Annotated in this window: 54 protein-coding genes and 1 riboswitch (1 of these 55 cut by a window edge); of the genes, 7 read left to right on the top strand and 47 right to left on the bottom strand. The window is 61.8% G+C overall.

All coding sequences use genetic code 11. The features are described from left to right. Both BR71_RS00270 and BR71_RS00265 read left to right on the top strand, forming a co-directional pair. On the top strand, positions 1-542 hold the final stretch of the coding sequence (locus tag BR71_RS00270; RefSeq protein WP_052370212.1) for a putative bifunctional diguanylate cyclase/phosphodiesterase. 1,882 nt of this gene lie to the left of the window's left edge; 542 of the gene's 2,424 nt are visible here — the last part of the coding sequence; the start codon falls outside the window, past its left edge; the stop codon is at positions 540-542. A gap of 96 nt (positions 543-638) precedes the next feature. After that, positions 639-1,433 carry an iron-containing redox enzyme family protein gene (locus tag BR71_RS00265; protein WP_043631081.1) on the top strand — a complete coding sequence of 265 codons (795 nt, stop codon included), beginning with the start codon at positions 639-641 and terminating at the stop codon, positions 1,431-1,433. Positions 1,434-1,647: 214 nt separating this feature from the next. On the opposite strand, the gene gltX is transcribed toward BR71_RS00265, so the two are convergent. From gltX to BR71_RS00120, 29 genes are all read right to left on the bottom strand, one after another. Further along, the gene (gltX, locus tag BR71_RS00260; RefSeq protein ID WP_043631079.1) at positions 1,648-3,033 is read right to left on the bottom strand and encodes a glutamate--tRNA ligase; all 1,386 of its coding nucleotides are present in this window, start codon (positions 3,031-3,033) and stop codon (positions 1,648-1,650) included. Positions 3,034-3,190: 157 nt separating this feature from the next. After that, positions 3,191-4,222 (bottom strand): substrate-binding domain-containing protein, encoded by a 1,032-nt coding sequence (locus BR71_RS00255; RefSeq protein ID WP_244269573.1) that lies wholly within the window; start codon positions 4,220-4,222, stop codon positions 3,191-3,193. A 139-nt stretch (positions 4,223-4,361) separates the two neighbouring features. Beyond that, positions 4,362-5,300 (bottom strand): ribose ABC transporter substrate-binding protein RbsB, encoded by a 939-nt coding sequence (gene rbsB, locus BR71_RS00250; RefSeq protein WP_043631076.1) that lies wholly within the window; start codon positions 5,298-5,300, stop codon positions 4,362-4,364. A gap of 62 nt (positions 5,301-5,362) precedes the next feature. Beyond that, positions 5,363-6,301, bottom strand: coding sequence for an ABC transporter permease (locus tag BR71_RS00245; RefSeq protein ID WP_019099980.1), 939 nt, complete (start codon positions 6,299-6,301; stop codon positions 5,363-5,365). Positions 6,302-6,367: 66 nt separating this feature from the next. Then, on the bottom strand, positions 6,368-7,861 hold the full coding sequence (locus BR71_RS00240) for a sugar ABC transporter ATP-binding protein (RefSeq protein WP_043631074.1): 1,494 nt from the start codon (positions 7,859-7,861) through the stop codon (positions 6,368-6,370). Between the two features lie 11 nt (positions 7,862-7,872). After that, positions 7,873-8,271 (bottom strand): D-ribose pyranase, encoded by a 399-nt coding sequence (gene rbsD / locus BR71_RS00235; protein WP_019099982.1) that lies wholly within the window; start codon positions 8,269-8,271, stop codon positions 7,873-7,875. Further along, complete coding sequence (locus BR71_RS00230; protein WP_043631072.1) at positions 8,268-9,158, bottom strand: ribokinase; 891 nt, start codon at positions 9,156-9,158, stop codon at positions 8,268-8,270. Before BR71_RS00230 ends, rbsD begins: the two co-directional genes overlap by 4 nt. Positions 9,159-9,481: 323 nt before the next feature. Then, positions 9,482-10,207 (bottom strand): YebC/PmpR family DNA-binding transcriptional regulator, encoded by a 726-nt coding sequence (locus BR71_RS00225; RefSeq protein WP_019099984.1) that lies wholly within the window; start codon positions 10,205-10,207, stop codon positions 9,482-9,484. Positions 10,208-10,434: 227 nt separating this feature from the next. Beyond that, complete coding sequence (gene fliR, locus BR71_RS00220) at positions 10,435-11,211, bottom strand: flagellar biosynthetic protein FliR (protein WP_043631070.1); 777 nt, start codon at positions 11,209-11,211, stop codon at positions 10,435-10,437. Next, positions 11,211-11,480, bottom strand: coding sequence for a flagellar biosynthesis protein FliQ (gene fliQ, locus BR71_RS00215; protein WP_019099986.1), 270 nt, complete (start codon positions 11,478-11,480; stop codon positions 11,211-11,213). Before fliQ ends, fliR begins: the two co-directional genes overlap by 1 nt. Before the next feature lie 71 nt (positions 11,481-11,551). Beyond that, the gene (gene fliP, locus BR71_RS00210) at positions 11,552-12,298 is read right to left on the bottom strand and encodes a flagellar type III secretion system pore protein FliP (protein ID WP_039753250.1); all 747 of its coding nucleotides are present in this window, start codon (positions 12,296-12,298) and stop codon (positions 11,552-11,554) included. Then, entirely contained in the window at positions 12,295-12,777 is a 483-nt protein-coding gene (gene fliO, locus BR71_RS00205; protein WP_244269572.1) for a flagellar biosynthetic protein FliO, read from the bottom strand. The genes fliP and fliO overlap by 4 nt, the downstream gene beginning before the upstream one ends. A gap of 11 nt (positions 12,778-12,788) precedes the next feature. Next, positions 12,789-13,238: a flagellar motor switch protein FliN gene (gene fliN / locus BR71_RS00200; protein WP_052370265.1), complete on the bottom strand. Its 450-nt coding sequence runs from the start codon at positions 13,236-13,238 to the stop codon at positions 12,789-12,791. Positions 13,239-13,264: 26 nt separating this feature from the next. Beyond that, positions 13,265-14,269 (bottom strand): flagellar motor switch protein FliM, encoded by a 1,005-nt coding sequence (fliM, locus tag BR71_RS00195; protein ID WP_043631067.1) that lies wholly within the window; start codon positions 14,267-14,269, stop codon positions 13,265-13,267. A gap of 5 nt (positions 14,270-14,274) precedes the next feature. Further along, positions 14,275-14,799: a flagellar basal body-associated FliL family protein gene (locus tag BR71_RS00190; protein ID WP_043631065.1), complete on the bottom strand. Its 525-nt coding sequence runs from the start codon at positions 14,797-14,799 to the stop codon at positions 14,275-14,277. Positions 14,800-14,905: 106 nt separating this feature from the next. Next, the gene (locus tag BR71_RS22615; protein WP_081862492.1) at positions 14,906-15,847 is read right to left on the bottom strand and encodes a flagellar hook-length control protein FliK; all 942 of its coding nucleotides are present in this window, start codon (positions 15,845-15,847) and stop codon (positions 14,906-14,908) included. Between the two features lie 101 nt (positions 15,848-15,948). Beyond that, a complete protein-coding gene (gene fliJ, locus BR71_RS00180) occupies positions 15,949-16,398 on the bottom strand; it encodes a flagellar export protein FliJ (RefSeq protein ID WP_043631063.1) in 450 nt (149 codons plus the stop codon). A gap of 9 nt (positions 16,399-16,407) precedes the next feature. After that, positions 16,408-17,805: a flagellar protein export ATPase FliI gene (fliI, locus tag BR71_RS00175; protein WP_043631061.1), complete on the bottom strand. Its 1,398-nt coding sequence runs from the start codon at positions 17,803-17,805 to the stop codon at positions 16,408-16,410. Continuing rightward, the gene (locus BR71_RS00170) at positions 17,783-18,613 is read right to left on the bottom strand and encodes a FliH/SctL family protein (protein ID WP_043631060.1); all 831 of its coding nucleotides are present in this window, start codon (positions 18,611-18,613) and stop codon (positions 17,783-17,785) included. Before BR71_RS00170 ends, fliI begins: the two co-directional genes overlap by 23 nt. Further along, positions 18,594-19,592: a flagellar motor switch protein FliG gene (gene fliG, locus BR71_RS00165; protein ID WP_043592937.1), complete on the bottom strand. Its 999-nt coding sequence runs from the start codon at positions 19,590-19,592 to the stop codon at positions 18,594-18,596. Before fliG ends, BR71_RS00170 begins: the two co-directional genes overlap by 20 nt. Then, positions 19,585-21,279 carry a flagellar basal-body MS-ring/collar protein FliF gene (gene fliF, locus BR71_RS00160; protein WP_240314930.1) on the bottom strand — a complete coding sequence of 565 codons (1,695 nt, stop codon included), beginning with the start codon at positions 21,277-21,279 and terminating at the stop codon, positions 19,585-19,587. Before fliF ends, fliG begins: the two co-directional genes overlap by 8 nt. Positions 21,280-21,380: 101 nt before the next feature. Further along, positions 21,381-21,701: a flagellar hook-basal body complex protein FliE gene (fliE, locus tag BR71_RS00155; protein WP_019099998.1), complete on the bottom strand. Its 321-nt coding sequence runs from the start codon at positions 21,699-21,701 to the stop codon at positions 21,381-21,383. Positions 21,702-21,703: 2 nt separating this feature from the next. Continuing rightward, positions 21,704-23,080 carry a sigma-54-dependent transcriptional regulator gene (locus BR71_RS00150; RefSeq protein ID WP_043631056.1) on the bottom strand — a complete coding sequence of 459 codons (1,377 nt, stop codon included), beginning with the start codon at positions 23,078-23,080 and terminating at the stop codon, positions 21,704-21,706. 22 nt (positions 23,081-23,102) lie between these two features. Next, on the bottom strand, positions 23,103-23,801 hold the full coding sequence (locus BR71_RS00145) for a chemotaxis protein CheB (RefSeq protein ID WP_107733110.1): 699 nt from the start codon (positions 23,799-23,801) through the stop codon (positions 23,103-23,105). Positions 23,802-23,880: 79 nt separating this feature from the next. Beyond that, positions 23,881-24,378, bottom strand: a complete 498-nt coding sequence (locus BR71_RS00140) for a low molecular weight protein-tyrosine-phosphatase (RefSeq protein WP_043631055.1) — start codon at positions 24,376-24,378, stop codon at positions 23,881-23,883. A gap of 129 nt (positions 24,379-24,507) precedes the next feature. Continuing rightward, complete coding sequence (locus BR71_RS00135; protein ID WP_052370210.1) at positions 24,508-26,733, bottom strand: ATP-binding protein; 2,226 nt, start codon at positions 26,731-26,733, stop codon at positions 24,508-24,510. Between the two features lie 5 nt (positions 26,734-26,738). Continuing rightward, a complete protein-coding gene (locus BR71_RS00130; RefSeq protein ID WP_043631053.1) occupies positions 26,739-27,248 on the bottom strand; it encodes a putative pterin-binding protein in 510 nt (169 codons plus the stop codon). A gap of 11 nt (positions 27,249-27,259) precedes the next feature. Continuing rightward, positions 27,260-28,489: an EAL domain-containing response regulator gene (locus BR71_RS00125; RefSeq protein WP_081554986.1), complete on the bottom strand. Its 1,230-nt coding sequence runs from the start codon at positions 28,487-28,489 to the stop codon at positions 27,260-27,262. Between the two features lie 180 nt (positions 28,490-28,669). Further along, positions 28,670-29,593, bottom strand: a complete 924-nt coding sequence (locus BR71_RS00120; protein ID WP_043631049.1) for a LysR family transcriptional regulator — start codon at positions 29,591-29,593, stop codon at positions 28,670-28,672. Between the two features lie 102 nt (positions 29,594-29,695). Here BR71_RS00120 and BR71_RS00115 point away from each other — a divergent pair, with 102 nt between their 5' ends. After that, positions 29,696-30,667, top strand: a complete 972-nt coding sequence (locus tag BR71_RS00115) for a bile acid:sodium symporter family protein (RefSeq protein WP_043631048.1) — start codon at positions 29,696-29,698, stop codon at positions 30,665-30,667. 190 nt (positions 30,668-30,857) lie between these two features. Here BR71_RS00115 and uvrB read toward each other — a convergent pair whose 3' ends face one another. Beyond that, positions 30,858-32,870 carry an excinuclease ABC subunit UvrB gene (gene uvrB / locus BR71_RS00110; RefSeq protein WP_043631046.1) on the bottom strand — a complete coding sequence of 671 codons (2,013 nt, stop codon included), beginning with the start codon at positions 32,868-32,870 and terminating at the stop codon, positions 30,858-30,860. Between the two features lie 223 nt (positions 32,871-33,093). Here uvrB and BR71_RS00105 point away from each other — a divergent pair, with 223 nt between their 5' ends. Beyond that, entirely contained in the window at positions 33,094-33,963 is an 870-nt protein-coding gene (locus tag BR71_RS00105; protein ID WP_043631044.1) for a D-alanyl-D-alanine carboxypeptidase family protein, read from the top strand. Positions 33,964-34,031: 68 nt separating this feature from the next. Here BR71_RS00105 and BR71_RS00100 read toward each other — a convergent pair whose 3' ends face one another. From BR71_RS00100 to BR71_RS00070, 7 genes are all read right to left on the bottom strand, one after another. Continuing rightward, positions 34,032-34,559 (bottom strand): fimbrial protein, encoded by a 528-nt coding sequence (locus tag BR71_RS00100; RefSeq protein WP_019103935.1) that lies wholly within the window; start codon positions 34,557-34,559, stop codon positions 34,032-34,034. Between the two features lie 66 nt (positions 34,560-34,625). Then, positions 34,626-35,639: a fimbrial protein gene (locus tag BR71_RS00095; protein ID WP_043631042.1), complete on the bottom strand. Its 1,014-nt coding sequence runs from the start codon at positions 35,637-35,639 to the stop codon at positions 34,626-34,628. A 30-nt stretch (positions 35,640-35,669) separates the two neighbouring features. Further along, positions 35,670-36,404: a fimbrial biogenesis chaperone gene (locus BR71_RS00090; protein ID WP_052370209.1), complete on the bottom strand. Its 735-nt coding sequence runs from the start codon at positions 36,402-36,404 to the stop codon at positions 35,670-35,672. Positions 36,405-36,420: 16 nt separating this feature from the next. Continuing rightward, positions 36,421-38,844 (bottom strand): fimbria/pilus outer membrane usher protein, encoded by a 2,424-nt coding sequence (locus BR71_RS00085; protein ID WP_043631039.1) that lies wholly within the window; start codon positions 38,842-38,844, stop codon positions 36,421-36,423. A gap of 311 nt (positions 38,845-39,155) precedes the next feature. Beyond that, positions 39,156-39,683, bottom strand: coding sequence for a fimbrial protein (locus BR71_RS00080; protein ID WP_043631037.1), 528 nt, complete (start codon positions 39,681-39,683; stop codon positions 39,156-39,158). Positions 39,684-40,041: 358 nt separating this feature from the next. Further along, complete coding sequence (locus BR71_RS00075) at positions 40,042-40,392, bottom strand: hypothetical protein (RefSeq protein ID WP_156038746.1); 351 nt, start codon at positions 40,390-40,392, stop codon at positions 40,042-40,044. A 538-nt stretch (positions 40,393-40,930) separates the two neighbouring features. Continuing rightward, a complete protein-coding gene (locus BR71_RS00070) occupies positions 40,931-41,902 on the bottom strand; it encodes an N-acetylmuramoyl-L-alanine amidase (RefSeq protein ID WP_043631030.1) in 972 nt (323 codons plus the stop codon). Positions 41,903-42,680: 778 nt separating this feature from the next. Here BR71_RS00070 and motA point away from each other — a divergent pair. Further along, on the top strand, positions 42,681-43,541 hold the full coding sequence (gene motA, locus BR71_RS00065) for a flagellar motor stator protein MotA (protein WP_043631027.1): 861 nt from the start codon (positions 42,681-42,683) through the stop codon (positions 43,539-43,541). Here the strand turns inward: motA and BR71_RS00060 are convergent. Genes BR71_RS00060 through BR71_RS00045 form a run of 4 tightly spaced genes read right to left on the bottom strand, consistent with a single transcriptional unit; the run spans position 43,525 to position 47,600 of the window. After that, positions 43,525-44,493 (bottom strand): ABC transporter ATP-binding protein, encoded by a 969-nt coding sequence (locus tag BR71_RS00060; RefSeq protein ID WP_043631024.1) that lies wholly within the window; start codon positions 44,491-44,493, stop codon positions 43,525-43,527. The genes motA and BR71_RS00060 overlap by 17 nt on opposite strands. Continuing rightward, positions 44,486-46,039, bottom strand: coding sequence for an ABC transporter permease (locus tag BR71_RS00055; RefSeq protein WP_052370208.1), 1,554 nt, complete (start codon positions 46,037-46,039; stop codon positions 44,486-44,488). The genes BR71_RS00060 and BR71_RS00055 overlap by 8 nt, the downstream gene beginning before the upstream one ends. Continuing rightward, complete coding sequence (locus BR71_RS00050) at positions 46,039-46,587, bottom strand: GNAT family N-acetyltransferase (protein WP_081862490.1); 549 nt, start codon at positions 46,585-46,587, stop codon at positions 46,039-46,041. The genes BR71_RS00055 and BR71_RS00050 overlap by 1 nt, the downstream gene beginning before the upstream one ends. Beyond that, positions 46,584-47,600: a thiamine ABC transporter substrate-binding protein gene (locus BR71_RS00045; protein WP_043631021.1), complete on the bottom strand. Its 1,017-nt coding sequence runs from the start codon at positions 47,598-47,600 to the stop codon at positions 46,584-46,586. The genes BR71_RS00050 and BR71_RS00045 overlap by 4 nt, the downstream gene beginning before the upstream one ends. Positions 47,601-47,650: 50 nt before the next feature. Next, positions 47,651-47,744, bottom strand: a riboswitch (TPP riboswitch). 147 nt (positions 47,745-47,891) lie between these two features. Here BR71_RS00045 and BR71_RS00040 point away from each other — a divergent pair. Both BR71_RS00040 and BR71_RS00035 read left to right on the top strand, forming a co-directional pair. Continuing rightward, positions 47,892-49,385: a DUF1800 domain-containing protein gene (locus tag BR71_RS00040; RefSeq protein WP_081862489.1), complete on the top strand. Its 1,494-nt coding sequence runs from the start codon at positions 47,892-47,894 to the stop codon at positions 49,383-49,385. A 13-nt stretch (positions 49,386-49,398) separates the two neighbouring features. Further along, positions 49,399-50,577 (top strand): DUF1501 domain-containing protein, encoded by a 1,179-nt coding sequence (locus BR71_RS00035; RefSeq protein WP_043631018.1) that lies wholly within the window; start codon positions 49,399-49,401, stop codon positions 50,575-50,577. A gap of 240 nt (positions 50,578-50,817) precedes the next feature. Here the strand turns inward: BR71_RS00035 and BR71_RS00030 are convergent, their stop codons facing one another. From BR71_RS00030 to BR71_RS00005, 6 genes are all read right to left on the bottom strand, one after another. Next, positions 50,818-52,083: a nitronate monooxygenase gene (locus tag BR71_RS00030; RefSeq protein WP_043631015.1), complete on the bottom strand. Its 1,266-nt coding sequence runs from the start codon at positions 52,081-52,083 to the stop codon at positions 50,818-50,820. Between the two features lie 253 nt (positions 52,084-52,336). Continuing rightward, positions 52,337-54,346: a M13 family metallopeptidase gene (locus tag BR71_RS00025; protein WP_043631012.1), complete on the bottom strand. Its 2,010-nt coding sequence runs from the start codon at positions 54,344-54,346 to the stop codon at positions 52,337-52,339. A 209-nt stretch (positions 54,347-54,555) separates the two neighbouring features. Beyond that, positions 54,556-54,969: an ExbD/TolR family protein gene (locus BR71_RS00020; protein WP_231138169.1), complete on the bottom strand. Its 414-nt coding sequence runs from the start codon at positions 54,967-54,969 to the stop codon at positions 54,556-54,558. Positions 54,970-54,988: 19 nt separating this feature from the next. Next, positions 54,989-55,432, bottom strand: a complete 444-nt coding sequence (locus BR71_RS00015; RefSeq protein ID WP_043631007.1) for an ExbD/TolR family protein — start codon at positions 55,430-55,432, stop codon at positions 54,989-54,991. 10 nt (positions 55,433-55,442) lie between these two features. After that, complete coding sequence (locus BR71_RS00010; protein ID WP_043631004.1) at positions 55,443-56,174, bottom strand: MotA/TolQ/ExbB proton channel family protein; 732 nt, start codon at positions 56,172-56,174, stop codon at positions 55,443-55,445. 49 nt (positions 56,175-56,223) lie between these two features. Next, positions 56,224-56,884 (bottom strand): energy transducer TonB (locus tag BR71_RS00005; protein WP_306293399.1); only part of this gene is annotated, 661 nt, incomplete at its 5' end.

The following is a 56,884-nucleotide window of genomic DNA, read 5'->3' as shown; positions in this document are numbered from 1 at the left end:
CGCTCCTGCGCCGCGCCGGCAATCAGGACATTAGACACTGCGCAATCAATCTATCCGGCTCCACCCTGTGCGACGACGGCTTCCTCGCCTTCGTTCAGCAACAGTTCCAACGCAGCGGCGTCCCACCGGAACTGATCTGCTTCGAAATCACAGAGACCAACGCCATCGCCAACCTGGAAGCCGCACAGCGGCTAATCCACGAACTGCGCCGAATCGGCTGCCTGTTCTCGCTGGACGATTTTGGCACCGGCATGTCTTCCTTCGCTTACCTGAAGCACTTGCCGGTGGACTTCCTGAAAGTCGACGGCAGCTTCGTCCGGGAGATGGCGACGGACCCGATAGACCATGCCATGGTGGAGATGATCAATCACATCGGCCACGTCACCGGCAAGCGCACCATCGCCGAATTCGTGGATACGCCCGAGATCGTGGCCGAGTTGCGCAAACTGGGCGTGGACTACGCCCAGGGCTTCCACCTGAGCCGGCCGGAGCCCTTCGGCTTCCGTCATGCGCGCGGCGATCACCGAATGCGACAGCAATAGGCTACCGGCCTGATCGTCAGGCCGGATCAGGGCGGCCGACAGGCCGCCGCGTCTGGCCGGCTTGGCCCGGCCTTGCTTCTAAGGAAAGGGGACACGATGAGTAAAGAGATCGGTTTTGTCAGGAGCGGCCCGCTGATGGACCTCCACAGCTATCCGGAATGGACACGGGAGATGGTTCGTCACTGCGACGCCTTCAAGCGCCAGGTGGTGGAGCACGAGCTGTTCCGGCAGATGCGCGACGGCGTGCTGCCCGTCGCCGTCCACCAGGCCTTTCTGCGCGGCGGCTGGCCGGTAATCGAACAGTTTCCGCAATACATGGCCAAAAACCTGCTGAAAGTGCGCTACGGCCAACATCGCGGCCACGATATGGCGCGCCGCTACCTGATCCGCAATATCCGCGTGGAGCAAAACCACGCAGACCACTGGGTACAATGGGCCGCCGCGTCCGGCGTGGACGCCGACAGCCTGCTGCATAACCCCCAGGCTCTGGAAACGCTGAGTCTCAGCCACTGGTGCAATCAGGTCTGCGAGCGTGAATCGCTGGAGGTGGCGATGGCCGCCACCAATTACGCGATCGAAGGCGCTACCGGTGAATGGTGCGCCGCCGTTTGCTCCAAAGAGGATTACGCCCGGCAGTTTCCCAAGGAAAAACGCGCCAAAGCGATGAAGTGGCTGGCGCTTCACGCGCATTACGACGACGAGCACCCGTGGGAGGCGCTGGAAATCATCGTCACGCTGGTGGGCGAAGACCCAAGCTCGCGGCAAGTGGCGGAACTGCGCCACGCGATCTGTCAGAGCCACCGCTACATGCGCCTGCTGCTGGATCATTACATGAGCCAGCCCGCGCAGGAAACTTGCCCGCGCGCCTGCGCTGAGCCGGCGCTGGCCTGACAGCCTGTTCAAAGCATCGCGAGCAAAGAAGGGGAAGGCTTTTAGGCAGCAAAGGCGGAACGCGCAAGACCGGCGCAAACATCCCGCAACCGTACTCGCCAAGCACAGCCGCCCCCGCGCAGCGGGCAATGACCGGAAACAGAGCCAGCCGTAAAACAAACCGCCCCGCAAGTCAAAACTTGCAGGGCGGTTTACTTTGCCTCTATGGACCGGTTTAGCCGCACAGGCGACGCAACACCTCATCCTTGCCGATCAAGGCCAGCACCGCGTCCACCGAAGGGGTCTGCGTGGTGCCGCATACCAGCACGCGCAGCGGCATGCCCAGCTGGCCCATCTTGATGCCCTCTTCCGCGCAGAACGGCTTGAACAGTTCGTGGATGGCTTCCGCGGACCAGGTGTCCAAACCCGCCAGCTTGTCGGCGAAACGCCCCATGCGCGCCACGCTGTCGCCGGACAAATGCTTGTCCACGTCGGCCGCCGCGGCTTCCCGCTTGCGATAGAAGTAGTCCACTTCCAGCGCCAGCGCGTTCAAATCCTGCACCCGCTCCTTGACCAGAGCGATCACGTCCTCGATGGCAGGCCCGCCGGACAGCTCGACGCCGGCGGCGGCCAAACGCGGCGCGATCAGCTCGGCCAGGCGGCCGTTGTCGGCGGTTTTGATGTGCTGGGCGTTCAGCCACATGAATTTTTCATGATTAAAGCGGCTGGCGGACGCGCTCACCGCCTCCAGGCTGAACCACTCGACGAACTGCTCCATGCTGAAGAACTCGTCGTCGCCGTGGCCCCAGCCCAGGCGCGCCAGGTAGTTCAGCAGCGCTTCCGGCAAGATGCCCTTGTCGGCGTAGTCCACCACGCTGACCGCGTCGCGGCGCTTGGACATCTTCTGGCCGTCCTCGTTGAGGATCATGGGCAGATGGCCGTACACCGGCAGCGGCGCGTTCAAAGCCTTCAGGATATTGATCTGGCGTGGGGTGTTGTTAACGTGATCATCGCCGCGTATCACGTGGGTGATCTGCATATCCCAGTCGTCCACCACCACGCAGAAGTTATAGGTCGGACTGCCGTCCGGGCGGGCGATAATCAGATCGTCCAGTTCCTGATTGGCGATCTCGATGCGGCCCTTGACCGCGTCGTCCCAGGCCACCACGCCGTCCAGCGGGGTCTTGAAACGCACCACGGGAGCCACGTCCGCGGGGATCGCCGGCAAGGTCTTGCCGGCTTCCGGACGCCAGCGACGATCGTAGCGCGGCTTCTCCCCGCGCGCTTCCTGCTCTGCCCGCATCGCTTCCAGCTCGTCCTTGCTGCAATAACACAGGTAAGCGTGGCCAGAGGCCAGCAGCTGCTGGATCACATCCTTGTAACGGTCGAAACGATGGGTCTGGTAGAACGGGCCTTCGTCGTAGTCCAGGCCCACCCAGTGCATGCCGTCCAGAATCGCCTTCACCGATTCCGGCGTCGAACGCTCCAGATCAGTGTCTTCGATGCGCAGCACGAACACGCCCTTGTTCTTGCGGGCGTAGGCCCAGGAAAACAGCGCGGTGCGCACGCCGCCGATGTGCAGATAACCGGTGGGGCTGGGAGCGAAACGGGTACGGATCATGGTGACTCAGGCTCGAAAACGTAAAACGGCTATTGTACGCCGGCTGACGAAGCGGCAGCAAACCCCAGGGTTTGTGGGAAACGCCCTCCCTGCCAGCGCAAGCCCCTTAAGAACGTATTTACGCTCTCTCGGGCTAAAAGTAGATCGCAAACAGGTTCTAAGCCGGCCAACGCCGGTGCAGACTGGCCGGCACCAAGGACTCCGGCTCGGCCAGGGCCTGACCTTCCAGCAAGGCCAAAGCCAATTCCAGGCTGCGCGCCGCCATCTCGCGGCTGTCCTGCACGATGGCGTCGACGCGCAACGGCAAGCAGTCTAGCAAGGAGTGATCGTCGAAGGTCAGCAGGCGCAGCGGCGCGTTGGCCAGGCCGCAGTGCTGATTGAGGAAGGCCAGCGCGCCCTCCAGCAAAGAGACCGAGGCGGTGAACAGCGCCTGCGGCAAGCGGTGATGCTGTTGCCGCCATTGCTGCATCAGTTCGAAACCGGAGCGGCGCAGGTAGTCTCGATGGCACACCCAGCCCGGCTTTTCCTCCACGCCATGCAGCGTCAAGGCCTGGCGGTAGCCTTGCAAGCGATCGCGGCTGGGCGACAACTCTGCCTGGCCGCCGAAGAACACCACTTCAGACACGCCCTGCTCCAACGCGTCGCCCACCAGCCGCTCCACGCTGGCGCAACCATCGGTCACCACCGACGGAATGCCGCTGCCGTCCACCCTGCGGTCGACAAACACCAGCGGCAACCGCCGCACCCATTTCTGGTAGGACTTGGCCTCGTGCGTGCACGGCACCACGATCATCGCGTCCACCTGCCGCGCCACCAGATGGGCCATGACCTCGGCCTCGCGCCGCGGGTCTTCGTCACTGGTCACCAGCAGCATCTGATAGTCGCGCTGGCGGCACAGCTCTTCCATCGCCTGGGCCAGCGCCGCGTGAGCGGAGTTGGTCAGATCCGGGATCACCAGCCCCACCGAATTGCTGCGCCGCGAACGCAAGGAGCGCGCCGACTGCGACGGGTTGAAATGCTGCTCGCGCGCCACCTTCTCCACGCGCTCCACTGTCGCCCGGGAAATACGATAACGCTCGGCATGGCCGTTGAGCACCATGCTGGCAGTAGTGCGCGACACGCCGGCCAGTTCGGCGATATCGTCTATGGTCAAACGCTTGTAGCCGCTCATCGACAGCCTATTCCTCATGCGGCGGCGCCATGCCCGCCGCCCGAAACTCAATTGCAAAACAGCCCCGGCCTGCGCAAGCGCGGGGCGGGGCCGCCGATTGCTGGCAACCTTACCTCAAGCGGGCCGCCGTCGCCAGAGCGATAGCGGCCTCCCTTGCTTACTGCTTGACCAGGTTCAAAGGCACCGGGATGAATTTCTCCACCTGCTGACCATCGATCAGCTTCTTGGCGGTCTGCACGCCGTACTGACCAATCAACTCCGGCTGTTGCTGCACAGTGGCCGCCAGCCCCCCCGCCTTGACCGAAGCCACGGCGTCGGCGGTGGCGTCAAAGCCCACCACCACAACGTTCTTCAGGCCCGCGGCCTGAATTGCTTTCAAAGCGCCCAGCGCCATTTCGTCGTTATGAGCGAACACGCCTTGCACGTCCTTATTGCCCTGCAGAATGTTTTCCATCACCGACAAGCCCTTGGCGCGGTCGAAATCGGCCGGCTGCTTGGCCACTACCTTAACCTCGGCCTTGCCGTCCGCCACCGCGTGGAAACCCTGGCCGCGCTCGCGTGCCGCGGAGGAGCCGGGGATGCCCTCCAGCTCTACCAGCCGGCCCTTGCCGCCCAGCTTCTGCAGCAGGAAGTCGGCCGCCATCTTGCCGCCGGCCACATTGTCGGAGGCGATATGAGCGCTGACTTCCGCGCCGTTGACGCTGCGATCCAGCGATACCACCTTGATGCCCTTGCTCACCGCTTCCTTCACCACATTGGCGACGGCGGAGGAGTCAGTGGGGTTGATCAGGATCACGCTCACCTTCTTCTGGATCAGGTCCTCAACGCTGGCTTGCTGCTTGGCGGAATCGTCCTGCGCGTCCACGGTGATCAGGCGCACGCCCTCTTTGGCCGCCTCGTCTTCCGCTCCCTTGCGCAGCGAGACGAAGAACGGATTGTTCAGCGTGGACACCGCCAGGCCCACCACCGGTTGGCCGGAGGCCGCGGCCGGCGTGCTGGCGCCAGCCGACGCGCCGTCGGCCGGACCCTGCTTGGTGCAGGCGATCAGACTGGCCGCGATGACACTGAAAACCAAAGGCTTGATTAAGCGTTGCATATCGGAACTCCCCTTGTGTAATGGTCGCTTGCGCTACGCGCCCGCCGGCGGCGGGCCCGTTCTCACTTCTTGCCGCTGCGGTCCAACAGCACCGCCAGCAGAATCACCACGCCCTTGATCACTTGCTGGTAGAACGAAGACACGCCCAGCAGATTCAGGCCGTTGTTCAATACCCCGATCAGCAAAGCGCCGATCAGCGTGCCTACAATCCAGCCGCGACCGCCGGTCAGGCTGGTGCCGCCCAGCACCACCGCGGCGATGGCATCCAGCTCATAGCCGGCGCCAGCGGTGGGCTGCGCCGAATTCAAGCGCGAAGTCAGCACCGCGCCGGCCATCGCCGACAGCGCGCCGGACAAGGTGTAGACCCAGATCTTGACCCGATCCACCTTAACGCCGGACAGGCGCGCGGACTCCTCGTTGCCGCCGGTGGCGTAAACATGGCGGCCAAAAACGGTTTTCTTCAACATGAACCAGAAGCCGGCGAACATCAGCAGCATCCACACCACCGGCACCGGCACCACGCCGGCCACATAGCCGCCGCCCAACATGGAGAACATATCGCTGCCGAAGCCGGTGATCGGGCTGCCGTTGGACGCCACCAGCGACAGGCCGCGCAGAATCGTCATCGACGCCAGCGTGGCGATGAAGGGGGCCACCTTGCCCTTGCTGATCACCAGACCGTTGCAGCAGCCCATTAGCGCGCCGGACAGGATGCCCAACAGGGTGGCCAGCAGCGGATCCACGCCGGCCTGCAGCAGCATCGCGGTCAGCACCGACGACAACGCCAGGATGGAGCCCACCGACAGGTCGATGCCGCCCAGCAGGATGACCAGGGTCATGCCGAAGGCGATCAGCGCGTTGATGGAGACCTGGCGCATCACATTGAGCAGATTGCCCATGGTCAGAAAGTCGGCGCTCATCACCGACAAGCCGGCGCAGATCGCCAGCAGGGCGATGAAAGGCCCGAGTTTTTGCAGCGTTGCTTTTTGTTGCGGGGTCATCTTGCTTACCGTTTCCCTTGCTTGCGCCCAATGGGCGCGACCTGAATATTCAATGCGCGGCGGCGCTCAGTCCGCTGTCGCGCCGGCCGCCGCGGCCATAATGTCTTCCTGCGTCGCCGAAGCGGCTTCAAACAGCCCGGCCCGGCGGCCCTCGTGTATCACCAGGATGCGGTCGCTCATCGCCATCACCTCCGGCAGTTCGGACGACACCATGACGATGGCCACGCCAGCGGCGGCTAGTTGATTGATGATGTGGTAGATTTCGGCCTTGCCGCCCACGTCGACGCCTCGCGTCGGCTCGTCCAGCAGCAGCAGCTTGGGCGGCTCCGCCAGCCACTTGGCGAACACCACCTTCTGCTGATTGCCGCCGGACAAGGATTTGACATCCAGTTCAGCGTCGCGGGTGCGGATGCGCAATTGCTCAATCAGCCGCTGCGCCTCTTCGTTCTCGGAGCGGCGGCTCACCACCCCCAGTCGCGCGTGGCGGCGCAGATGAACCAAGGTGGCGTTTTCCCGCACCGACATGCCCAACACCAGGCCCTGACTCTTGCGGTCTTCCGTGACGTAGGCGATGCCGGCGGCGATGGCGTCGCCGGGATGGCGGATGTCCAGCTCCGCGCCGTCCAGCCGCACCCGCCCCTGCCGACGCGGTTTGACGCCAAACAATACGTTGAGAATCTCGCTGCGCCCAGCGCCCATCAACCCGGCCACACCCAGCACCTCGCCCGCGCGGACATCGAAGCCGATGTCCCGAATGCTGCCGTCGTCGGCCAGACGCTCCACTTCCAAACGCACCGCGCCCGGCGCGGACGCGCGCTTGGGAAAACGGTCGCCGATCTCGCGACCCACCATCAGCCTCACCACCTCGTCGAAATCGGTGGCGGCGATCTGACGCTCGCCGACGAAACAGCCGTCGCGCAACACGCTGATCTTGTCGCAGACGCGGAAGATCTCCTCCATCCGGTGCGACACGTAGACAATCGCCACGCCGCGTTGCTTGAGCTGCTCCATGAAGACGAACAGCGCTTCAATCTCGCGCTCGGTCAATGCGGCGGTTGGTTCGTCCATGATCAGCACCTTGGCGTTCAGGGACATCGCCTTGGCGATTTCCACCATCTGCTGCTGACCAATGGACAATTGCCCGGCCTCCGTCTCCGGATCGATCCGTCCGGCGCCCAGCTGCTGCAGAATCTGGCTCGCCTCGCGCCGCATGCCGGCGCGATTGATCACGCCAAAGCGGCTATGCTCTCGCTCGCGACCCAAAAACAGGTTCTCCATCACCGACAGCTGCGGAATCAGGTTCAGTTCCTGGTGGATGATGGCGATGCCGTGGGCCTCGGCCTCGGTGGTGGAGCGGATCGTCACCGGCCAATCATTGAGCAGCACTTCTCCGGCGTCGGCCTGGTGCACGCCGGATAGAATCTTCATCAGGGTCGATTTTCCGGCGCCGTTTTCGCCCATCAAGGCATGCACTTCGCCGCCCTTCACGGTGAAATCCACCGCCTCCAGCACCTTGACCGGACCAAAGGCCTTGCTGATGCCGCGCATGCTTACCTTCATTGCCCGCCCCTTCAAAAGATCACGCCGGAATACAGGATCACATTGGCGTACGGCGTACATTCGCCGGTGCGGATCACCGCCTTGGCCTCGCGGCAGCGGCGCTTGAACTCCTCATGCGGCACGTACTCCACCGCCACGCCGTGCGCGGCCATATCGTTGGCCAGCACTTCCACAGCCGGACTGTGTTCCAGGCACTCGGCGGCGAACAGCGCACGCTCCGCCTTGAAATCCGCCAGGATGGAGTCCAACACGCTGGGGAACTCCGGCACGCCCAAGCGCAGGCTCAGGTCTATGCACTCTACGCCGGGCGGAATCGGCAGGCCGCAATCGGCGATGACCAGGCTGTCGGTATGACCCATGCTGGCCAATACCCGCGCGATATCGCGGTTCAGATGTCCCAGCCGCTTCATGCCTGCTCCTTCAACATCTGTTGCAGCGCGGCCAGCGTCGGCATGCCGCTTTGCGCGCCCGCGCGGGTCACGGACAAGGCCGCCGCGGCGCAGGCCAGTGCCATCGCCGCCTCGAGACCCTGCGGCCAGAACGCGGCCAAGGCGCCGTTGAAGGTGTCGCCGGCGCCGGTGGTATCCACCGCGGACACCACGAAGCCGGGTTGGTGATGCAGGCTGCCGTCGGCGCGGCAGAAATAAGCGCCGTCTTTGCCACGCGTCATCGCCACCCTGCCCGGCAGTTTGCGCATCAGCGCCTGCCAGTCCCCGCCCCGTTCGTCCAGAGCCTGCGCCAACTCATGCTCGTTCGGCGTCAGCAAGGCGGTGCGCTCCAGCAAGCTGGGCGGCAGCGGATGGGCCGGCGCCGGATTCAACAAGAAAGGCTTGCCGTGGCGCTGAGCCAGTTCGGCCGCGCGCTCCACCGTGGCCAGCGGCACCTCCATCTGCGCCAGCACCACGTCGGCATCGCGAAACGCCTGCTCGTCCTGATCCAGATGTTGCGGCAGCAACTCATGGTTGGCGCCGGGCACCACCACGATGGCGTTGTCCCCCTCGGCCAGGGTGATCGTCGCCAGCCCGGTGGCCACGTCCGTTTCGCGCAGGCGGCCAATATCCACGCCCTCGCCCTGCAACGTCTCCTTGAGCTGAGAACCGAACATATCGCGGCCCACGCAGCCCAGCAAAGTCACCTGCGCGCCCAGCCGCGCGGCGGCCACTGCCTGATTGGCGCCCTTGCCGCCCGGATAGGACGCAAAGCGCTTGCCAAACAAGGTTTCACCCAGCCGTGGATAGCGTTCCGCCTCCACCACCAGATCCATATTCACGCTGCCCACAACCAGGACCCGGGTCATAATTTCCTCATCGTTATCAAGCGACGCGCGCCTTAGTCGACGGCATCCATTGCTAAAACGTAATCAGCTGACGCTTTATAGCAGAGCTGCCTACAGGCCGGAAGCGATAAACTCAATCTGTTCAGCAAATGCAACAGTCCTCGCAAAGCGCATCGGCGACGCTTGACGGCGGCCGCGCTTCGATGTAGCGAGGCAACTACACGTCGGACGCTTAGTCCAGACGCAAAAAAAGCTCCCCTCAGGGAGCTTTTTTCCTGCCGCCGCAGCGGCGCTTAGAACGTGTCTACGATCTCGCGAACTAGAGCAAGCCCTTGAACAGGCTCTTACTCGTCCAGCACCGCGGAAGTGTAAACATCCTGCACATCGTCCAGGTCTTCCAGCGCGTCCAGCAGTTTTTGCATGCGCACCGCGTCATCGCCGGACAATTCAGTCTCGTTCTGCGGCTTCATCGTCACTTCGCCCATTTCCGCCTTGAAGCCCTTGGCTTCCAGCGCGCTCTTGACGTCGGAGAACTCGTACGGACCGGTGATTACTTCGATGGAACCGTCGTCGTTGGCGACCACATCCTCAGCCCCGCTTTCCAGCGCGGCTTCCATCAAGGCATCCTCATCCACGCCCGGCGCGAACACCAGGTAGCCGCAATGGCTGAACTGGAAAGACACGCAACCGTCGGTGCCCATATTGCCGCCATACTTGGAGAACGCGTGGCGCACATCGGCCACCGTGCGAGTTTTGTTGTCGGTCAGGCAGTCCACCATCACCGCCGCGCCGCCTATGCCGTAACCCTCGTAGCGGCACTCAACATAATCGACGCCCTCCAACTGGCCTGTGCCGCGCTTGATGGCGTTATCGATATTGTCCTTAGGCATGGACTCGGCCTTGGCCTTGTCCACCGCCAGGCGCAGGCGCGGGTTCATATTGGGGTCTCCGCCGCCCATCTTGGCCGCAACGGTGATTTCCTTGATCAAGCGGGTAAAGATCTTGCCACGTTTGGCATCCTGACGACCTTTGCGGTGCTGGATGTTAGCCCATTTACTGTGACCTGCCATAGTTGCCTCTGTCTGTTGTCCGGTCCACTACGGACCTTTCAGTCAAAATTGGCGCCTATTCTATCAGAACTTGAGGGGACCTCGAATACCGTCGCAAGCGTCTCGAGAGCAAGGCGCACCGCGCACAGAGGCCTAAACACAAGGGGTACAGCGAGCGAGCACGGAATCAACGCTGCCAGCAGGCTTTTCGAATCCCCCTGGAATCTGGACAGGGGCGGCGGCCCCCGCTACTTGGCCTTGAGCATGGCCAGCATCATCTCGAAACCGGCGCGATACATCTGCTCCAGCACCGGCACCATCATCGGTAAGGTCAGGTAGATGCTGATGAAGCCTATCATCAGGGTCAGCGGAAAGCCGAAAGTGAAGATATTGAACTGCGGCGCGGCGCGGGTCATCACCCCGATCGCCAGGTTGGTGATCAGCAGAGCCGCAATCACCGGCATGGCCAGCCAGACACCCCACTCGATCAGGTGGCCACCCCACAGGGCAAGCGACTTGATGCCCTGATCCGGCATGCTCATGCCTATCGGCAGCACCCGGTAACTTTCCACCAAGGTGGACAACACCACTTGGTGACCGTCGAAGGCCAGGAATAGCAAGAAGGTGAACAGGGTCAACAGCTGCGACACCACCGGCACTTGAGCCGAGTGCATCGGGTCGAAGAACATGGCAAAACCCAAGCCGGTTTGCGAACCCATGATGAAACCCGCCACTTCCACCGCGGAAATCACGATACGCATGACGAAGCCCATCGACAGGCCAATCAACAACTGTTGCAACAGAATGGCCATTCCCTCCGCCGATACCAGCGGCACCGCCGGCAACGGCGGTAGCAAGGGCGCCAGCATCACGGTGAGGATCAGCGCGAACCCGGCCTTGAAGCGGCGCGGCACGCCGCGATAGGCGAACACCGGCTCCACCAGCAGCAGGCCGACGATGCGCGCGAACGGCCAAACGAACATGGCCACCAGCGCGTTGATCTGCGTATCGGAAATGCTGAGCATCAGCCGATCACGTGCGGAATGCTCTGGAACAGCCGCGTGGTGTACTCAATCAGCGTGTTCAGCATCCACGGTCCGGCCAGCACCAGCACCAGAAACATCGCCAGCAGCTTGGGAATGAAAGTCAGCGTCATCTCGTTGATCTGAGTCGCCGCCTGCAGCACGCTGACTAGCAAACCCACCAACAGCGACACCAGTAGCACCGGCGCCGCGACGATGATCAGGATGTACAGCGCGTTCTGCACGATATTGATGATCAGCTCCGGACTCATGCCGCCCGCTCCTCGCCTAAAACGCCGGGCAGCGCCCGGCGACGTTTCCAGTCACAAACCATCATGCCGCCTCAGCCAGTATAGAAGCTCTGCACCAGCGAGCCCATCAGCAAGGTCCAGCCGTCCACCAGCACGAATAACATCAACTTGAAAGGTAGCGAAATGGTGACCGGGGACACCATCATCATACCCATTGCCATCAGGATGCTGGCCACGACCAGATCGATGATCAGGAAGGGAATAAATACCATGAAGCCGATCTGGAAGGCGGTTTTCAGCTCGCTGATCACATAAGCCGGCACCAGGGTCTTCATGGATACATCGGCCTTGGTCTGCGGCTTTTCCGATTGAGAAATCTCGATGAAGAAGGCTAGGTCCTTCTCCCGGGTTTGGCGCAGCATGAAAGCCTTCATCGGCTTGCTGGCCTCGTCCACCGCCTGTTGCAGCGTGATCTTATCGTCTGAGAACGGCACCCAGGCTTTGGCGTAGACTTGGTCGAAAGTCGGCCCCATCACAAACAGAGTCAAGAACAGCGACAAACCGACGATCACCTGGTTGGGCGGCGACTGCATGGTGCCCATCGCCTGCCGCAGCAGCGACATCACGATGATGATGCGAGTGAAAGCCGTCATCATCAGCATCATCGCCGGAATGAAGGTCAGCCCGGTCATGAACAGCAGCATCTGCAAGCTGAGCGAATAATTCTGCCCGCCGCCGGCCGCCGGCGTGCTGCTCATCAAAGGCAAGCCACCGGCCGCGTCCGCGATCAACGGCGTCGCCAACAAAACCAGCGCGCCGTATCGGAAACAAGGCCTCATCGCGGTCCCGCCTTGCTATTGCGGCTCTTGTCCATCGCCGCCTTCAACCAGCGCGCGAAAGGCTCCGCCGCCGGCGCCGCTTCGATTTCCGCGCCTTCCGGGCGCGGCAGCTTGCTTAGCAGATTGACTTGCTGCGGCGTCACGCCCAGCACCAACCACTCCCCCTCCAGCTCCACGATCACCACGCGCTCCTTGGGCCCCACCATGGTTCCGCTGACCACCTTCAGGCGGTTGGAGGCGCCCAGCATGCCGCCGGAAAGCCGTTTGAACAGCCAGGCCATGCCGACGATGGCGCCCAGCACCACCGCCAGGCCGAACAAGACCTGCAGCAAACTCATGAACGGCGACGGCGCGGCCGCCGGAGACGGCGCTGCCGTGGCCGTGGCCGTGGCCGTGGCCGTGGCCGTGGCCGCAGCGGCCAGACCGGACGCCGCCAAATAAAAAGCGCCCTGCACAGCACGGCGCGTCATCGCAAACATGGCTGACCTCGTCATTTTTGCAAACGGCGAATGCGTTCCGCGGGCGTGATGATATCGGTCAGGCGAATACCGAACTTGTCGTTGACCACCACCACTTCGCCCTGGGCGATCAGACAGCCGTTGACCAGCACGTCCATCGGCTCCCCGGCCATGCCGTCCAGTTCCACCACCGACCCCTGCGCCAATTGCAGCAAGTTGCGGATGGCGATCTTGGTGCGGCCCAACTCCACGGTCAATTGCACCGGGATGTCCAGAATCATGTCCAGATTCTGCGGGACGCCCGCGCCGGAGGTGCTCGCGCCCAGTTCTTGGAACAAGTTTTGGGCCGGCACCGGCTCTGGAGCGGAATCCACCACTTCCTGCTCGGCCATTGCGGCGGCCCAGTCGTCCATCGACACTTCTTCCTCGCCGCCGGCTCCGCCGGTAGCGGCTGCCGCGGCGGCGGCCGCTTCGGCCTCCATCTGCGCGGCTTGCAATTCTTCTTCGCTCATTGCTCTTTATCCCCCAGAGGCTCGTGAAAATCATTCGCGCCGGCCAACACCTGCTCCACCTTCAGCGCATAGCGCCCCTGCACGGTGCCGTAACTGGCTTCGAACACCGGAATGCCCGATACGTCGGCTTCCACCCGCTCCGGAATCTCCAGCATCACCACGTCGCCGTTCTTCAAATTCAAAATCTGACCCAAGGTCACCTTGGTCTTGCCCAAGGTCGCCACCAGTTCCACTTCCGCCGCCTGCACCTGATGCGTCATCAGGTTGACCCAGCGGTTATCCACCTCGGTGCGGTCCGCCTGCATGGTGCTGGACAACACATCGCGGATAGGCTCCACCATTGAATACGGCAGACAAATATGGAAATCGCCGCCACCGGCGCCCAGCTCAATATGGAAAGTCATCGCCACCACCACCTCGGTGGGCGTGGCGATATTGGCGAACTGGGTGTTCATTTCGGAACGCAGATAGACGAACTCGATGGGATGCACTGGCTCCCAGGCTTTCTGGCACTCGACAAACACCACATCCAGCAAACGGCGGATGATGCGCTGCTCGGTGGGAGTGAAGTCGCGGCCTTCCACCCGCACATGGTAGCGCCCGTCGCTGCCGAACAGGTTGTCGACGATCAGAAACACCAAGTCCGGATCGAAAATCAGCAGCCCCGTGCCGCGCAAGGGCTTGACGTGCACCAGGTTCAGGTTGGTGGGCACCACCAGATTTCGGATGAACTCGCTATACTTTTGCACCCGCACCGGTCCAACCGAGATTTCCGCGTTGCGGCGGATAAAGTTGAACAAGCCGATGCGCAGATTGCGCGCGAAACGCTCGTTGATGATTTCCAACGTCGGCATGCGGCCGCGCACGATGCGCTCTTGCCGACCGATGTCATAGCCGCGGACGCCTTGGGCGTCGCCGCCGCCGGCATCATCCTCATCCTCCCCGGAGACGCCCCTGAGTAGGGCATCTACCTCTTCCTGGGAAAGAATATCGTCGCCCATGCCGCTTACTGCTTCTGGATGATGAAGGAAGTAAAGAGCACGCTTTCCACCGGCTGCTCCTCGCCGGCGTCCATCGACTCATTGATGATCTGCTTGACCTGGGCCTTCAGGCGAACCTTGCCGTCAGGCGTGGCCAACTCCACGGCGGACTTGGACGACAGCAGCAAGATCAGCGCGCTGCGAATTTTAGGCGCGTAATCGGTGAATTTCTTTTTGGCTTCCTCATCGGCCAGCTCCGCCTGCATGTCCACCTGCAGCAAGGAGCCGTCGTTGCCGGCCAGGTTCACCACGAAAGTATCCAGTTTTTCGAAGATCGGCGGACCTTCTTTTTTCTTCTTGGGTTTTTCCTTGGCCTGCTCGGCGTGTTCGCCGGCCGCCGCCGGCTTATTCATATTGGTGAACATATAGGCGGCCAAGCCCCCCACCGCGGCCAAGACCAGCACCAGCAATATAATGACGATCAGCATCAATTTACCGCCGCCGCCCCCTGCTTTTTTCTCTGCTTTTTCCGCTTTTTTATCTTCTGCCATATACCTGCCCTGTTCACTGGGTGTTCATAGTGAAATCTTAAACGATTTCTTCACTATATTTTCTAATTTTAGATGCAAATTGAACAGGGGAGATTATCACAAATGATCAGGCGAAAATGCTGAGAATGCCGCGAGCCGCCTTGATGCTGCTCAATGCATCCATCGGCTCGGGCTCGGCGTTCTCGTTCTGGCGCTGCGATTGCCCGCGCTGGAACGCCTGCTGTTGCTGTCCGGATTGTCCGCTGGACACCTGCGCGTCGGTTAGCTGAATGCCGCCGGCGGCCAGCATGGAAGACAGACGATGCATATTGTTTTCCAGCGCCTCGCGCGTGGCCGGCACCGCAGCCGCGAACAACACCTGCGCCTGGTCGTTGCCGTTCATCTTCAGCGTCACCTCGATCGGCCCCAATTGCGGCGGGTTCAGCTGAATCTGCGCCTTGTCGGCTTTGAGGCTGACCATGCCCATCACCTGCTCGCTCATGGCCTTGGCCCAGTTGGGATCGGTCACCGACTGTTGCACGGTGAACACCGGCGTGGGCGCAGCCGGCTTGGCCGCCAACTGCTCATGCCCCTGAAGCGGCAAAAACTGCGGCAAGACTTTTCCGTCTTCCGGCAAATTTTGCTGCGCCGGCAGCGACAGATTGCGGGCTTTGGCTAGCGAAGCGGGCAGCGCCGCCGCGATGTCGGGCTTGAGTTCAACGGGCTTGGCGCCGGTTGGCAGATCGCCATTGGCCCGCGGCGAGGTCGTCGCCTGCTGCTGAACGGGCTGCTGCGCGGCGCCCATCAGCGACATCCCCGGCAACGGCATCGCCGAAGTCTGATCATCCTCGCTCTTGGCCGGCTTATCCTTGTCAAGGCCTGCGTCCGCCAAAGCATCGGCGTTGGCGCCCGGCAAGAAGGAACTGCCCAAGGTGCTCATCTGCAGCCCCAGCAGGCTGGCGAACAGATCGCCGGCGCCGGTGTCGCCGGCAGTGGCCAGATTGCCCCCCGGCATATTGGCTTTGCCGCCGACCGGATTGGCCGCGGCTGCGTTCACAGGTGTCGTCATGGCCGACTCTCTACAAGTAAGACGCAAACAGTAAAGCAACTAGCGTGCCACGAAGCTTGGACAGGCCCTTAGCGCCTGTTTGCCGCCTGCTGTACACGCTCTTACTCCTCGCCGTGGGTACTGTCCCAAAACCGCCGGGTGGCGAATTCATCGCTGACCTTCTGCTGCACCCGCGCCTCGCGCACGGCGGCGCGCTCTTGCTCGCGCTGCAACAGCTTTTCATAGGCCTTGAGCTTCTTGTATTCATGCTGCCAGGCCTGGCGCTCCAGCAAGAAGCGCTGAGTGCAGCGCTCCACATCTCCCTGCTGCTGCACCATGGCCTCGTCCAGCCGAGCGAGAAAACGCTGGAAATCCTGATATTGCAAAGCACTGATGCCCTGCGCGCCGCGACTGGTCAGCCGTTGCCGGTACTCACCGCGAAAAGCGTCCAGCTGCTCCTGGCGCGAACGGGCCTCCGCCAGCCGGCTTTGCGCCAGCCGCATGCGCTCGGCCGCCGCTTTCTGCTTGTCGTCGGCCAAGCGAATCAACAACAGGTATTTGCTTTCCGCCACGCCTCAGCCTCAGGACAACACGCCCTGCAATTGTTCGCAGCTGGAAGAGAAATCCTGCGACTCATGCATCGGCTGGGTCAAAAAACCGACCATGGGCAGCTGACGCCGCATTGCGTCGTCCAGCACCGGATCCGAGCCTGGCACGTAGGCGCCGACGCTGATCAGGTCGCGGTTACGTTGATAGCGGGAATACAGCTGCTTGAATTGCCGAGCCAGGGCCATCTGCGCTTGAGGCACCACATCCACCATAACCCGGCTGATGGATTGCTCAATGTCGATGGCAGGATAGTGGCCAGACTCGGCCAGTTCTCGCGACAGCACAAAGTGGCCGTCCAGAATGGCGCGCGCGGAATCGGCGATCGGATCCTGCTGATCGTCGCCTTCAGACAGCACCGTATAAAAGCCCGTGATGGAACCGCCGCCCTCCGCGGCGTTGCCGGCGCGCTCAATCAATTGCGGCAGGCGCGCGAACACCGACGGCGGATAGCCCTTGGTCACCGGCGGCTCACCAATGGCCAGCGCGATCTCGCGCTGCGCCATCGCATAGCGGGTCACCGAATCCATCAGCAGCAACACGTCCAGGCCTTGAGCGCGGAAGTATTCAGCCAGCGCCGTGGCGTAGGCCGCCCCGTGCAGGCGCATCAGCGGCGGCATGTCCGCCGGCGCGGCAACCACCACCGAGCGGGCGATGCCTTCGTCGCCGAGGATGTTTTCGATGAAGTCCTTAACCTCGCGGCCGCGCTCGCCAACCAAGCCCACCACCACCACATCCGCCTTGGTGAAGCGGGCCATCATGCCCAGCAACACCGACTTGCCCACGCCGGAGCCGGCGAACAGACCCAGGCGCTGACCCCGCCCCACCGTCAACAAACCGTTGATGGCGCGCACGCCGACATCCAGCACATCGCGCACCGGCGATCGGTCCAGCGGGTTCATCGGTTGGCTGTGCAACGGGAACCAGGCATCCGGATGGATGGGGCCTTTGCCGTCCAGCGGCCGCCCCAGCGAATCCAACACCCTGCCCAGCAGGCTGAGCCCCACCGGCACCATGCGGCCGGACGCGCCGTCGGTGGCGGCCTGGGCTTGGGTCTTGCCGAATTGCGGCGGGTGCCGCGGCGTCAGCGGCATCACCGGCGTGCCCGGCAACAGGCCGTGGACGTTGCTCAATGGCATCAGGAACACTTTGTCGCCGGAAAAGCCCACCACCTCGGCCTCCACAAGCTTCCGGTCCGCCAAGGCCACCTGGCATGCGCTGCCCACCGGCAGCTTGAGGCCCACAGCCTCCATCACCATGCCGGTAACGCGAACCAGCTTGCCGCAGGGCTGCCACAGCTTGGCGGCGCGCGCGCTGTCCGCGCAGTCGCGCAGCCATGCGCGTTGGCGCTCAATCAGCTGCGGGTGGCTCATCGTCCATTCCCAGCGCTTTGCGCATGGCGGCAATACGGGTGCTCATGGTCAGATCCAACCGCAGCGCGGCGGTGTCTATCACGCAGCCGCCGCGCTCCACCTCGGGGTCTTCAATCCATTGCCACTGGGTTTCCGGCGTTTCCTGCGCCAGAAACTCTCGCGCCACCTCCAGATCCGCCGGGTTCAGACGCAAACGCGCCTGCGCCAGCGTGGCCGGCAAGTCCTCCAACGCCTCGCGGAGCAGCTCCTGAATCAGCAAGGGGTTCTGCCGCGCCAGCCCATGGCTCAGTTGGCTGGCGAGCTCCAACGCCAAGGCCAGCCAATCCGCGGACAATTCAGTTTCAAAACGCGAAATCTGTTGCGCCAGCCCTTTCGCCAACTGCTGCAAGGGCTGCCAGGCCTCGGCGAAGCGAGCCTCCTGCTCTGCGCGCACCTCGGCCAAGCCCTGCTCTCTCCCGGCTGTCAAGCCTTCTTGGTAACCGGCCGCGCGGCCGGCTTCCTGCCCAGCCTCATGGCCGGACTGCCAGGCTTCCTGATGGATGGCCTCCAGTTCGGCAGCGGTGGGATAGCCGCTCACCGCGCGCTCGCCGTCCGCGGCGTCGGCAACCTCCTCCGCCCCGGCCGAAGCGGACTCGACGGCGGACTCGGCCTGCGCCTGCTCCTGTTGACGGCGACGCTGCTGCGCCAGCTCCATCAGCTGCACCGGCGTCAGCCTCTGGGTCAGGCCGTCCAGCGCGTTGGGGCTCCAACTGCTCCAGCCCTCCAACTCTTCGCCGGGAATGATGGGATTACTCGACGAGACCTTCATCACCGCCCTTGCTGCCTAGCACGATCTGGCCGTCGTCGGCGAGCTTGCGCACCACCTTGAGAATCTCCTTCTGCTCGGCCTCCACTTCGGACAGTTTGACCGGCCCCTTGGACTCCAGATCGTCGCGCAGCATTTCCGCGGCGCGCTGCGACATATTGCGGAAAATCTTGTCCTTGAGCTCGGCGCTGGTGCCCTTGAGCGCGATTACCAGGGAATCGGATTGCACTTCGCGCAGAATGGTCTGGATCGAACGGTCGTCGATTTCCAGGATGTTCTCGAACACGAACATCTTGTCCTGAATGCGCTGCGCCAGCTCCGGATCGTATTCGCGGATATAGTTGAGCGCCGCGGCTTCCACGTTGGACCCCATGAAGTTGAGAATTTCCGCGGTCAGGCCAATGCCGCCGGCCGCGCTCTTCTTGATGCGGTCGGAGCCGGACAAGAGCTGGGTCAACACATCGTTCAACTCGCGCAGCGCCTGCGGTTGCACGCCTTCCAGCGTGGCGGTGCGGATCAGCACTTCGTTGCGCATCCGTTCCGGGAAGTAGGACAGGATGGAGCTGGACAGATCCGGCTCCAGATGCACCAGAATGGTGGCGATGATCTGCGGGTGTTCGTTGCGGATCAAGTCGGCGGCGGAAGAAGGATCCATCCACTTCAGACTTTCGATCCCGCTGTGATCGTTGCCCTGCATGATCTTGTCCAGCAGGTTGGCCGCCTTGTCCGGCCCCAGCGCCTCGATCAGCACATTGCGCAAGTATTCGTCGGACGCGCCGATGCTGGCGCGCGCCGCGCACTCGCCCTTGAATTCGCTGACCACCTCGTCAATCTGCTCGTAGCTCAGATTATTGATCGCCGCCATCGCCAGCGAAATCTTCTGCACTTCCTTGGGGCCAAGGTATTTAAACACCTCGACGGCTTCCGCCTGACCCAGGCTGAACAGCAACACCGCGCTCTTGCGCACTCCGTTCTCACTCATCGGCGCTTATCCATTCCTTGATGATCTGAGCGGCCATGCGCGGATCGGATTTCACCATTTCACGCACCGCTTCCAGATTGGTGGTGTATTGCCGCATCTGCGCTTCGCGCGGATCGCCGCCGCCTGCGGCGCCGCCGGAGTGACCGGCCGCGCCTTCTTCGCCCTCTTCTCCGGCTACGCCCAACAGGCGGCCGCCCGCCGCGGCGGCCTGCGCCGCGGCCTCTTCTTCGCTGCCCTTGGCTGGGGCCGGCGGCTTGACCAGGTCGCGCATGATGGGGCGCACCACGCCGAACAGCAGGTAAAGCACGGCAATGGTCAGCAGGCCATACTTGATCAGGCTGGAGCCGTTGCTGGTCACGTAGTCTGTGACTTTTTCCTGCAACGTCGCCGGTACTTCGGCGTCTGCGAAGGCGGCGTTGACCACGTTCAGGGTGTCGCCGCGCTGGGTGTTGAAGCCCATCGCCTCCTTGACCAGATTATTGATCTGCTGAACCTCCTGCGGAGTCAGCGGCGTCGGCTTCATCTCGCCGTTCTTGTCCGGCATGCGCCGGTAGTTGACCACCACGGCTGCGGACAGACGCTTGACGCCGCCCTGCGGCATCTTGGTGTGCTGTATGGTTTTGTCGACTTCGTAATTGGTGGTGATGTCGCGTTGCAAGGCGCCGGACGCGCCCATGGTCTGCCCGGACAGCGTGGCCGTGCCGGGCGCGGCGCCCGGCGGCAGCGTGATCGGCGCGGAAGCGGCCGACGGGGGCTGATTGGACAAGGCTCCCGGCACCCCGGACGGCAGCGCCGCGCCGTTATTCAGCTTTTCGCTGATCTGCTGGCTGCGGGTAGCGGATGGATTGGGGCTGGAATTGGGCTTGAAGGTTTCCGAGGTCTGCTCCACCTCGGCGAAATCGACGCTGGCGGTAACTTGAGCGCGCGAGTTGCCCTTTCCGAAAATGGGCTCCAGGATATCCTCAATGCGCTTGACGTAGCCTTCTTCGATCTGGCGCACGTAACCCAGCTGTCGCTGATCCAGACCAGAGTTCTCATCCGGGCCGCTCTGCTTGGATAGGAGATTGCCGTCCTGATCGACGATTGTGACGTTCTTGACCGGCAGATTGGGCACCGAACTGGACACCAAGTGCAGAATGCCGGCGATCTGCCCGGCGTCAAGCAAGCGGCCGCGGAACAGGGTCAACATCACCGAAGCCGTCGGTTGCTGCTGCTCGCGGACGAATACGCTTTGCTTGGGGATGGCGATATGAACGCGCGCGCTCTCCACCGAACCCACTGCCTCAATGGTGCGCGCCAGCTCGCCCTCAATCGCGCGCTGATAGTTGACTTGCTCGGCAAACTGACTGATGCCGAACTTCTGATTGTCCATCAGTTCGAAACCGACGCCGCCGGCCTTGGGCAAGCCTTGCGCCGCCAGCTTCAAGCGCGCGTCGTAAACCTTGTCCGAGGGCACGGAGATGGTGCCGCCCTCGCCCAGTTGGTACGGCACGTTCATCTGCTGCAGCGAAGCGGCCACTTGGCCGCCGTCGCGGTCGGAGATATTGGAGAACAGGATTTTATAGCTGGGCGTGCGGTTCAACACCACCGCGCCCACGATGACGGCGAAAATAGCGGCCACCGCCGCGAGGAACAGGACTTTTTTATTGTTGGGAAGCGCTTTGAAGCGATCGGACGCTTCATTCATGCGGCTTCGCCAAACGGGCGTAGCGTTTTCTTCTGCCAGGTCAGCCATACAGTGGTTTTAGGTTCGAGCCCACCGCCGCCGGCTGGTCGGGTCCGGCAGCGCTAGACTTGGGTATTCATGATTTCCTGATAGGCGGTGACCAGCTTGTTGCGCGCCTGAACCATGGTCTGGAACGACAGGCTGGCTTTCTGCAGCGACACCATCACGTCCTGCAGGTTGACCCCCTCGTCACCCAATTCAAATTGCTTCTGCATCTCCTGCGAAGTCTGCTGCGCCGAGTTCACCTGCTCCAAGGTGGACTTTAGCACAGCGGAGAAGTCCACCTGGGACGCTTCCGGGGCCGTAGCGGCGGGCTTGCCCGCGGCCAGGGCCGAGGCGGTGCGCAGCTCGCCCAACAGTTGATCGATATTTGGCACTGACATGGTTACTCCAAGCCATTTCCATCTGGAACCTCCTGACATCCGTCGGCAGCGTCTTCATCACGGTAACGCTGCAATTTATAGCGCAAAGTGCGCTCGCTGATGCCCAGTTTTTCCGCGGCCAGCTTCTTGACGCCGCCCACCGCGGTCAAGGTTTCCAGAATATGGCGTTTCTCTAGCGTTTTCATGTCGGTTTCATCCGACACGGAATTGTCTTTTTCAGACGCTGTCCGGGTAACCTGAGCCGCGACGGAATCGTGATCCAGCAGCAGGTCGGCGGCAAAAATTTCCGCCCCGGCGGCAAGAATGACCGCCCGCTGCACCACATTCTCCAGTTCGCGGATGTTACCCTCCCAACTATAGGCCGTCAAATGACGTTCCGCATCCTCGGACAGGATCAGATTGCTTCTTCCGGCGGCCTCTGCGTACTTTTTAAGCATGATTCGTGCCAGAGGCAGAATATCGTCGCGGCGCTCGGCCAGCGCGGGGATGCGCATCGGAAACACGTTCAGGCGAAAATACAGATCCTCGCGGAATTGGCCCGCATCCACCGCGGCTTGCAGGTCGCGGTTGGAAGTGGCCAACACGCGGATATCCAGCTTCAAGGTTCGCGTGCCGCCGACCCGCTCCACTTCCCGCTCCTGCAGCACCCGCAGCAATTTGGCCTGCAGCGACAGCGGCATCTCGGTGACTTCGTCCAGCAAAATGGTGCCGCCCTGGGCCTGCTCGAACTTCCCCGGCAAGGCCTGCGCCGCGCCGGTGAAGGCGCCGCGCTCATGGCCGAACAAGGTGGACTCCAGCAGGTTCTCCGGAATGGCCGCGCAGTTGACCGCAACGAAAGGCCCTTCGCAACGCTTGGAGTGCCGGTGAATGTAACGCGCCAGCACCTCCTTGCCTACGCCGCTGGGGCCGGAAATCATCACGCTGACGTCGCTGCCGGCCACACGTCCGGCCAGCGCGAACAGTTGTCGCATCGCGGCGGACTCGGCCACCACTTCGCCGCTCGCTTCGCTAGGCATGCGCAGCAGGTGCTTTTCCACTTCGGCGATCAAACTGGCCGGCTCGAACGGCTTGAGCAGGTAATGCGCGGCGCCCGCGCGCAGCAATTCAATCGCCCTTTCAATCACGCCGTATGCGGTCATCAAAATGAAAGGCACGCCGGGGTAACGCTTTTTCGCCTCCTCGAACAGCGTGTAGCCGTCCATCGGCGCCATTTGGGCGTCGGATACGATCAATCCCACCGGCGCTTCTTTCAATCTGGCCAGGGCCGCGGCGCCGTCGCCGGCCTCCAATGTGGGGTAGCCGGCCAGGCTCAAAGTGTCAACGATGGCTTCGCGCAAATCGGCGTCGTCTTCCACCACCAAAATAGGGAGATACTTCATATTTTCTTGTTCTATCAGAGGGTTAAGCCGACCCGCCGGCTTGGTGTTGCTTTTGCGAGGCCAGCACCGACAGGCGCGTGGCGATGCTCTCCAAGGCCAGCACCTCATGCGCGCCGCCCATGGCGATGGCTTCCTTGGGCATGCCGAACACGACGCAGCTGGCTTCGTCCTGGGCAATATTCCAGGCGCCTGCCTGCTTGAGCTCCAGCATGCCGCTGGCGCCGTCCCGGCCCATTCCGGTCAGGATGACGCCGATGCAGTTCTTGCCCACCAGATTGGCGGCGGAGCGGAACAGCACGTCCACTGACGGCCGGTGCCGGTTGACCGGCGGTCCGGCATGCAGGCCGATGGCGTAGCCTATGGTGGGCGCGGGCTTGATCAGCAGGTGGGAATGGCCCGGCGCGATATAGACGGTGCCGTTTTGCAGCCGTTCATTGTCTTCCGCCTCTTTCACCGTCAACTTGCACAAGGTGTTTAAGCGCGTGGCGAAGGAATGGGTGAACATTTCCGGCATGTGCTGAGTGATCAGAATGGGTGGCATCGAGGGCGGCAGCGCGGTCAGCAAGGTGCGCAAGGCCTCCGTGCCCCCGGTGGAAGAGCCGATGACGATCACCGCCTGGCTGGCCAAGGGCATTTTACCGGCCTGCTTGGGCAAGATGATGTCCGCATTATGGCTGGGCACTACGTCCAGCGGCTTCTTGGCGGAGGCTCCCCTCGTCATCTGCCCCATACGCGTCCTTGGCTTTCTATGGTTATTGTAAAAACAGCCCGCGCGCGCGGCGTTTCCGTGTCAAACGGCTTCATGGCGCCGGCTCCGTCTCTGTGTCCGCAATGCGGGCCAGCCAAGCATCGCAAGCCGCTTCCACCAGATCCAGCACGGTATCGAAACCGCCAGCGCCGCCGTAATAAGGGTCAGGCACATCGCGGGGAGCGCCGGGGAGCGGCTCAAGTAGCAAATGCAGCTTGCCGCGATAGGATGGCGGACATTGAGCATTTAACAAAGCCAAATTTTGCCGGTCGGCGGCCAAAATCCAATCGAAACGCTCGAAATCGCGCCCATCCACCTGCCTTGCCCTCAAATCGGACAGGTCATAGCCGCGGCGCAGCGCCGCCTGACAGGTACGCCGGTCCGGTGCTTCGCCGACATGGTAGTCGTGCGTGCCCGCCGACTCCACTCGCATCCGCGCCTCCAGGCCCGCGCTCTTGAGCTTGGCGCGCATCACCCCTTCCGCGGTTGGCGACCGGCAGATGTTTCCCATGCAAACAAACAAAATGGACAAGCAATCGTTCTGGCTCATGGACGGCTTCGGCTCTCTATTTTTATTCAGTATGGGATTCAAGCACTGACTCGCCTCGATCTTATCACTTCCACCGCCGGCTACGCGCCCACGAGAGGCGCGCCGGCGATTTTCACGCAGCTTCCGCGACTAACGCAACGCCGGCAAGTCCATGCCGGCCAGATAGCCGGCCGCGATGCAGGCGCTGCGCGTCGAGTCGAACAGGAGCCCCACCCTTTCCGCCTCGTCGGCCAAGCCTTCCTCCTCCGCCAAGGCCAAACGCTCCAGTCCGGCGCAGGACCCTCCCAACGCGCTGAAGCCCAAAGTCAGCGCGGCGCCCTTCAAATTGTGCGAGTGGCGCCGCACTTGATCCCGCTGGCCGGCCAGCGCGGCGGCCAGCAATTCGTCCACCCTGCCGACCTTGCCGGAGAAGAATTGCGCCACTAGCTCCCGGTATTTTTCCAGGGTCAGCATTTCCGTCATTTTTTCTATCATCGCCACGTCCAGCAAGGCCGGCAAGGTGGAAGGCTCGGCGCTGCGCTCCGGAGCCGGCCCATCGCCAAACTGGCGCTCCAGCATGGCTTGGAAATCTTCCACATGCAGCGGCTTGGCCAGAAAATCATCCAACCCGCCGGCGAGTGCTTTATCCCGCGTTTCCGCGAGCACGTCGGCCGTCAAAGCGACGATTTTCATCCCTGGCGTCATCGCGCGTTCGCGCAAATGCCTTGTCGTCTCGATGCCATCCATCTCCGGCATGTGCAAATCCATCAAGACCAAATCGAAAGGTTGCCGGGTTGCCGCCTCCACCGCTTCCGCGCCCTCCTGAATCACGGTGACGAGATGCCCTTGCTTCTGCAGCATCGCTTGCATGTATTTGCGATTGACCGGGTTGTCGTCCACTACTAAAACGCGCAGCTGACGCCCCGGCTCTGCCGGACTCGCCCCGCCTCCCGGCTTGACCCGGCCTTCCGGCGCGCTCATCGCCTGCAAGGGCAGCGACAGCACAAAAACGCTGCCCGCGCCCAGCGCGCTGTGCACGGTGATGCCACCGCCCATCAGTTGCGCCAGGTTTTGGGAGATTTCCAGGCCCAGGCCGCTGCCGCCGTACTGACGCACAGTGGAACTGTCGCCTTGAGAGAAACGCTTGAACAAACGCGCCAGGGTTGCGTCGTCCATGCCTATGCCGGTATCCCTTACCGTGATCCGCAACACCGCCCCGCCTTCCGAGCCCGATTCCGCCGCTTCAGCCTGGATGGTCACTGCGCCTATCTCGGTAAACTTGATCGCGTTGCTAAGCAAGTTGAGCAGGATTTGCCGCAGGCGTGTCGGGTCGCACAGCACCCACTCGGGCACGTTCAAATCCAGCGCCATGCGCATGGCCAGCCCCTTCGCCACAGCCTGTCCGCGCATGAGGCTTTCGCATTGCAATAACAATTGCCGCAAATTGCACACCGTGGGCAGCAGGTCCAGCTTGCCCGACTCCAGCTTGCTGGCGTCCAGCACGTCGTTCAGCAAGGCCATCAGATGGCGAGCGGACTCTTCGGCGGTCTTGATGTAGTCAGCCTGCACCGGCGTGGGAGTGCAGTCTCCCAGCAAGGAGAGCATGCCCAAAACGCCGTTGAGCGGCGTGCGGATTTCATGACTCATATTGGCGAGAAACACACTTTTCGCCATGCTGCCGGCCTCGGCCTGCACCCGCGCCTGCTCCAGCACGTCGGTCAGTTCTTCCAGCTCGTGCCGCCGCCGCTCCAATTGCCGCAACTGCCGAACCACGATGGTGGCGAAGCCGAGAATCAGCGCCCATTCGAAGGCCATCAACCAATTGCTGACCACAATGTGTTGCTGCATGCTTTTGTTGCGCGCGTCCACTTGCTCCGCCATGCGCTGATTAGCCACCAACGAGAGGTCGTGCAACGGTCCGTTCAGCAGGTCCAGCTCGGCGTCCAGCCGCCGCAAGCCGTCCAGCTCCAGCGCCGCTCCGGATTGGCGGCTGAAATAGGCGTCGGCCTTGCGGATGAAGGCGTCCAGCTTCGGACGCGCCTGCTGATATTCCTGCGTTCCGTCCAGCAAACTGGAGTACAGGCCGTGGTCGACCACTCCCACGCGGCTGACGAAGATGTCGTAGCGCTCTTGCAGTTCCGCCCTGTCCTGCTGATGGTTCAGCACATGTTCTATCGTCGTCTGCAGCCTCATTGCCTCGGTTTCGAGCTGAAAATAGGCCCAGACGATGTTATCGCCTTCGTAGCGCGCGGCGGTGTTCAGCATATCCGCCTGACGCACCTGGATATAAGCCACCCCGGCGAACACGCAGGCCAGCGTCGCCCCGATCAAGATCAGGCTCCGCCAGGAGGAGTAGCTTCGCTGCGGCGTGTTCATCGCGCTCAATGTACCAGCAGGGATTTGAGCTGCCAGGCGGAACGGTTGTAATACAGTTCCGAACGCAACTCTTCTTGCGAGTCGTAGGGGTAAACGATGAACAAGGGACCTTTCTCACGCACCGGCATTGGCTTGCCGTTCATTTGCGTCGCCAGAATCACGTCGAATCGGCTGGCGTCGTCAAAGGGGATATCGGTCTTGTAGTCGTTCAGCGCCACCGCTTTCAGCAATTTGCCGTGAGCGCCGGCGGCGGCCAACACGTCGCGCAGCAACGGCCCGGAGAAGCGGGTCAATCCAGGATACCAGGGGGTGTGGGTGCTGAAACTGCGCTGCGGCAGCTTGGCCAACATCGCCATGTCGAAGGCCGCGGCGTCACCCTGGTTCTTTTGGCTGATGTTGCCGCTGATCACTAGCACCGCCTTGCCGGCGGGTTTGGCCAAAGCGTCGGCCGCCATGGCCAAGGGCGTCGCCACGGCCAGGCCGAGCAGCAGCAATAGGGTTCCCAATCGTCTCATGATTTTCTCGCTTAGGTAGGCGTTGCAATGAATATCCAATCCCGCGCTGACTGCGACACATCTCCCCCGCAACTTGCCAACCACTCCGCGAAAGAGGCCTCGTCTACCGGCGGGGAGATCAGGGAACCTTGAGCGGCTGACACGCCGAACTCCCGGCACAAGGCCCATTCGGCCTCGGAAGCCACGCCTTCGGCCACCACTTTCAGCCCCAGCCTGCGCCCCAGTTCGACGCTGCCGAGGAAAATGGAGCGGTTGGTGGCGTTGCCCGCCGCGTCGATGACGAAACCTTTGTCTATCTTTAATTCTGTGAACGGGATGCGCGTTAGCCGGTCCATGCTGGCGAAACCGGTGCCGAAATCGTCAATTGCCAGGCCAGCGCCCTTCAAACGCAAGCGGGTCATGATTTCCAGCGCCGAGGCCGGATCCGCCATCACGCCGCTTTCCGTGACTTCAAACGTCACCCGGGACATCTCCAAGCCGGTTTCGCGCGCAATCGACACCAAGGAAGTCACCAGGCTGGAGTCCTTCAAGGACTGCATGGAAAGATTGACCGACATGTTCAGGCGTTTTCGCGCGTCCAGACGCTTCAACGCTTGCGCCGCATCCGCGAACAAGCGCTTGGTCATCTGCGTGATCAGGCCGCTCTGTTCAGCCAGCTCGATGAATTGCAGCGGGCCCAGCAAGCCCAGTTGAGGATGCAGCCAGCGCGCCAGCACCTCCACGCTCAACACCCGACCACAGGCCACGTCCACCTGCGGCTGGAAAAACGGCACCACCTCGCCGCGCTCTATGCCCAGGCGCAACTCTTCGCTGTTGATCCGCTCCATGGGCAGACAAAGCGCCTCTCCCGCGGCAATGGGCGCGGCCAGCATCGCCCGCAATTGCTCCGGATTCACCGGTTTGGGCAAGACGCCGCACAGACGCAGCGCGTACATCCGCGCCAGATCGGCCACGCTGTCCAACACCCTCTCGTCGAAACCGCTGGTGATCAGCAATTTGCCTTGGTAAGCCCTCTCCCCCAAATGACGCACGAATTCAACGCCATCCATCCTCGGCATATCCAAATCGCAAAAGATCAGGTCGAAAGCCCGGTCTCCTGCATCCAGCTGCATCAGCGCGTCCAGGCCGTCCACCGCCTCGGATATCTTGCTCATGCCCATTTGGCGCAGCACCGCGGTCAGGAACTGCCGGGATATGGCTTCGTCGTCAACCACCAAGATTTGCGGCATCGTCTTCCCCATCTAGCCCATCTCCTGCTGGCTGTTATCACGACCGGCGCCCGTGCGAGCCTCCGCAACCAAGCCTCTCTGCGTTGTTTTTCGCCGCGCCACGGCTCAGGGCCGTTTTTGCTCCTGCTAGTATCTAAATAGCCCGCGGCCTTCGTCTTTTCCAGCAGGCGTCCCCGGCCATGACCGGCAAACTCAGCCGCCCCAAGCGGCGGGGCGCGCCGCGGCGGCCAGTTCCGCGCGCATTTCCAGCGCCAGCTGCCAAACTTTCCGCGCCAGCGGCGACAAGGAACGGTTCGGTCGTTTGATCAACACAATGCGGCGACTTTCCACCGGCAGCAGCGGCAATACGCTCAAACCGCCGCCGGCGGGCAGCGGCATGGCCAGCCCCGGCGTGACGCTGAGGCCCAGGCCGGCCGCCACCATCCGAAACACCGATTGCGAGTGTCCCAATTGCTGCGTCACTTCGCACGCCAGCCCATGCTTGACCAGCAGTTCATCAATCAGCCGGCGGCTGCCGGAGCTGTGGTCCAGCAAAACCAGCGGCAGGCCGTCCAACTGCGCCCAATGCGCGGCCTCATGGGCGGCCAAATCGTGGTCGCTGCGGCACACCAGCCAGAAGTCGTCCTCCAGCAAGGGTTCGCTCTCCAGCGGAACAGCCGCGTCGGGCTCCACCACCAGGCCGAAATCCACCTCCCCGCTCGTGACCGCCTCGATGTTCAATCGTTGCACCTGATCGTGCAGTACCAGCGTCAATTGCGGGTAGCGCTGCCGACAACGCGCAATCAACAAAGGCATCAGACTGGCTGACAAGGTAGGGCTACTGGCCACTCGCACCACGCCGTGGGCCTGAGCACCCTCCATCCGAGCTTCGCTCAGCGCCTCTTGCAGCGCCTCCAGGACTCGCGTCAGCTTTCCCTGCAGACGGCGAGCCGCCGCGGTGGGTTCTACCTCCCGCGTGGTGCGGTCGAACAAACGCAAGCCCAAGGCCTGTTCCAACTCCCTCACCGCGCGGCTGACCGCCGGCTGAGTCAGGCCCAGCGCGTCGCCTGCGCGGCTGAAACCGCCCAGTTCGATCACGGCCTGGAAAACCCGCAATTGACGCAAAGTTACACTCATATCAATTACTCATGAATAGATCAGACAAATGCATTTGTATTCTTAATTGCACTGCGGTTCAATAGCGGTTTCTCCTGCCATCGCCGCATTGACACACGCCCCATGCCCAAACTACTCGACGCCTTCACGCTGTCCCTGCTCGCCACCGTCGCCTTGGCCAGCGCGCTGCCCTGCTCCGGCGACGCCGCTGTCGCGCTCAACGTCATCACCAATCTGGCAATCGCGCTGCTGTTCTTCTTGCACGGCGCCAAGCTGTCCCGCGAGGCCGTGTTGGCCGGCGCCTCCCACTGGCGCCTGCACCTGCTAGTACTGGGCTGCACCTTCCTGCTTTTCCCGATTCTCGGCTTGCTACTGCAACCGGTGCTGCAGCCGTTGCTGACGCCGCAGCTCTACTTAGGCATCCTTTACTTGTGCATGCTGCCTTCCACCGTGCAGTCATCCATCGCCTTCACTTCAATGGCGCAGGGCAATGTGCCGGCCGCCATTTGCAGCGCCACCGCGTCCAACATCCTGGGCATCTTCATCACCCCGCTGCTGGTCAGCCTGCTGGTGGTTAAACACCATGGCGCAGGCCAGGGCTGGGGGCCGGTGCTGGACATCGTGATGCAGCTGCTGCTGCCCTTCGTCGCCGGGCAGCTCGCCCGCCGCTGGATAGGAGGCTGGGTGGACCGAAACAAGGGCTTGCTGCGCTATGTCGATCAGGGTTCCATCCTGTTGGTGGTCTACACCGCTTTCAGCGCCGCGGTGATCAGCGGGCTATGGCGGCAAACCCCTCCCCTGGCGCTGGCGGCGCTGCTGCTGGTCAACCTGGTTCTGCTCGGACTGCTGCTGGGCATCACCATGCTGCTGAGCCGCAAGCTGGGCTTCTCCCGCGCGGACCAGATCACCATCGTGTTTTGCGGTTCCAAGAAAAGCCTGGCCAGCGGCGTCCCCATGGCCAAAGTGCTGTTCGCCGCGCCGGCGCTGGGCTCCATCGTGCTGCCGCTGATGCTGTTCCACCAGATCCAGCTGATGGCTTGCGCGGCGCTTGCGCAGCACTATCGCCGGCAGCAGCAGGCGGCAACGCTTCATTAAAAAGACGACGCCCCGCTCGAACTCGAACGGGGCGTCGCGCAGACAAAACAGCAAGACTCTTACAAGCGGTTGAAAGAGTCGCGAGAAGGAAAAAGCCAAGGCGAAAACGGCGGAGAACGCGGAATGCAAAGCCGGTGCATGAGCATTTCGACGCCGCGGCCCCGCAGCGCGGTGGACTTTTTAACAGGCCTTATAGGTCGTTGATCCAGGCCTGCTCCTTCAAATGCTTTAGTTGGTCGCGCAGGCCGGCCGCTTTCTCGAACTCCAGATTGCGCGCGGCCTCCATCATTTCCTTCTCCAGACGCTTGATTTCCTTGGCCAGGGATTTTTCGTCCATCATCGCCACTCTGGCGTTGTCCACCAGTTTCTTGCGCTCATTCTCCACGCTGTAGACGCCGTCGATGATGTCCTTGATCTTTTTCTCCACCCCTCTGGGCACAATGCCGTGTTCGGCGTTGAAAGCCATCTGCTTGGCGCGGCGGCGTTCGGTCTCGTCCATCGCCCGCTTCATCGAGTCGGTAATGCGGTCGGCGTAGAGCAAGGCCTTGCCATTGAGGTTGCGCGCGGCGCGGCCTATGGTCTGAATCAAGGAACGATCCGAACGCAGGAAGCCCTCCTTGTCCGCGTCCAGAATCGCCACCAGGCTGACTTCCGGAATGTCCAGGCCTTCGCGCAGCAGGTTGATGCCGATCAACACGTCGAACACCCCCAAACGCAAGTCACGGAGGATTTCCACCCGCTCCACCGTATCGATGTCGCTGTGCAGATAGCGCACCTTGATACCGTGCTCGGTGTAGTAATCCGCCAGCTGTTCAGCCATGCGCTTGGTCAGCGTGGTAACCAGCACGCGCTCGCCCTTCTCCATCCGCAATCGGATCTCGGACAGCAGATCGTCCACCTGGGTGGCCACCGGCCTCACTTCCATTACAGGATCCACCAGGCCGGTGGGGCGCACGACTTGTTCCACGACCTGTCCAGCGTGTTCCTTCTCGTAGTTGGCCGGCGTGGCGGACACGAATATGGTTTGCGGCATCAACAATTCGAATTCGTGAAATTTCAACGGCCGGTTGTCGGTCGCCGACGGCAAGCGGAAGCCGTACTCCACCAGATTGGCTTTGCGCGCGGCGTCGCCCTTGTACATGGCGCCCACCTGAGGCACGGTGACATGCGATTCGTCGATGAACATCAACGCGTTTTTCGGCAGGTAATCGATCAGCGTGGGCGGAGGATCTCCAGGCCCCCTGCCGGAGAAATGCCGAGAGTAGTTTTCGATGCCTTTGCAAAACCCCATCTCGTACAACATCTCCAGGTCAAAACGGGTGCGCTGTTCCAGGCGCTGCGCCTCCACCAGCTTGCCTTCCTTCTGATACCACTCCAGTCGCGCGCGGAGTTCTTCCTTAATGTGCTCGCAGGCCCGCAACACGGTGTCGCGCGGCGTCACGTAGTGGCTGGAGGGAAACACGGTGAAACGCCCCACTCGCTGCTTGGTCGTTCCGGTCAGCGGGTCGAACAGAGTCAGCGTTTCCACTTCGTCGTCGAACATGCTGACCCGCAGTGCGGTATCGCTGCTTTCCGCCGGATAGATGTCTATCACATCCCCGCGCACTCGGAAGGTGCCGCGGCCGAAGTCCATGTCGTTGCGGTCGTACTGCATGGTGGCCAGCCGGCTGATGATGTCCCGCTGCGCCAGCGTCTCCCCTTCTTTCAGATGCAAAATCATCTGATGGTAATCGGAAGGATCGCCAATGCCGTAGATGGCGGAGACGGTGGCGACAATGATGCAGTCCGGCCGCTCCAGAATGGACTTAGTCGCCGACAAGCGCATCTGCTCGATATGCTCGTTGATGCTGGAATCTTTCTCGATGAAAAGATCGCGGCTGGGCACATAGGCTTCCGGCTGATAGTAGTCGTAATAAGAAACGAAATACTCTACAGCGTTTTCCGGGAAAAACTCCCGCATCTCGCTGTAGAGCTGCGCCGCCAGCGTTTTGTTATGCGCCATGATGATGGCTGGACGCCCGCTCTGGGCGATGACGTTGGCCATGGTGTAGGTTTTGCCGGACCCAGTCACCCCTAGCAAAGTCTGATAGGACAGACCGTCGCTGAGCCCTTCAAGTAATTGAGCGATGGCGCCCGGCTGATCGCCGGCCGGCTCGAATGGTTGATGCAGTTTGAACGGACTGTTGGGATAGGTGCGCAGCATGGGTCGAGACATCGGAGTAGATAGCCTGATTCTACGCGGTTCGCCCTTGCTTCACACCCCCGATGCGACCGCATATAAAAAAGCTGCGATTCAGGCTATACACAGTCAAAACATTGTTTAAAATACAGTCAGACCGAGCATAAAACACGGCTTGCGACGCAGACGTCGCGAGCCTATTTTTCGGTCCGAGATTTCGTTAAATCCGCTCTCCCTGGAGTGAAGCATGATCAAGAAAATTGCAAGCCTGCTGGTATCCGCGGCGTTAGCCATGCCGGTGCTGGCAGGTTCGCCGTCCAGCGTGATGGTGGCCTCGCAAATGGCCGACCAGTCCGTTCCGCGGCTGAATTCGCATTCGGTATTGGTGCTAAACGGCATCACCGGCGAACCCTTGTACCAGAAGAACATTCACCAACGCATGCCGATCGCTTCCATCACCAAACTGATGACGGCGATGGTGCTGCTGGATTCCGGAGCGTCGCTGGACCAAGAAGTGACTGTGTCCGACGCCGAGATCGACCGGGTGAAAAACACCTCCTCGCGCCTGGCGGTGGGCACCACTCTCAGCCGCAAGGAAATGCTGCTGCTGGCGCTGATGTCGTCCGAAAACCGCGCCGCCGCCACGCTGGCCCGCACCGCGCTGCCCGGCGGCACCGCCACTTTTGTGGAGCGCATGAATCGCAAAGCCCGTAGCCTGGGCATGAGCGAAACCATTTTTTACGACGCCACCGGCCTGGATATGCGCAACACCTCCACCGCCGCGGACCTCGCCCGCATGGTCCGCGCCGCGCACGGCTACCCGCTGATTCGCGCCTTCACCACCACGGAGAAACACCAGATTCAATCGGTGAGCCGCCGCGTGCTGCAATATAAGAACAGCAACGCGCTGGTGCGCGAAGGCGACTGGGAGATTTCGCTGCAAAAAACCGGCTACATCCAAGAAGCCGGCCGCTGCATGGTGTTGCAGGCCACGGTGGGGTCCCAACCTCTGATCATCGTGTTGCTGGCCGCCGGCGGTAGCGCCGCCCGCGTCAACGACGCCAAAAGCATCAAAACCTGGCTGGAGGCGCACCCCGGTAACTGGTTGGCCGGCTGAGCTCGCCGTTCCCAAATGAAAACGGCCCTTCCGTCAAATGACGGAAGGGCCGTTTTCACTACATCCGCTCACATATAACGCAAGTCGAACTGAGCCAGGCCGTTGGCCGAGCCAGGCTTGATCCCGCCTTCCTGCCCTTGCGGCACGGGTGCGCGGGTGGATTCGTACATCGCGTTGAAGCGCAGCGTGTTGCTGCCGTTGGTCAAGCCCACCAGCGGCGAATACTGACCCAGCACAATGTCCCCGCCGCCCGGCCCCATCAGGCGGATGCCCACGCCAGCGGCGCTGCCGTTGATCGCCATCAGTTCGCCGTTGTCGCGGTCGGCCTCTCCGTTAAAGCGCACCGCCACCGTTGTCATGGTGTCGATGGAGCACTCGGTCAACCGGATGTCGAAGGCCACCGGACGGGAACGGTCGCCGATTTTGCGGAACATTTGCGAGGACACCAAGCCCAGCCCCACTTCCAGGCTTTGTGAATTGGGATCCAGACCGCAGGCGCTCAATACCAGCTCGCCGAAAACGTTCAAGGTGCCGTCAGCCGCGTGCGCCAACGGCGCCGCCAGCGCCAAAGCCAGCACCATCGCCTTGAATTTCATTGCTCCACTCCTTACGCCACTTCAGTTAACCGTCTGATCATCCGAAGACCAGACGGCCCAAGCCGCTTAGATATAATCCAGATCGATATTAATCATGCCCTGAAATGGGCCCTCTTCTACTTTACCCATATTAGTGGGAACAATGGTTCCGTACATCGGCACGGTTTTCTGGCGATCGCCAAAACTAAAATCAGCCAGAAACTCAGATTGTCCAAAACGTAGTTGACGACCGTCACTAAAGAATAACTGCAAGCCTAAACCGCTATCAGAGCTATCCTTCTTTTTAACCAAAGTAGCCGTATAAGTATCCGTCAAGCCATTCTTCCCGGTGAAATAGCCATTAATTTTTACTGGGTCATCACAGGTTTTAACCAAATTTAGCCGGAAATCTTTTCGAGGCACAGCAGGCACGAGGCCTTTGACACTTCTGACAATACGACCAAAATCCAATGTATTGGAAGCAGGGTCTAAGCGCACTTCTACAGCGCATTGGATCGGCGTAATTTTACCCAACCCCACTACCTTGTAGACCAAGTTGGAATTTTCTTTATTATTAATACCCAGCTCGCCATCAAACTGAAGCACCTGAAACTCAGACATCCCTATACCACTTGTGGGAATCGTGCCCTGCTTAGCTATTACAACTTGAAAAGTAAGTGAAAAATTCACCTCCTTGCACTTATCGTAATTCCCTCCAAGATTACACTCGTCAATATAATAACCGGTTGGGATTCTATCGCTAGCGTTAACCCCCCAATAAGTTCTGCCATTATAAACCACACCAAACTTTACACCTTTGGCATTGTTGTTATTACGAGGGTTCGGATAAAAATAAACCTGCTCCCTCATAGAAACACTATTATCTTTGTAACATGTTACATTGACAGTCCTATCTTCGGAGTGCCAAATCTCTCTTCCATCCGGCAAGGTCACTGGAACCTTAATGGTAGAGCCAATATCCCTCGTAATCATGGCGGAGCCATTGCGCCCCCCTTCCTTGCACGCCAGAGCGTGGCTCAAGGCCGGCAGCATGGCCAGCGCGGCCATCAATAGCAAACGCGGCAAACGACGATTCAACATTGGCTCTCCCTGCGCTGTGCGCTTGCGGAATTATTTCTTGTCTTCGCGGTACTGGCATTGGCCGTCCGCGCAAACGAAGGTAAAGGTATCCTGAGCGCCAAAATCATTGATGTTGCTCAGCTTCAGGCTGGCCGGCAGCGCCTTCAGCGCAAAACGGGCCTCGCCCTTGGGCGGCACCATCAGGCCGTCCATATCGCGCGGCTTCTTGTCTCCCGGCAGCTCCAGCCCCACCAGGGTCAGGTGATACGGGCTAGGGTTCTTGAACACCAGCTTGCCGGCGGCGGCGTCGAAGCTCAGCTGCAGCTTGTTGGCCGGGTTTTCGCCACGCGGCAATTGAGCCTCCTTGGGACGGTAGAACACCTTGATGCGCGACTTGATCGCCAGTTGCAGCACATTGTCCTTGTCGCTCTTGGGCGGCACTTCCTGCACGTTCAGATAAAACAGCGATTCCCTGTCGGACGGCAAGCTGGGATCCGGAATGCGGCTCAAGCGCACTACGCCCTTCTCGCCGGCCTCGATACGCTGCAAGGGCGGCAACACCAGAAAGGGCGAAGCCAGGCGCTTGCCTTCGCCGTCGCTGAGCCAGGACTGAACCAAATAGGGTTGCTCAGGGTTCTTGTTGGTCAGCACCATGCTGACGTTCTTGTCCTGCTCCAGATAAATCATCCGGGTACGGTCCAGCAATATGTTGGCCTGGGCCGTTAGCGGCGCGGTCAATGTGGCCAAAACGCTCGCCAGCCCCAGTGCGCGATGAAGAGTTTTCATATCGATTCCTTATTCTTTATTCTGCGAGAGGCGTGCATGTCATGTCGCGGCCGCCCTGGCTCAGCTCGTAATCGGCCGGCAGCGGGTCCACGCGGCAACGCGTCTTGCCCCAGGAAATTTCCAGCTTGGGTGTCGGACTCAAGCCAGTGACGAAGGTCAAGCCGCCATCGCCCACCATGCCGACATCGCGCTTGCCGGCCACATCGCTCACGGTGGCGCCCAAAGGCGGCATTTTGCCATCTGGCAGCCTCACCGTCAGCAAGGCCTTGCGTCCCACTTTGACCGGAAACTCAGTGCGCCCCACCGCGCCTTCAGTCAGCACCACGCGGCGCACCACGGAACTGGCCTCTACGGAGTCCGGCATATTGTCGTCGTCCAAGCGCACGTCCTGGCTGTAGTACGGCGCCACGCTGCTCAGCATGGCGAAGCCGTTGCGGTCGGTTAGCGCCGGCACGCCGTACACCGGCACGCCAGCCACGCCGTCGGTATCCACCAACATGCGGGTTTCACCGCCGTAGCTGTTGCCCATGGTCAGGCCGCCGGCGTGCAATACCAGCGAGCTACCCATCCCGGCGGACACGCTGCTGTAACCGCCCTGCTGCTTGCTGGCCGAAACATCGGCCTGCATGACGCGGCCGGTGTAATGATAGTCGCCGGACACGAGCGGCTTGCCGGAGCGGGTATCCGCGCTCATCGCCACGTTGTAGCTGTGGTTGGGGGTGCTGCTGTCCGAATAGCGCACCGTGTGGCTGGTATTGCCGGCGCTGCCCTGAATGTCGTAGCCGATGCGGCGGTTATTCTCCAGCGGCATGCTCAAGCCCAGGTAAACACGGTTGCTGCTGCCGGTCTGATCACGCAGATTCTGCACCGACAAGTTGAGGCTGACGTTGCGCAAGGAACCGATATTGACGTCGCGGCTTAGCGACAAATCCACCCGCTGGGTGGCGGTGGCGTTCCAATAAGTGGATTTTTCCGCCGACAGAAACACATTGGTCTGGCCGAAAGTCTTGCTGGCGGTCATACCCACCCGCTGTTTGTCGCTGATATAGGTCTGGCCGTCCAGATCGCTGAGGAATTGACCGAAGGATCGGAAATTACGGTCCGAAAAGCGATAGCCGAACAGGCGGATGTCCGCGTTCAGGCTTTCAAACTTCTTGGCGTAGTTGAAACGGTAAGAGCGGCCGGCCATGTTCACGCCGCCTCGCATTTGAGCGTTGGCCTGCGTCATGTCGGCGGACAAAGCGCCCCAGCTGCCGAGATCCTTGGCGAAGCCCATCGCCAGCGAGCGATAGTCCGCGGACGCGATGAAGCCGCTGTACAGCGACAAGGTCTGCGTCAGGCCGTAAGACGCCTCGGCACTGGCCACATTAGGGTGGGACACGCTGCCGTTCTGATCCGCCTGACCGATGGCCGCCTTATAACGCCACATGCCGTTACGCGTCAGGAAGGGGACCGAGGCGGTATTGACGGTAAAGGTCTGCTGGCTGCCGTCGGCCTCCTCCACAGTCACATCCAACTGCCCTTGCGTGCTGCTGTTCAGATCGCGAATGGAAAACGGGCCTGGCGGCACATTGGTGGTGTAAAGCACCCGCCCTTGGTTGCGAATGGTCACCTTGGCATTGGTTTTGGCCACGCCGTTGACCTGTGGCGCGTAGCCGCGCAGGCTTTGCGGAATCATGCGGTCGTCGCTGTTCAGCGTGGCGCCGCGCATGGAGAAGGCGTCGAAAATCTCGGAAGTCTTGAACACTTCGCCCAGGGTCAGACGCGCCTGCATGCCCCGCAGATCGCGATAAACCTGGGTATTGTTCCAGCTCAGGCGGCTGCGGTTAGTCGCGCTGTCGTCGTACTGGTAATTGGAGCGCAGCCGCCAAGGGCCGGCGTTGGCGCCGGCCACGCCGTAGCTGGTGGTCTTGCTGCTGCTGGCGCCAAGGCCGTTGTCGGTGCGCTGATAGAACACTCGGTAATCCAGCATCGCGGCCGGCACGCCGTCGTTCCAGGTCTCCGGCGGCGCATAGTCTTCATCGCGATAAGCCAGTTCCGCTTGCGGCACCGAGATATCCAAGCGCGCATTGCTCTTGCTGTAACGCACTTTGGCGGCGCTGACCGCAGACAGATCAACGCACTGCTCGTTCTGCGGCCAGACAATGCCGGAGCGCAGACCAAGCTGACGGATCAAATCCGGCGGCAGACAGGGACGCACCGCCTGATCGGGGCCTTCCGGGCGGAAATCCAGCTCCAACTGCTGCAAAAAGCGCTGGTTCAGGTATACATCGGCGATATAGCGGCCCGGCACGATATAACCGGCCTGCTCGAACTGCTCCAGGCTGACGCTGCTGCTCGGGTCCAGCTGCAAAAAGGCGTCGTTGAACTCCACCGCATGGGCAATGCAAGGGCCGAGCGTCAGCGCCACTGCCACACTGTAAATGCGATGTTTGTTCATGCCTGCGGATATCCCGATTAAGTGCATGCGCCGCCTCACGGCGGCTCTGCCAAAACACGCCGTCGCGTCAGATCGCGCCGGCCTTGATTCTGTCCCGCCAAGGAATGACGAAGCCGCGCCCGTTTTCAGGCGCAGGTGTATGCCTTGGGGAATACTTGCAGATGACTATCCTCATGCCCTGGTTTGCAGACTACTCATTGCTGACAGCGGACAAACCAGGCCTGATCATCGCCTAAGCGAACAGACCGTCAGGGCACAAGGAGACAGGGGTCGGAACTTTGCTTGGTTCCGTTTTTGAATCGAACTGCGGATTACTTGTACTGCAGATCGAATACGGCGAAGGCATCAGCCTGACCCGGGGTCACGGTTACTGCGTCGCCGGCTTTGGCGCCGTCGGCTTCGTATGCGGCGCTGAAGTTCAGCGTGTTGTTGCCGTCAACCAGATTCACAGCGGTGCCGTACTGGTTCAGCTTGATCTGGTCGCCATTGTTGGTGTTCACCAGACGAACGCCCACGCCCTTGGCGCCGCCGCTCTTCAGAGCCATCAGTTCGTTGTTGGCGCCAGCGGTGCCGGAGAACATCACAGCCACGGTTTTCAGCGTGGTGGTGGTGCAGTCGGTCAGGGTCATCTGGAACGGAGTCGGAGCCGAACGGTCGCCCACTTTCTTGAACACATGGGTCGGCACTTTGCCCAGGCCAACTTCAAGGTTCACGCTCTTGGAATCCAGGCCGCAAGCTGCGGTAACGATTTCGCCCTTAACATCCAGGGTGCCAGCGGCGGCGAAAATAGAGGAAGCGGCAACAGCCATCAGGGAACCGGCAAATACAAATTTTTTCATTCTTGACTCCGACTAATAGGTAATCATTTTCAAACCGCATTGCAGCCTGGCATGCCACGTCGCGGACTATCCGCCAGTGCTGACATGCAGTACTGGAACGCAGACGAATAGTAGCAAGCAGACCCATTGCGTAGGTTTTTTTGTTTCATATTAAATTTTTTATTTAAAATGAACGCAAAAAAACGCCTCGCTGACTTTAAACGATTTGATGAATCAATCTTGAATATTTGTTTTATTTCAGGGATTTGTTAAGGATTGAGCGATATTTGCAATAAAACAACACTTCAAATAAAGAAAACCCACACAATTCATGCCGTGTGGGTTTTTTGCTGATTTATTGAACAGATATGGGCTGAAATCAGAAGTAGTTGACCACCAGATTCACTGCGCCTGCCCGGGCGGTGGCACTGCGCAGCAGATCGCGGCTGCTGAACTGGTTCTCGCCTTTGCGCACATTCAGACTAGCGATCTTGCCTTGCTGGGAGGCCGCCGCGCTGTCCAGCGTCAACGTGGCAGGGCTGGCGCATTGGTTGAGTTCCAAAGCGGGCTTGGCGCGGGCTGCGTCGGCGCTCGCCACTTCGTGAGTCTGGGCGCTGCAGCCGCCTTCAACGATGGCGCCATAAAAGTGCACCTGGCCGCCTTGTGCCATTGCAGCGGAAGAAAGAACGGAAAGCAGGGCTGCCAGTCCAAGTGCGTGCAGACGTTTCATTTTCGACCTTCCTTTCTAAATCCCGCCATTAGTAATCAAATGCTTTTAGGTTTTGGCTTTTTTTGTAAGCCAACCTAGTTCAATTGCATTCTAGTACAAGTGGCATTTAAATTGAAAGGGCTATTTGATAGTTTTTCTTACAAGTTATTTTGTTTTAGAATTAACAAAAACTTACTAATAAATGCATGTTTAATTAGGTTTTAGTTAAACATATCAAATAACGACGTCTGACTATCGTTATGGCACAAACTTAGCGCGGTCGCCGTCAATACAATGGATGGACGGAGCAGTCCCCCTCCCGCCCCCTGAAAAACAGTGATAAAAAAAGGGACGGCATGCCGTCCCTTTGATCCGCCGGCCTGCCGCCGGCGTTAATGACAAAATTATGCCTAGAGCCGCTAAGAAAACCTCGCAGAGAACCTGAGCCAAGGCGCGCCGACGCAGAAAACGAAGTTTCTGCGAAGCTACAGTACCAGTCGTACGACAAGGAGGCGCACCCCAGGATCAGGGGTTTTGTTAGCGGGTCGAAGAGCAGATCCTAAGGCATCAGCGGCCAGGTATCGCTGCCCTTTCCATTGTCTTTTTTCGGCGGTGCGGCCGGCTTCGCCTCCAGCGCCCGTCCAGGCCGCGTCCGGTTAAAGTACTTTTCCAGCAAGGCGTCCAGAATCGCGGAAGTTTCGGTATCCGGCACGCCGTCATAACGCGCTGGCCGGAAATGCATCTGGAAAGCCGCCACCACCTCCTGAGTCTCTTTATCCAGCGCGCCGGTTTGCGGCGCTTCATAGCCGTAATCCAGCAAGCGTTTCTGCAAATCCCGTATGTCTCCGCGATAAGGCACTTGCCGCAGGTAGAACTCCACCGCCTCGCGCTCCGGCCAAGCCCCGATGTTGTAGTCGCGGTATAAGCGCTCCCACGGGAACTTGGGACCGGGGTCCACTTTGCGCCCCGGGGATACGTCGGAGTGCCCCACGACCTTGTGCGGCGGAATCTGATGCCGCGCGATAATGTCCGCCGCCAACTGCGCCACCACCGAGACCTGCGCCTCATCGAAGTCAAACCACTGCCGCCGCATCAGGGGCAGTTCGTCCTCTTCCGGGGATGGATAGCCCAGATTCACAATCTCGATGCCGATGGAACTGGAATTGATCAGCCGGTCTCCTTGCCAGTAACTGCGCCCGGCGTGCCAAGCTCTGCGCTCTTCCGGCACCAATTGGTACACCTTGTTGGACATGCCCAGCAAAGCGGCATCCGGCACCAGATAATGCGCACTGGCTCCGTGCTGGCCCTGCGTGAGCATTTCCAGCGCCAGAGCGTTGGGCACGGCGGTGTAATGGAATACCAGGTTGCGAACCCTGGAATCCTGATTTTCGGAAACCACGCTGGCGTCTATCCGATAGCTTTTGGCTGCTCCCGCCGCGCTGACGCAAGCAGAACTCAACACGCTGGCCGCCAACGGCGCCAGCAGGGGCAAAGCCCCTGTCCAACCCAAAATGTGTCTTCTACTGATCATTTTCCATTCAACCTTATCGTCAAGTATGCGCGCGGTCGTTTTCCCGGCGCACACTGCAAAGGTAGAGTTTTTAAACTAATAAATAGTTCCAATTAAGATATTGGCATGATAGATGCCATTTAATTAACATGGAAATACTCAGTTTCAGCGCTAAACCACGCATACAGGCTTGCCAACCTGCAGATCCTGCTTTAGATTGCGCAGCGACTCATGGGAAACCTGCATTGAGACTATCGGCATTCAAATCCATTACCCGGCTGGCCCTGCTGCTGTTTATTCTTTGGCAGGCCCTATCCTTGGCCAACGGCGCGGTTCGCGCCGACGACGCGCTTGGCCGCGCCAGCCCATCCTATGCCGCCAGCCAAGACATAACCACAATGCACATCGCGAGCGGCAGCCATGTCCACTGCGGCGGCGAACAGGGCGGATGCGGAGAGTGCCAGGCTTTGCCATCCACATGTCCAGGCTTAGCGGCAAACACGGTGGAGTCAGGCTGGCCCGGCTTCGCCACTGTCCTTTCACTGCGCCACCCGCCCGCACCTCCGCGCCGGCCGCCCCGCGCCTGAGCTCCTGTTTACGATCTGCTGCGCGTTGTAAGACGTGACACGGTGAGTGCTGCTTCGAAATACTCATGTACCGCTAGCACACACCGTTTTCTCCGCAGCAACGCCTGGCCCCTCTCTCGCGAAAGCGAGGGCAGGCTCCAAGCATTCCGCCTTCTTTAATCTCGCAAACGCGCCGCTCCCTCCGCGGCCCAAATCGCTTGGGACTCCTTCCTATGAATGTAATCATCGGCTACGTCGTCGTGATCGGCATGATCTTCGGCGCCTTCCTGATCCACGGCGGCGCCATCGGCGCCATTCTCTCCGCGATGCCTACCGAGATGATGGCGATTCTGGGCGGCGCGCTGGGCGCCTTCATCGTCGCGAATCAGACCAAGAACCTGAAAGCGGTGGCGCGCGCGCTGCCCGCCGCGCTCAAGGGATCGCGCCATGACAAGGCCCGCGCGCTGGATCTGCTCAGCCTGCTGTACGAACTGCAGGTCAAGGCGCGCAAAGAGGGCATGATGGCCCTGGAGGCCGATGTCGACGCGCCGCAGCAAAGCCCTATCTTCAACAAGTACCCGGCCATTGCCGGCGACCATCACGCGCTGGGCTTTATCCGCGACTACCTTCGCATCATGGTCAGCGGCAATCTGAACGCCTTTGAAATTGAGAACCTGATGGATGTGGAACTGGAAACCCACCATCAGGAGGGCATGGCGCCCATCGCCGCCATCCAGCGCCTGGGAGACGCCTTGCCGGCCTTCGGCATCGTCGCCGCCGTGTTGGGCGTGGTCAACACCATGGCCTCGGTCGGCGCGCCGCCTGCGGTGCTGGGCGGCATGATAGGTTCCGCCTTGGTCGGCACCTTCCTAGGCATCCTGCTGTCCTACGGCATAGTGACGCCGCTGGGCTCGCTGCTGGAACAGAAGCTGGACGAGGACAGCAAGGAATTGCAATGCATCAAGACCGTGCTGCTGGCCGGCATGCAGGGCTATCCGCCGCCCAGCGCCATCGAGTTTGGCCGCAAGGTGCTGTTTTCGAGCGAACGCCCGGAATTCGAAGAACTGGAAGAACGCATCAAGAGCCTGCGCTAAGCTCGCCCGGCAAGGGGATCAGCTCCTCGGCGTTCACCCCCAGGCCAAACTGGCCGCCTAGCCGCAACTCCGCGCCCAGGCTCGCCGCCTCGCGCGCGGACAGGCTCAGACTCAGACGCCCCGCCTGCGCGGCCACTTCCACGCGGGCGCCGTCCGCCAGCCAGGTCAGCGACTCAATACGCGCCGGCGAGTACTGCGGCCCCAACCGCAGCGCGCGGCCTGGCACCACAGCATGCTCCAGCACGTTTTCATAACCGATGAAACGTGCCAGCCATGCGTTTGCAGGCCTAGCCAGCAGATGCCGCGGCGCGTCGCATTGCACGATGCGCCCCTGATGCAAGACGGCGGCGCGGCTCGCCATCGCGAACGCCTCCTCCCGGTCATGCGTGACCAGAATCGCCGGGATCCCCGACTCCGTCAGCAGCTGCGTGAACTCCCCTTGCAACTGGCCTCGCAAGTGCGCGTCCAAGCTGGAAAACGGCTCGTCCAGCAGCAATAGCCGCGGCCGGGTCACCAGCGCGCGCGCCAGCGCCACCCGCTGTTGCTCGCCGCCGGACAAGGTCCAGACCTTGCGCCGCTGATAACCGCCCAACCCCAACCGCTCCAGCATCGCTTCCGCCTCGCGAGCGGCCTGGGCACGGGACTGCCCGCGCTCGATCAGACCGAACATCACATTGCCCGCCACGTCCAAATGCGGAAACAGAGCGAAATCCTGGAACATCAGCGCGAAGCCGCGCCGCTCCGGCGGCAGCCGGCTGATGTCCTCGCCTTCAAAACGAACGGCGCCGCCGTCCAGCGGCAGCAGGCCGGCGATGATTTTGAGCAAGCTGCTCTTGCCGCAGCCGGACGGTCCCAGCAGGGCCAGAGTCTCCCCGGCCGCCACCTCCAGCGATACGCCATCCGCCGCCACCCGCGCGCCGAAACGCTTTTCAATTCCTATGAGCTCAAGCACACCGGTCTCCTTTCTCCGGCTCCCCCGGTCTAGTCGTCCCGCTTTCAATCACGGCAAAAGCCAGTGTGGCCAGCACCATCAGCAGGCCGGACAACAGCATCGCCGCGTCCGCGTTGGCCTCACCGGGCCGGCCCAGCTTTTGATAAATCAAGGTGGTCAAGGTCAGCCATTCCGGCCGGGACAGAAACAAGGTAACCGCGAACTCCCCCACCGCAGTGGCGGCGGCGAAGGCCAGCCCGCGCCGCAAAGCAGGTTGCAGCAAGGGCCAAACCACCCGCCGGAACACCTTCCAAGGGCTGGCGCCCAGGGAGCGCGCCGCCTGCGCCAGATGTTCAGGCATGCCGTCCAGCGCCGCGCCGGCGGCCTTGGCCACGAAGGGATAGGCCAACAAAATGTAGGCCGCCAACAGCATGGCCAAATTGGCGCTCCAGCTTGGGTACAGCAGCAACAGGCCAAAAGCCACGCATACCGGCGACACCACGAAAGGCAGAAACGCCAGGGCCCGCAGCCACAACCAACGCCCCGCCGCCAGTGCGTGGCACAGGCCCAGCAGCCCGGACAGCAGCACGGTCATCACAGTGAAGCGCGCCGAATTGAACAAGGCCAGCCGCAGTTCCTCATCCCACAGCGCGGGCAGCTCATCAAGCGCGGACAGCGCTTTCCACAGCACCGCCAGCAAGGGTAAGCCTGCGAAGATCAACAGGATGGCGAGGCCCGCCGTCAGCCAGGCGCGGTCCACCCAGGTCCGCGCGGGCGCGGGGAGCAGCGGCTCGCAGCGCGCCGGCACGCCCAAACGCGCTTCCAGCCAGGCGTAGACCGCGGCGACGCTGCCGGCCACCAGTAGGCTCAACAACGCCAACGCGCCGGCGTCGGCCAGGTTCAGCTCATACGCCACCAGCGTGTAGATCTCGACTTCCACCGTGGCATAACGCTGGCCGCCCAGCAACAAGGCCAGACCGAAGCCGGAGAAACAGTAGAGAAAGACCAAGCAAAGATTGGGCAGCAACCAGGGCAGCGCCGCCGGCCATTCCACCCGCCAGAACGCGCGCCAGCGGCCGGCGCCCAGGCTGCGGGCAGCGGCCAGCCGGCTGGCGGGCACCTGAGCGAAGCCATCGGCGGCGGAGCGAATCACCAGCGGCAGATTGAAAAACAGATTGCCGTACAGCAACAGCCAGGGCGAGTCCTGCAGATTCAGCCCGCTCAATCCTCGCGGGCCGAACAGCGCCAGCACTCCTACCCCGGCGACCAAGGTGGGCATCACAAAGGGCAACATCAACAGGCGCAGCGCCAAGCCGCGCCCAACGAAACGGAATCGGGCCAACGCCCACGCCGCCGGAACGCCTAGCAACAAGGCCAGCAAGCAAGTCGCGCCGCCCTGCAGCACCGACCACAACATGCGCCAGCGCAGATAGGGATCGCTCAGCAAACCGAAGGACAGCGGCTCTCCGCCCTCCTGCAACAAGCGCGCCAACGGCAAGGCGGACATGGCCAGCAAAAACAGCAAGGGGGGCGCCGCCAGCAATAGGCGGCTCCTACCGCTCAGCATCAAGACTGCGTTCCCTTCAACGGCCAACAGGCGGTCAATACATCCTCCACGCCATCCTCGTCCTCGCTTTGGCCCGCCTTGGCGAAGCCCAAAGCCTCAGCCAAACATTGCGAAGGCAGGTTATCCGGCGCGATGGACAGCACCAGCCGCGGCGCGCCGGCCCGGGCCGCCCAGGCGCCCATCGCCAGCACCGCTTCGCGGGCGTAGCCTTGGCGGCGATACGCCGGGTAAATCGTATAGCCCAGTTCCACATCGCCGTAACCGCCCAGATAAGGATGGCCGGGCAAGGAGTGAAAGTTGGCGTGGCCCACCATCGTCAGATCCTCGCGACGCAGCAAAGCGCGCACCGACCAGGGCGCGTAATCGGGCTGGCGTTCGATATCGTCCAGCCGCAAAGCCATCAAGTCCTGCTCGTTCAGCCATTCCGTCGCCAGCGGCGCGCCCAGCAGCTCGGCCGCCGTTTCCGGTTGGCCGGCCAGGCACAGCCACAGCGTTTGCGGGTCCAGATGACGCAACAGCAGCCGCGGTGTTTCGATATCCGGAATCATTGCCCGCCCTTCAATACCACCCGAGTCCAGCGGGACACCCATTGCCGGGAGCGCTCGGCGATCACCTTGCTGTCCGGAGTGTCGTGCGCGGTCGGCTGCTCGGCGAAGCGGTAAACCGGATCCAAGGCCACCTTGTCCATCACCGGATACATCCACATAGTAGTGGTCACATCCTTCTGCACCGCCTCGGAGCGCAGGAAGGCGATGAATTTCTCGCCCAGCGCCGCCTCCTTGCCGCCCTTGACCAGAGCCGCGCCTTCCACCTGACGGAACACACCGCCTTTCAAGGGCAGATTGCCGGTGGGCGCGTCGTTCAGTTTCTGCTTGCTGTAGAACACCTCCGCGGCCGGGCTGGTGGCGTAGCTGACCACCAGCGGCCGGCTGCCGCCGTTTTTGGAAAAGTCCGTGTAATAGGATTCGCTCCAACCTTTGCTGACCTTCAGCCCGTTGTCGCGCAAGCGGCCCCAGAAGGCGAAGGCCTTGTCCTCGCCCATCGCGGCGACGGTGGACAGCATGAAGGCGAGCCCAGGGCTGGAGGTGGCCGGATTCTGCACCACCAGCAGGTTCTTGTAGGCCGGCTTGGTCAAATCCTCCAAGGTCTTGGGCAAGGCCAATTGACGCTGAGCGAACCAGGCCTTGTCGTAATTGAGCGTGACGTAGCCGTAATCTATGCTGACAGCGCCCGGCAAAGCGGCCTTGCCGCCTTGAGCCAGCGCCGCCGGCACCGGCGCCAGCACGCCGGCCTGCTGAGCTTTGCCGATCAGGCTGTTGTCGATGCCGAACACCACGTCGGCGATGGGATTGGCCCGGGTCAGGATCAGCTTGTTCAGCATCTCGCCGGCGTCTCCGGCCTTGATGATGGACACCTTGGCGCCGTTCTGCTTTTCAAACTCCGCGAGCAGAGGCTTGGACACCGTGAACGAGCTGTGCGACAGCACGCGCAGTTCGGCCGCCGACGCGGCCAGACTGACCGTCGCCAGCGTAACGGCGATCAAAGAGGGAAAACGCTTCATGGACATCTCCGTACACAATGGCAATTGGCCGGAGCAAGCGGAATGCGAGCAGCGCCCGCGCATCACGCTCCCTCCGCTGGCATGACCCAGATCAGGTTGCAGGGTATTTTCTCAGCCCGCGCGCGGGCACCCCTGGTGACAGCCGGCCAGTATACCCCAGCTGCCGCGCGCTGACAGCCAACACTCTTTAACAGAGTCGGCCGGCGCCTTAACACACCAATGACAAGCGCCTTCTAAGCTGAATAGGCTTGCGCCCGCTCCGGGCGCGTCGGGAGACCATGCTTGAACCCCATGCAAATCCTTTGCCGGCCGCTGACAAAAGTGGCGGGCGCCATTCGGGTCATCGCCAAGACTGGAGTCTTGCTGGCCGTTCTCAGCTTGCCCGCTCTAGCCCAGGCCGACATCGGCATCGCCGGCGCTCGCCACTTGCTGTCTCGCACCGGCTTCGGCGCCAACCCGGCTCAAATCGCCGTGTACGCGCCGCTAAGCAGAGAAGCCGCGGTGGACCGGCTGCTGGCCAATACCCGCGCCAGCGCCGACACGCCGCCGCCGGCCTGGGTGAACGAAGCCTTCGAGCGGCCGGGGCAGCCCAATCTCAGCGAAGAAGAGAAAAAAGCCTTGCAAAAGGCACGCGCCGAGCACGCGGTGGAACTACGCGGCTGGTGGCTGAACGAGATGCGCTACACCACATCGCCGCTCAGTGAAAAAATGACTCTGTTCTGGCATAACCACTTTGTCTCAGCGCTGGACAAGGTGCGCTCGCCGCAAATGATGTACCAGCAGAACCTGCTGCTGCGCCGCTACGCGCTAGGCAATTTCGGCGACATGCTGCACGCCATCGCGCGCGATCCGGCGATGATGCGCTACCTGGACACCGCCAATAACCGCAAGGGCCAGCCAAACGAAAACTTCGCTCGCGAGGTGATGGAACTGTTCACTCTGGGCGAAGGCCATTACAGCGAACAGGATATCCGCGAGGCCGCCCGCGCCTTCACCGGCTGGGGCTTGGACCGCGACGACCGTTTCGTCAACCGCCCCAAGCTGCACGACGACGGCGATAAGCTGATCTTCGGCCAGCGCGGCAACTTCGACGGCGACGCCGTGCTGGACCTGCTGCTGCAACAGCCGGCCACCGCCGAATTCATCACCGCCAAACTTTGGAAAGCCTTTATCTCGCCCAAGCCGGATCCGGCCGCCGTCAAGCGGCTGGCCAGCGGCTTCCGCAATGGTCGTTACGAGATCAAACCCTTGCTGCGCGCCTTGCTGCTCAGCCCACAGTTCTGGAACAGCCAGGGCCAGTTGGTGAAATCACCGCTGGAGCTGACCATAGGCACCCTGGTGACTTTCGACCTCAGCCCACCGGACTGGCGCGCGCTGGCCGGTCTTAATCGCCAGTTGGGCCAGGATGTGTTCGCGCCGCCCAACGTCAAAGGCTGGCCAGGCGGAGAAACCTGGATCAACAGCGCCACCTTGTTAAGCCGCAAGCAGTTCCTGGACCGTATCGCCCACGACGCCGCGCCGGCCCGCAACGCCTTTGCGCTGCCGGACGGCGGCATGGACGAAATGAAGGGGCGCGAGGCGCGCATCAACCGGCTGGCCGCAGCCGGCCTGCGCTCACTCAAGCTGCAACCTGACGAATGGAGCGCCATCTATCAGGTGCGCAGCGCTCAGGACACCGCCAGGCTGCTGCTGGCGCTGCCTCCGGCCAACCCTCTGCCCGAATCCCTCAGCGGCGCGCAAGCCATCGCCCCGCTGCTGCTGGATCCGGTCTACCAAATTCACTGACAGGAGCCCAGCCATGTTCCAGCGACGTCAATTTCTCAAGGCCATGGCCGGCGGCCTGATGGTATCGGTGCTGCCCAATCTGAGCTGGGCGCTGGCTCCGGCCGGCTATCGCCGCCTGCTGATGCTGATCGAGCTCAAGGGCGGCAACGACGGCCTCAACACCGTGGTGCCCTACGCCAGCGCCGACTACTACCGGTTGCGCCCTGGCATCGCCATTCCCCGTGAACAAGTGCTGCCGCTGGACGAACGCCTGGGCTTGCACCCGGCCATGACCGGGCTGCTTCCGCTATGGCAACAGCGGGAGTTGGCGGTATTACAGGGGGTTGGCTATCCCGACCCCAACCTGTCCCACTTTCGCTCCATCGAGATCTGGGAAACCGCATCCAATAGCCAGCAATATCTGAGCGAGGGCTGGCTGAGCCGGCTGTTCCGCGAACAGCCGACACCGCATGACTTCGCCGCCGACGGCGTGGTGCTGTCCAGCCAGGCGCTGGGGCCGCTGGACGGCGGCGCTCGCGCGGTGGTGCTGAGCAATCCTCAAGACTTCGCACGCCAGGCCAAGCTGGCGGCGGACCAAGGCCACGCCGGCAGCGGCGCGCTCGGCCATATTCTCAAAGTGGAGGGCGACATCCGCCAGGCCGCCGCCGAGTTGGGGCAGCCGGCCAAACCGTTGGCCGCGGCGGATTCGCCGATGGCAGCGCCGCGGCCGACCGGAGCGTTCGCCCAGGCCGTCGCCACCCTGGCGGATACCCTGTCGCGCGGCGTGTCCATCGCCGTAGCCCGCATCACCCTGACCGGCTTCGACACCCATGGCAACCAGCCGCCCACCCAGGCGCGGCTGCTGGGCGAACTGGCAGATGGCATCGCGCTCTTGCGCACGCAATTGCAACAGCAAGGGCGCTGGGACGACACCCTGGTGCTCAGCTACGCCGAATTCGGCCGGCGGCCGCGCGAAAACGGCAACCGCGGCACTGACCACGGCACCGCCAACGTCCATTTCGCCAGCGGCGGGCGCGTGCGCGGCGGGCTGTACGGGCAAAGCCCGCAACTGGCCGGCGTCAGCGACGGCAACCTGCCCTACGCCATTGACTTCCGCCAGGTCTACGCCACCGCCATCCAGAGCTGGTGGGGCAAGGACGCCCACAATGTGCTGGGCGGCCACTTCGCCCCCCTGCCCCTTCTCAAGACATGAGAAAGCCGGCCCGTAGGAACCTGTTTACGATCTCGCGAGCAAGAGCGGGACCAGGCGAAAACGCCTGAGAAAGCGGAGTGTACACACGGTACATGACATTTTGAGGGCGTACTCGCCGTGTCATGCTCCACGACGCGTAGCAAATCGCAAGCAGGTTCTAAGGCGTAAAAAAAGCGGCCCGCCTGATTGGCGCGCCGCTTCCATGTCCATTGGGAAGAGGTCCCTAGTCAAGGCATTCAATCATGCCTCAGCCGTACTTTCCAACTCCGGCAAGGCGATGTGGTGATCCTTGCTGTATTGATAGTCGTGAAACACGTGCTCGGCGCTGAGCAGTTGATAGCTGCCGTCTGCGCGCTGGACGGTGGTGTCTTTGAGACGGTAGGCGTTGTGGCCGCAGGTCCAGCAATCAAAATTGCGCATCTGCGTGCACAAACAGGTCTTGTCCCACACTTTGATGCGGCGCTCGCCGGGATGGGCGGCCACTTCGCGATTATAGGCCTCGATATAGGAACAACCGCCCTTGGCGTCCAGCAGGTAGCCGTAGGCTTCGCAATTAGGGCGAATGCCGTCGCCGATGGCCGGACAGTGCTTGATCATGCGCATCGGATAGCCGGTGGGCGACAGTTGGTTGACTTCGATGTCGTCCTCATTGGCTTTGAAGTATTCCTGCTGCACTTTCTCCGGCAAGCCGCATTCTCGCGCCACGGTGAAGCGAGTAGCCACCTGCACCGCGCCGGCGCCCATCTCCAGGAATTGAGTCGCATCGCTGCCGGTGAACACGCCGCCGGCGGGAATCAGCGGGATATCCAGTTGCTCGGCCCGCAGCCAGTCGCGGATTTCGGCCACGATGACGGCCAGGTCGTATTGCGCCCAATCCATGCCGAAGCCCAGGTGGCCGCCGGCCAGCGGGCCTTCCACCACCACATAGTCCGGCAGGCGGTTGCTGCGCGCGCTCTTTTTCAGGAACAACTGCAGAGCGCGCAGCGAGGAGACGATGATGCCGAGTTTGGCGTCGCGGAAACGCGGGTGATCTTCCATCAACGCGAAGGAGCCCAGATGCAGACCCGCGGCCAAAGTAATGCCGTCGATGCCGGCGTCCAGCGCGGCATGCATGCGCGTGCGCAAGGTTTCCTTGGGCGCGTTCATGGTCAGCTTTTCCATGCAGTTGATGAAGACCAGGCCATCGCCGCGTTTGGCTTCCATGGTCTTGCCCACATGCATGCGGGTGGCTTCCGCCAGCAAACCCAAGTCGAACTGCACGACGGATTTGTCGCTGTTCTCGACATTGAATTTGTACTGCTTGAGCTTGTCTTTGACGTATTTGGTGTTGAAGCGGCGGTCGGTGACCGTGGGCACCATGGCGTCGGAAATATGCCCCACGCCGCCCAGTCTGGCTGCTTCCAGCGCCAGCGCCGAGGTGGAGATGTCCACGCCCATGCCGCCAATCATGATGGGCACCAGCTCCTGCTTGCCCAGCCGCAGTCTGAAATCGTCAACGCACTTCATTAAATCAGCCTATCTCTCCTGAATGCTGGCCGGCATTATCCCCCGGCCTTATGGGAAAATCCATTTTTTTAGAGTTTTTGCTCCGAGGACCCAGCCAAACCGCTCCCGTCAGCCCCAGCCAGTTCAAGCGCCCAGCCCTGGCCACTATGCGCCCGCCATATTGCAGCCATGCTACGCGCCGGCTCATTGAAAAAGCCGGGGGGGCCCGGCCTTTCCCTGCATGCCGGCGCGTGGCAGGCCGCAAACTACGGTCTTACCAAATACGGATGCGCTCGTCTTTCGGCTTGAACATCTTGTCGCCGGGCTTGACTTCGAAGGTTTCGGCAAAGGCGTCGCTGTTGCTCGCCGCGCCGATAGCCCGGAACTCTCCGGGCGAATGCGGATCGCTCACCAAGCGCGACAGCAAGGCCTCGTCGCGAATCTTGTTGCGCCACACCTGGGCGAATCCATAGAAGAAGCGCTGGTCGCCGCTCATACCGTCTATTGTAGGCGCCGGCTTGCCACCCAAGGACAGTTGGTAGGCCTTATAGGCGATTTGCAGGCCGGCGTTGTCCGCGATGTTTTCGCCCAGCGTCAACTCACCGTTGATGTGCTTGCCCGGCAAGGGCTCGTAGCCGCTGTACTGCGCCACCAGCTTGCCGGTCAGTTGATCGAAACGGGCGCGGTCCTCCGCCGTCCACCAGTTGCGCATATTGCCGTCGCCGTCGAACTGGCTGCCCTGATCGTCGAATCCGTGGCTGATTTCATGGCCGATCACCGCGCCTATGCCGCCGTAATTAGCTGCGTCGTCGGCCTTGGCATCGAAGAACGGCGGCTGCAGAATAGCGGCCGGGAATACAATCTCGTTCAGCGATGGGTTGTAGTAAGCGTTGACGGTTTGCGGCGTCATCCCCCACTCCTCGCGATCCACCGGCTTGCCCAGGCGGGCCAGCATGCGGCGATATTCAAACAAGGAGCCGCGCTTGATATTGCCCACCAGATCGTCTCGCTTGATCGTCAGGCCGCCATAGTCGCGCCACTTATTGGGGTAGCCTATCTTCAGCATGTATTTGGACAGTTTGTCCTGCGCGGCCTTCTTGGTGGCCGGGCTCATCCAGCTTAGCGTGTCTATGCTCTGGGCGTAAGCTTTCATCAAATTGCCCACCAGCGCTTCCATCTTGGCCTTGGACTCCGGCGGGAAGTAAGCCTGCACGTAGAGCTTGCCCAGAGCCTCCCCCAGATTGCCCTCTACCGCTTTCACCCCGCGCTTCCAGCGCGGCTGCTGTTCCAGCGTGCCGGCCAGCGCCTTGCCGTGAAAGTCGAAACGGGTTTGCGCCAGGGCGCTGTCCAGATAGGGCGCGTAGGCGTCCAACGTCTGCGCCGTCAGATAGTCCTGCCAGTCTTGCAGCGGCCACTCGGCCGCCAGCTTGGCCCAGGCCTGAGCATAGCTGGGCTGGTTGACGTTGACCGCGCTGACGCCGCCGGCCCCGGCCGCCTCCAGGAAAGCTTGCCAGTCAAAGCCCGGCGCCCGCTTTTTCAGCTCGGCCACGCTCATCTTGTTGTACGTCTTTTGCGGGTCTCGGTTCTGCACCTTGCTCCACTGGGCTTCTGCCAGCCTGGTTTCCAGCGCGAACACGCGCTGGGCGCGCTGCTCCGGTTCGGCGTAGCCGCCCAGCTTGAACAATTTTGCGAGGTAGGCCCGATAGGCCTGGCGAGCTTTCTCGAAGCGCGCGTCCTTGCCCAGATAATAGTCGCGGTCCGGCATGCTCAGGCCGTTCTGATACAAGCCGGCCAGGTATTGACGCGCGTCCTTGGCATCCGCCTCAACGTAAAAAGCCAAGGGCTGTTGCACGCCCAGACCCTGCGCCGCACCCATCCAGGCCGCCATCGCGCGCTTGTCCTTCAAGCCGGCGATCTCCGCCAGATCGCCGCGCAGCGGCGCCAGGCCCAGTTTGTTCAGCGCGGCCTCATCCATAAAGCTGTGATACAGGTCGCCGATCTTTTGCGCCTCCGGCGATGCGTTCGGCTTGGCTGCGGCCTCTTCTATCAGCTTGCGGCTGCGTTCCAGGCTCAAGTCGCGCAATTGCTTGAAGGCGCCGTCGCTGTCTTCGGACGCCGGCAGCACCGCGTGTTTGATCCAGCCGCCGTTGACCGCGTGATAGATATCGTCCTGCGGACGCACCGCGTTGTCGAAATGCTGTGTGTCGATGCCGGACACGACGCCGGCTTGTGCGTGCCAGGCCAGCAACAGACTGGCGGCCATCAGGGCTAACTTCATTTTCATCGGGGGTTCCTTTCACTCTATTTCTCTGCGGCCCTGTTTTCCTTGTTTTGGTTCCGGTGAAAATGCCGGGCCGGCTCACAACGACAAGAGAAAGGCAGCCCAAAGGCTGCCTTTTCCTCACAACGAGTCAAACATCCATTTCATGACAAAGACAATATATATATCAACACAAGACATATATAAGGAATGGCTTGGTCAGGCCCGCGGGATCACTGCACAAACTGCTCGGACCCCACGATGCCCAGCTTGGTCACCCCCAAACGCTGCGACTCCGCCAGCACCATCGCCACCGGCTCGTAACCCGCATCCTTGTTCGGCTTGATGTGAAACTCCGGCTGCGGCACCCGCGCCGCCGCTTCCGTCAGCTTCTTCTCCAAAGCCTCCCGGTTCGCCAAACGCTCTCCGTTCCACAAGATCCCGTTGTCCGGCCCAATGTCTATCTGCACCACCACCGGCTTCTCCATCGGCTTCGCCGGACTGCTCACCGGCATGTCCAGCTTCACCGCGTGCGTCTGGATCGGAATCGTGATGATCAACATGATCAGCAGCACCAGCATCACGTCGATCAGCGGTGTGGTGTTCATCTCCACCATCAGGTCGTCGTCGGACGAGCCTACGTTCATTCCCATCTTCCTGCCCCTCCTAGTTCCGCGGCGGCGGTTCGGTAATAAAAGCGATCTTCACGATACCCGCCTGCTGCACCGCCAGCACGATGCGGCCTATGGGGCTGTACTTAGCCCCCAGGTCGCCCCGAATGTGCACTTCCGGCTGCGGGTCCTTCTTCGCCTCCTTCACCAGCCGCGCCAGCAGCTCTTCCTGCGTCTTCACCGGCGTGGTGTTCCAGTAAATGGTGTTCCCGGTGTCCACCCCCAGCACGATGTTCTCCGGCTTGGTCTGCGTCGGAATGTTGCTTTCCTTCGGCAGCGCCATCTTCACCGTCTGCGTCACCACCGGCACCGTGATCAGGAAGATGATCAGCAGCACCAGCATCACGTCCACCAGCGGCGTGGTGTTGATCGCGGACATCACCGCGTCTTCGTCGCCCTTGCCGTGGCCTTGGCCGAATCTTGCGTTGCGCCCTTTCATCGTCGACGCCTCAGCGCGCGTTCAGCAGGCTGGCGTGCAGGCGGCCCGCCACCACTCGCACCATGTCCAGCACCAGCTTGTTGCGACGCACCAGCCAGTTGTAACCCAGCACCGCCGGCACCGCCACGCCCAGGCCGATCGCCGTCATGATCAGCGCTTCGCCCACCGGGCCCGCCACTTTGTCGATCGACGCCTGACCCGACATGCCGATCGCCGTCAGCGCGTGGTAGATGCCCCACACCGTGCCGAACAGGCCGACAAACGGCGCGGTCGAGCCGACGGTGGCCACCACCGACAGGCCGTTTTGCATGTGGTGGCTGGCGGAGTCCACCGCGTCGGAGATGGCCATCGACACCCAGGTGTTGAGGTCCACGCGCCCGGCCAGTTCGCCCTTGTGCTCGGCCGCCGCTTCAATCCCGGCCACCGCCACCGCGCTGAACATGCCTTCGTCGGCCAGTTCGCTGGCGCGCTTTTGCAGCTCCGCGCCGTGCGATTCCAGCAGTTCGCGGCCTTGCTTGAGCAGGCGGCGCTGTTCCAGCAGTTTGACGATGCCGACGTACCAGGTGGCCGCGGACATGATCAGCAGGATGATCAGGGTGCCGCGCGCCACGATGTCGCCTTGCGCCCACAGGGCGTCGATGCCGTACGGGTTGCTGGTCACGTGCGCGGTTTCGGCGGCCAGCGCGCTCAGGCTGCTCAACAGGGCCACGGCGGCGAAGGCGGTGCGGGTGATTTTGCTCATGTTCTGGTTCTCCTAGAGATTGCTTGTTCCGGTCGAGGCGCGCTCGCGCTCATTCGCCGGAATCGAGTTTGAAGCCGAATTCCTGGCTCAACAGGCTGTTGGGTTTGCAGCTGTAGCCTTGCAGCGCGGCGCTGATCGCCGACTGGAAGCCGCTGCGGTAGCGCGGCGGGATGCCGCCGTCGAACGAAATATTGGCGATGTGACTGAAGCGGCCGTTGTCGCCCACCTGGAAGGCCACGCGCACCACGCCCTGGATTTCGTCCTGTTGCGCCTTGCTCGGATACTCCGGCGCTTGCAGCTGGCTGCAGTTGGCCTTGGCCGACACCGGTCCCTTGGGCGCTTCCACCGCCGGGGCGGGGGTGGGCGCGGGCTGCGGCGCCGGGTCCGAGGTGGTGGACTGGATGGCGTTGGCCGTGGAGGTGACCGGCGGCGGATTGACCACCGGCGGCACGTAGGCCTGCGGCTTGGGCGCGGCGGTGGGCTGCACCACTTTCTCGATCTTGGGCGGAGGGGGCGGTGGAGGGGGCGGCGGTTCGCTGATGACCGCCACTTCCACTTTTTGCTGGATCACTTTGACCACGCCCTGGGCCAGGCCCGAGACCAGCGCGTAGATCAACAGTGCATGGAAGACGACCACGCCGACCAAGCCCGCGATGCGGCGCTTGGGCGGGGGACCGCCGATTCCTCTGGCTGTGATGCTCGTCATGTTT

Origin of the sequence: Chromobacterium haemolyticum DSM 19808 (assembly GCF_000711885.1) — a bacterium.
GTDB lineage: Bacteria > Pseudomonadota > Gammaproteobacteria > Burkholderiales > Chromobacteriaceae > Chromobacterium > Chromobacterium haemolyticum.
Note: the sequence above shows the minus strand (reverse complement) of the source record. Positions and strands in the feature narration are given on the sequence as shown.

Bases quoted from the DNA above. Each gene is read 5' to 3' on its own strand.
- BR71_RS00225 (WP_019099984.1), bottom strand. From the start codon at position 10,207: ATGGCAGGTCACAGTAAATGGGCTAACATCCAGCACCGCAAAGGTCGT.
- BR71_RS00190 (WP_043631065.1), bottom strand. From the start codon at position 14,799: ATGGCAGAAGATAAAAAAGCGGAAAAAGCAGAGAAAAAAGCAGGGGGC.
- BR71_RS00045 (WP_043631021.1), bottom strand. From the start codon at position 47,600: ATGAAGCGTTTTCCCTCTTTGATCGCCGTTACGCTGGCGACGGTCAGT.
- BR71_RS00080 (WP_043631037.1), bottom strand. From the start codon at position 39,683: ATGAAAAAATTTGTATTTGCCGGTTCCCTGATGGCTGTTGCCGCTTCC.
- BR71_RS00120 (WP_043631049.1), bottom strand. From the start codon at position 29,593: ATGAGTGTAACTTTGCGTCAATTGCGGGTTTTCCAGGCCGTGATCGAA.
- BR71_RS00050 (WP_081862490.1), bottom strand. From the start codon at position 46,587: ATGATTCCGGATATCGAAACACCGCGGCTGCTGTTGCGTCATCTGGAC.
- fliF (WP_240314930.1), bottom strand. From the start codon at position 21,279: ATGAATGAAGCGTCCGATCGCTTCAAAGCGCTTCCCAACAATAAAAAA.
- BR71_RS00130 (WP_043631053.1), bottom strand. From the start codon at position 27,248: ATGAGACGATTGGGAACCCTATTGCTGCTGCTCGGCCTGGCCGTGGCG.
- fliN (WP_052370265.1), bottom strand. From the start codon at position 13,238: ATGGAGGCCGAAGCGGCCGCCGCCGCGGCAGCCGCTACCGGCGGAGCC.
- BR71_RS00025 (WP_043631012.1), bottom strand. From the start codon at position 54,346: ATGAAAATGAAGTTAGCCCTGATGGCCGCCAGTCTGTTGCTGGCCTGG.
- BR71_RS00085 (WP_043631039.1), bottom strand. From the start codon at position 38,844: ATGAACAAACATCGCATTTACAGTGTGGCAGTGGCGCTGACGCTCGGC.
- BR71_RS00090 (WP_052370209.1), bottom strand. From the start codon at position 36,404: ATGAAAACTCTTCATCGCGCACTGGGGCTGGCGAGCGTTTTGGCCACA.
- rbsB (WP_043631076.1), bottom strand. From the start codon at position 5,300: ATGCAACGCTTAATCAAGCCTTTGGTTTTCAGTGTCATCGCGGCCAGT.
- BR71_RS00075 (WP_156038746.1), bottom strand. From the start codon at position 40,392: ATGAAACGTCTGCACGCACTTGGACTGGCAGCCCTGCTTTCCGTTCTT.
- fliR (WP_043631070.1), bottom strand. From the start codon at position 11,211: ATGCTCAGCATTTCCGATACGCAGATCAACGCGCTGGTGGCCATGTTC.
- BR71_RS00040 (WP_081862489.1), top strand. From the start codon at position 47,892: ATGCAAATCCTTTGCCGGCCGCTGACAAAAGTGGCGGGCGCCATTCGG.
- BR71_RS22615 (WP_081862492.1), bottom strand. From the start codon at position 15,847: ATGACGACACCTGTGAACGCAGCCGCGGCCAATCCGGTCGGCGGCAAA.
- rbsD (WP_019099982.1), bottom strand. From the start codon at position 8,271: ATGAAGCGGCTGGGACATCTGAACCGCGATATCGCGCGGGTATTGGCC.
- fliG (WP_043592937.1), bottom strand. From the start codon at position 19,592: ATGAGTGAGAACGGAGTGCGCAAGAGCGCGGTGTTGCTGTTCAGCCTG.
- BR71_RS00135 (WP_052370210.1), bottom strand. From the start codon at position 26,733: ATGAACACGCCGCAGCGAAGCTACTCCTCCTGGCGGAGCCTGATCTTG.
- gltX (WP_043631079.1), bottom strand. From the start codon at position 3,033: ATGATCCGTACCCGTTTCGCTCCCAGCCCCACCGGTTATCTGCACATC.
- BR71_RS00100 (WP_019103935.1), bottom strand. From the start codon at position 34,559: ATGAAATTCAAGGCGATGGTGCTGGCTTTGGCGCTGGCGGCGCCGTTG.
- BR71_RS00020 (WP_231138169.1), bottom strand. From the start codon at position 54,969: ATGAACGTAGGCTCGTCCGACGACGACCTGATGGTGGAGATGAACACC.
- BR71_RS00125 (WP_081554986.1), bottom strand. From the start codon at position 28,489: ATGGGGAAGACGATGCCGCAAATCTTGGTGGTTGACGACGAAGCCATA.
- BR71_RS00115 (WP_043631048.1), top strand. From the start codon at position 29,696: ATGCCCAAACTACTCGACGCCTTCACGCTGTCCCTGCTCGCCACCGTC.
- BR71_RS00145 (WP_107733110.1), bottom strand. From the start codon at position 23,801: ATGACGAGGGGAGCCTCCGCCAAGAAGCCGCTGGACGTAGTGCCCAGC.
- BR71_RS00230 (WP_043631072.1), bottom strand. From the start codon at position 9,158: ATGACCCGGGTCCTGGTTGTGGGCAGCGTGAATATGGATCTGGTGGTG.
- fliP (WP_039753250.1), bottom strand. From the start codon at position 12,298: ATGAGGCCTTGTTTCCGATACGGCGCGCTGGTTTTGTTGGCGACGCCG.
- BR71_RS00095 (WP_043631042.1), bottom strand. From the start codon at position 35,639: ATGTTGAATCGTCGTTTGCCGCGTTTGCTATTGATGGCCGCGCTGGCC.
- BR71_RS00245 (WP_019099980.1), bottom strand. From the start codon at position 6,301: ATGACCCCGCAACAAAAAGCAACGCTGCAAAAACTCGGGCCTTTCATC.
- BR71_RS00170 (WP_043631060.1), bottom strand. From the start codon at position 18,613: ATGAAGGTCTCGTCGAGTAATCCCATCATTCCCGGCGAAGAGTTGGAG.
- BR71_RS00035 (WP_043631018.1), top strand. From the start codon at position 49,399: ATGTTCCAGCGACGTCAATTTCTCAAGGCCATGGCCGGCGGCCTGATG.
- fliQ (WP_019099986.1), bottom strand. From the start codon at position 11,480: ATGAGTCCGGAGCTGATCATCAATATCGTGCAGAACGCGCTGTACATC.
- fliE (WP_019099998.1), bottom strand. From the start codon at position 21,701: ATGTCAGTGCCAAATATCGATCAACTGTTGGGCGAGCTGCGCACCGCC.
- BR71_RS00015 (WP_043631007.1), bottom strand. From the start codon at position 55,432: ATGAAAGGGCGCAACGCAAGATTCGGCCAAGGCCACGGCAAGGGCGAC.
- BR71_RS00150 (WP_043631056.1), bottom strand. From the start codon at position 23,080: ATGAAGTATCTCCCTATTTTGGTGGTGGAAGACGACGCCGATTTGCGC.
- uvrB (WP_043631046.1), bottom strand. From the start codon at position 32,870: ATGCTGCGCACCTATCCCAACAGTCCGTTCAAACTGCATCAACCATTC.
- BR71_RS00010 (WP_043631004.1), bottom strand. From the start codon at position 56,174: ATGAGCAAAATCACCCGCACCGCCTTCGCCGCCGTGGCCCTGTTGAGC.
- BR71_RS00255 (WP_244269573.1), bottom strand. From the start codon at position 4,222: ATGAGGAATAGGCTGTCGATGAGCGGCTACAAGCGTTTGACCATAGAC.
- BR71_RS00265 (WP_043631081.1), top strand. From the start codon at position 639: ATGAGTAAAGAGATCGGTTTTGTCAGGAGCGGCCCGCTGATGGACCTC.
- BR71_RS00105 (WP_043631044.1), top strand. From the start codon at position 33,094: ATGATCAAGAAAATTGCAAGCCTGCTGGTATCCGCGGCGTTAGCCATG.
- BR71_RS00140 (WP_043631055.1), bottom strand. From the start codon at position 24,378: ATGAGCCAGAACGATTGCTTGTCCATTTTGTTTGTTTGCATGGGAAAC.
- motA (WP_043631027.1), top strand. From the start codon at position 42,681: ATGAATGTAATCATCGGCTACGTCGTCGTGATCGGCATGATCTTCGGC.
- fliI (WP_043631061.1), bottom strand. From the start codon at position 17,805: ATGAGCCACCCGCAGCTGATTGAGCGCCAACGCGCATGGCTGCGCGAC.
- BR71_RS00030 (WP_043631015.1), bottom strand. From the start codon at position 52,083: ATGAAGTGCGTTGACGATTTCAGACTGCGGCTGGGCAAGCAGGAGCTG.
- BR71_RS00055 (WP_052370208.1), bottom strand. From the start codon at position 46,039: ATGCTGAGCGGTAGGAGCCGCCTATTGCTGGCGGCGCCCCCCTTGCTG.
- fliM (WP_043631067.1), bottom strand. From the start codon at position 14,269: ATGGGCGACGATATTCTTTCCCAGGAAGAGGTAGATGCCCTACTCAGG.
- fliO (WP_244269572.1), bottom strand. From the start codon at position 12,777: ATGTTTGCGATGACGCGCCGTGCTGTGCAGGGCGCTTTTTATTTGGCG.
- BR71_RS00240 (WP_043631074.1), bottom strand. From the start codon at position 7,861: ATGAAGGTAAGCATGCGCGGCATCAGCAAGGCCTTTGGTCCGGTCAAG.
- BR71_RS00070 (WP_043631030.1), bottom strand. From the start codon at position 41,902: ATGATCAGTAGAAGACACATTTTGGGTTGGACAGGGGCTTTGCCCCTG.